Genomic DNA, 44,355 nt, shown 5'->3' on the forward strand with positions numbered 1-44,355 from the left:
TCTTGCAGGGTTGCCTTCTTGCGCCAGGGTTTGCGCTCCGGCTCGGTCTTGGCTGCATAAGTTGTAACTTCGCCGCCATAGATATCCTGGTAGCGCTGCGCCTGACGCTCGAGTTCGATGCGCAGTTGTTCTTTTGTCACGTAATTGGACCTGTCTGTTTGTGTACGAATGAGTAGGGTGCTGAAGCGGTACATTGCCGTACCGTCAATCGAATGCGGCGGCGCCGCAGCCCGCGTGCATCTTTTCAGGCGCTGTAATGCCGGGGAAGTTCTGCCGTCTGGCATCTCTTCCTGCATTCGGGCTTGAAAAACGGGTAGCAGTTCAAAGAACTGGCAAAAGGTATTTGAAGCAAACCTGTGGACTCTGGAATGCGGAAAACGCATGTCGCATGAGTTCGCTGCGGACTTGCCGTGCTTCAGCAGACCGCATTATGCGCCGGATCGTGGAGATTGGGCGACTTTACTTTGCAGCAAAATAAAACCCGCGGAGATGCGCGGGTTTTATTCGGCGTGAAACTTCGGTCAGCGAGCGACCTTGGCTTCGACACCCTCGGTACGACCGTAAACATCGTCCAGGCGTTCGATGTCGTCTTCGCCCAGATAACTTCCGGACTGCACTTCAATGATCTCCAGCGGAATCTTGCCCGGATTGGCCAGACGATGTACCGAAGTGACCGGAATATAGGTCGACTGGTTTTCCGTGAGCAGGAACGTCTTCTCGTTGCAGGTCACCTGGGCGGTACCGGAGACGACGATCCAGTGTTCGGCGCGATGGTGGTGCATCTGCAGCGACAGGCTGGCGCCCGGGTTGACGCAGATCCGCTTGACCTGGAAGCGTCCGCCCATGTCGACCGAGTCGTACCAGCCCCACGGGCGATACACGGCGCAATGGTTCTGCGTTTCCGGGCGCGCCTGTGCATCGAGGCGGGCTACGAGTTTCTTGACGTCCTGCACCTTGTCCTTGTGGGCGATCATGATGGCGTCCTTGGTCTCCACCACCACGACGTCCTCCAGTCCCAGCACGGTGACCAGCTTGCCGTTGCCGTGAACGAGGCAGTTACGGGTGTCTTCGGCGATCACGTCGCCCTTGAGCACGTTGCCGTTGGCGTCCTTGTTGTGCACGTCCCAGATCGACGACCAGGAGCCGACATCGCTCCAGCCGGCGGACATGGGCACCACGCAGGCGAGACTGGTCTTCTCCATGACGGCGTAGTCGATGGAGTTGTCGGGGCAGCAGGCGAAGGTGGCCGGGTCGATCAGCAGCTCGTCGCCATTGAGGGTGCTGCGTTCGAGCGCAACGCAGCAGGTGTCGTAGATGTCCGGGTCGTGCTTCTTCAGTTCCTCCAGGAACACGCTGGCGCGGAACAGGAACATGCCGCTGTTCCAGTAGTAGTCGCCCGATTCGACATAGCTCTGCGCACGGGCTTCGTCCGGCTTCTCGACGAACTGGCTGACGCGGCTGATGCCTTCCGGCAGCCCGCTGGCGTCGTTCGGATCGCACTTGATGTAGCCGTAGCCGGTTTCGGGGCGAGTGGCCGGGATGCCGAACAGCACCATCTCGCCGTTTTCCGCGGCGTTGGTGGCCAGGGCCAGGGAGCGCTGGAAGGCACGCTGGTCGTCGATAACGTGATCGGCCGGCAGCACCAGCAGCAGCTCGTCGCGGCCTTCTTCGACGAGCTTCATCGCGGCGATGGCGATCGCCGGAGCTGTGTTGCGCCCGAAGGGTTCGAGCAGCATGCCCTGAACGCCCAGCTTGCGTGCGGCCAGTTGCTCCTTGACGATGAAGCGATGCTCCTTGTTGCACACCAGCAGCGGCTGCTGGATGCCCTCGAAGGCCAGGCGCTCGACGGTTTGCTGAAACAGCGTCTGCTCACCGGTAAGGGCGAGAAACTGCTTGGGGAACAGCTTGCGAGAAAGCGGCCACAGTCGCGAACCGCTACCGCCTGAAAGAATTACCGGAATCATGTCGTCTCTCCTGCATCGTTAGAGCGTTCTGTTGCGAGCACACCGTGGGCATGCTCGGGAAAATGGGATGGGTCGAGCGGGATCAGGTGCGTGGTCGGCGCGCAGAACGCAGGCAGTGGCTACGTGTTCGGCCGTGGCGCGAGTCACCCGCGCTTGGCGCCGATGGTCCGACGCGGCGGATCAGCCAAGTGATGGCTGTCTGGCGCGCGACGACGGAGGCAGGCCGGGCGCGGTTGCCGGGCTGGGTCAGCGCTGAAGCGGAGCCCGTCTGAATTCGAGCGGCACCGCGCGCCGTTGCCGTTCGTGTCGCCGGCCGCTGGAGCGGCTTGCAATGGTCAATGTTCGAGAACCCGAGCACGTTCATGTGCGACGTTCCTTTCCAGTCTGGAGTTGTCGGTACGCGCTTTATGATTCTCGGCGTCGCTCGATAGTTCCCGCGGGGAGAACCGTTGATCGGCGAGCATGAGGAGAGGGGCGGAGGAGCTGCGTCGTACCGGGGCTACGACGCGCTCGGGAGGCGTGCGGCGCGGCGCGCCACACGTGACGGATCAGGCGGCAGGCGTGTCGCGCAGGAACACGAGGTGATCGTCCGAGGAGTCGGCCGCACTGAAGCGATAGCCTTCGTAGGCGAAGTCGCGCAGCCGCTCGACCGTCTGGATGCGCTCCTTGATGACGTAACGTGCCATCAGCCCGCGGGCCTTCTTGGCGTAGAAGCTGATGATCTTGTACTGGCCGTTCTTCAGATCCTTGAAATCCACGTCGACCACCCGCGCCTGCAGCGCCTTGCGCTTGACGGCCGAGAAGTACTCGTTGGATGCCAGGTTGAGCAGCACCTGATCGCCTTGCGCCTGCAGCGCCTGGTTGAGCCATGCGCTGATGCGTTCGCCCCAGAACGCGTAGAGGTCCTTGCCACGCGCGTTGGCGAGTTTCGTCCCCATCTCCAGGCGATAGGGCTGCATCAGGTCCAGCGGTCGCAGCAGGCCATAGAGTCCGGACAGCATGCGCAGGTGCTGCTGGGCGAAGTCGAAATCGGCTTCGGAAAAGTCTTGTGCGGCAAGTCCGGTGTAGACGTCGCCCTTGAAGGCGAGCAGGGCCTGCTTGGCGTTCTCGCGGGTGAAGGGCGTGCTCCAGCTGCCGAAGCGGGCGACATTCAGTGCCGCCAGTTTGTCGGACAGGTGCATCAGCTCGGCGATCTGTGCCGGCGAGAAGTCGCGCAGCTGTTCGATCAGCAGCTGCGAATGCTCGAGGTGTTCGGGCTGGGTGAAGCGCTGGGTTACTGGTGGAGTCTCGTAGTCGAGGGTCTTGGCTGGGGAAATCACCATCAGCATGTAGTTGCTCTCCTGTGTGCAGCGGCGATTCTAGGCGCGATGGCGAGCTCGGCTCCAGCTATCGTGGCCATTGACGGCGGTTGACCTTGTCCGGGGGGCAAGGTGCAAGCTACGCCCGCCCGATGATGAGGAGGCGGTATGAGTACGTGCGATCACTCGAACTGGCAAAGCTCACATGATTACCGTCCGCTGGAGCAGGGCGCTGAACGCCAGACCTGGGCGGTGGCGCTGCTTACCGGCGTGACGATGGTGGTGGAGATCGCCGCCGGCTACTGGTTCAACTCGATGGCGCTGCTCGCCGATGGCTGGCACATGTCCTCGCACATGGTGGCGATCGGCCTGGCGGCGCTGGCCTACATGCTTGCCCGGCGTTATGCCGATGATCGGCGTTTCACCTTCGGTACCTGGAAGATCGAGGTGTTGGCCGGCTTTTCCAGCGCGCTGTTTCTGGTCGGCATCGCGCTGATGATGATCATCGAGTCGCTGCTGCGGTTCTGGTCGCCTGCGAACATTCGCTTTGACGAGGCGCTCTGGGTCGCGGTGATCGGCCTACTGGTGAACCTGGCGTCCGCCTGGCTGCTGCACGATGGACATGATCATGGCCACGCTCATGGTCATCACCACGACCACGAGCATGAGCATGAGCATGAGCATGAGCATGAGCATGAGCATGAGCATGAGCATGAGCATGCTGCGTCCAGGCACGGGCGCGATCTCAATCGTCACGCCGCATTCATCCATGTGCTGACCGACGGGCTGACCTCGGTGGCGGCGATCGTGGCCCTGCTGGGTGGCAAGTTCTTCGGCTGGAGCTGGCTGGACCCGCTGATGGGGGTGATCGGTGCGTTGGTGATCCTGGTCTGGGCCAAGGGTCTGCTGGTGGAGACCGCCAAGGCGTTGCTGGATCGGGAAATGGACGATCCGCTGGTGCGCCGCGTGCGCAGGCAGCTGGAAGCGGTGCCGGATACCGAGGTGACCGATCTGCATCTGTGGCGCGTGGGCCGCGCCCAGTACAGCTGCATCCTCAGCGTGGTCACGCATCAGAACTACAGCGCCGACGATTACAAGCGTGCCCTGCAGGACCTGCCGCAGCTGGTGCACGTGACTGCCGAGGTAAACCGCTGCGGCGAATCGGCGCACCTGGATTCCCGACTGTAGTCGGCTGTATTCCGCACGCCAAGGGCGTTCCGTCGATACGGGCAATAAAAGCGGAAATCGCACAAAAACGCTTTTGCCCGTCATCGGTTTTGGGTTATTACCGAATCAGACCGCCGAACCCTGCGACACAGGTGGCGGCCCCTGGGTGGCCCCGAACCCCGCCTCCCAAGCCCGTTCATCTGCCAGCACGGTGGTCTTTCTGCGGCGGAGCGCCTATGGCTCTCCGTCGACTGACCCAACGAAAAGGTGATCGGTATGGATGACTTCGGCAGATCCCGCGCGACTCAGCCCACCCTGTATGTTCTCGACACCAACGTCCTGATCCACGATCCCAACGCCTTGCTCAACTTCCAGGAGCACCAGGTCGCGATACCGATGACCGTGCTGGAGGAGCTCGATCAACTCAAAACTGGCAAGCACAGTGTCGCCGCCGAGTGTCGCCAGGCGATTCGCCTGATCGACCGTCTGCTCGGTAATGCCACGCCCGCCGAGGTGGAGGCGGGCGTACCGATTCAGCGGGACAAGAGCGGGGCGCGCGGCAGCCTGTCGATCCTGATGAGCCAGCGGCTGGAGAATGGCCTGCCGGAGGACCTGAACGACAACAAGATCATCAACCTGGTGGTCGCGATCAGCAAACAGCGGCCTGGTGTGCCGGTGGTGCTGGTCACCAAGGACATCAACATGCGCCTCAAGGCGCGGGCCTGCGGCGTGGCCGCCGAGGATTACCACACCGATCAGCTGGTCGACGACGTGGGTCAGCTGTCGCGCGGCTATCACAGTCTGAGCGGCTCGTTCTGGGACCGCGTGAGTAAGGTCGAGACTCATCAGGGGCACGGTCGTACCTGGCATCGCGTGCAGCTGATCGACAACCTGCCGGCGGTGCATATCAACGAGTTCATCCTCGACGAGCAGGGCTTCGTCGGCTGGATCAAGGGCATCAAGGAAGACGAGCTGCTGCTGCTCGACATGCACCAGGAGCCGCTGCTGCATCAGGAGGCCTGGGGCCTGCGTCCGCGTGACATTCATCAGGCGCTGGCGCTGTTCGCCCTGCTCGATCCGGATATCCACCTGGTCAACCTGTCGGGTGCGGCCGGTTCGGGCAAGACCATCCTGGCGCTGGCCGCCGCGATCGAGCAGACGGTGGTGAGCAAGCGCTACCGGCGCATCATCGCGACCCGCAGCGTGCAGGGGCTGGACGAGGACATCGGCTTCCTGCCCGGTACCGAGGCGGAGAAGATGGAGCCCTGGCTCGGCGCGATCACCGACAACCTCGAAGCGCTGCACATGGATGACGAGAACACCCCCGGCAGCATCGACTACATCCTGCAGAAGGTGCCGTTGCAGTTCAAATCGCTGAACTACATCCGCGGGCGCAGCTTCCAGCAGAGCCTGATCCTCATCGACGAGTGCCAGAACCTCACGCCGCACCAGATGAAGACCATCATCACCCGCGCCGGCAACGGCTCCAAAGTGGTCTGCCTGGGTAACCTGGCGCAGATCGACACGCCCTATCTGTCGGCCACCAGTTCCGGCCTCACCTACCTGACGGAGCGCTTCAAGGACTTCTCCCACGGCGTGCACATCACCCTGCAGGGCGTGCCGCGTTCGATCTTGGCCGAGTACGCCGAGGCGCATATGTAGCTCGCGGTCGCGGCGAAGGGGTGTCGGTGGTACCCCTTCCGGGAGCGGGCCGTGCGTGGCTGGCTGGGTTAGACTCGCGACTTTCCCAGCCAGGAGCGTCATATGCTCACCCATCTCGATTCTCAGGGCCGTGCCAGCATGGTCGATGTGACCGAAAAGGCCGTCACCGCGCGCGAGGCGACGGCAGAGGCGCGCGTGCGGATGCTGCCGCAGACGCTGCAGATGATTCAGCAGGGCGGCCATCCCAAGGGCGACGTATTCGCCGTGGCGCGCATCGCCGGCATCCAGGCGGCGAAGAAGACTTACGAACTGATTCCGCTGTGCCATCCGCTGCTGCTGACCAGCGTGAAGGTCGAGCTGCAGGCCGAAGGCGAGGACAGCGTGCTGATCCGCGCCACCTGCCGGCTGGCCGGGCAGACCGGGGTGGAAATGGAAGCGCTGACCGCAGCCAGTGTTGCCGCCCTGACGATCTACGACATGTGCAAGGCGGTCGACCGCGGCATGTGCATCGAGGGTGTGCGTCTGCTGGAAAAGCGCGGCGGCAAGAGCGGCCACTGGCAGGTGCAGGCATGATTTGCGTACAGTTTTTTGCCCGTTACCGCGAGGCGCTGGGCAGCGATGGCGAACGCTTCGACTGGGACCCGTCGCTCACCTGCCTGGATGACCTGCGCCAGCGCCTGCTGGCCCGCGGCGGCGTCTGGGAAGTGCTCGGCGAGCAGAACCTGATGTGCGCACGCAATCAGGAACTCTGCGGCCTGGACGAACCGCTCGTCGATGGCGATGAAGTGGCGTTCTTCCCGACCGTGACCGGAGGTTGAAATGAGTGTTCGGGTACAGCAGGCGGCCTTCGATCCGGGGGCTGAACTGAACGCGTTGCACGCGGCCAATCTGGGCATCGGTGCGGTCGCCGCCTTCGTCGGCTACGTGCGCGATTTCAATGACGGACACGACGTCGCCGGCATGTTCCTCGAGCACGCGCCGGGTATGACCGAGAAGGCGCTGGGCAAGATCGTCGCCGAGGCCGAGGAGCGCTGGCCGCTGCTGAGCATCGACGTGCTGCACCGCGTTGGCTCGCTGGAGCCGGGCGAGCCGATCGTGTTCGTCGGTGTGACCAGCGCACATCGCGAGGCGGCGTTCGATGCCTGCCGTTTCGTCATGGATTACCTGAAGACCCGTGCACCGTTCTGGAAGAAGGAGAACACACCGGACGGCGAACGCTGGGTCGATGGGCGCCACAGCGATCAGGCTGCCGCTGAGCGCTGGCAGCGCTGAGCACCGCCGGCGTCGGTGCTGGCCGCTGCGGCCGGGTGATCAGTGGAGCGCGATGTACAGCTTGAACGACACCGTGGAGAACATGACGATGATGCCCAGGCTGAGCAGCACGATGCCCCATTGCCGGTCGCGGTTGGCGAAGCCTGCGCACAGCAGTACGAAGCCGGTGAGGATGAGCAGCAGCAGCCAGTCGAGGTTATCCATGAAATCTCCTTGTACGTGCCGTCAGTACTTGTACGGTAGTTCCGTTTCGGTGGTGGCCGGCTGACCTGGGTCACGCCCGGCGCAGCGCACAGAAAAAAGGCGAAGCCGCGGCTTCGCCCGTTGTTTTTCCGTGAGCCTCAACGGCTGCGTGGTACCGGAACCAGCAGCTCGGTCGGCGGCATCTCGCAGTGAATCTTGCGCCCGATCAGCTCCTCGATCGGCGGCAGGGCGAAGGCATCATCCTCGCCGGCGAAACTGATCGACGTGCCGCTGGCGCCGGCACGGCCGGTACGACCGATGCGGTGCACGTAGTCGTCCGGATCTTCCGGCAGGGTGAAGTTGATCACGTGGCTGATACCGTCGACGTGAATACCGCGGCCGGCGACGTCGGTGGCCACCAGGACGCGGATCTTGCCTTCACGGAAGCCTTCCAGAACCTTGATGCGCTTGTGCTGCGGTACGTCACCGGACATCTGCGCGGCGCTGATGCCGTCCTTGGTCAGGCGTTCTTCGATGCGCCGGACTTCGTCCTTGCGGTTGGCGAAGACCATCACCCGGGTCCAGTCGTTCTGGCTGATCAGGTTGTAGAGCAGCTTGTACTTGTCGCTGCCGGCCACCGCATAGACGTGCTGTTCGACGGTGTCGCTGGCGACGTTTTCCGGCTCGATCTCGACGATGGCCGGGTTCACCGTCCACTGGCGGGCGAGGTTCATCACGTCCTCGGTGAAGGTCGCGGAGAACAGCAGGGTCTGGCGCTCACCCTTCATCGGCGTCTGCCGGATGATCTGGCGCACCTGCGGGATAAAGCCCATGTCGAGCATGCGATCAGCCTCGTCCAGCACCATCACCTCGACCATGTCCAGGTGCACCTCGCCGCGCTGGTTGAAGTCCAGCAGGCGGCCGGGCGTGGCAACCAGGATGTCGCAGAAGCGCGATTCGAGCTGCTTGAGCTGTTTGTCGAAGTCCATGCCGCCGACGAAGCTCATCACGTTCAGGCCGGTGTACTTGGCCAGGTCCAGCGCGTCGTTGGCGATCTGCACCACCAGCTCGCGGGTCGGCGCGATGATCAGCGCGCGTGGTTCGCCCATGTAGCGTTCCTTGGGCGGCGGCGTCTGCAGCAGCTGGGTGATGGTGGAAATCAGGAAGGCCGCGGTCTTGCCAGTGCCGGTCTGCGCGCGGCCGATGGCGTCCTGACCCTTGAGCGTGAAGCCCAGCACCTGCGCCTGGATCGGCGTGCAGTACGGGAAGCCCAGATCCTGGATGGCGTGCATCAGCTCGGGGGCGAGCTTGAAGTCATGGAAGCGGGTCTTGCCTTCGACCGGCTCGACTACGAAGTCTTCGAGCTTCCAGGCCGGAGCGGCCGGTTTGCTGTGGCGCGGGCGACGTGGCTTGTCGGCGGCGCGCTCGGCTTTCTTGGTGTCCGGCTGCGCGGGCTGGGTGTGCTGCGTCTGGGCAGTGTCGGCGGCGGAGCTGCTGGCGGCGGGCGTTATGGGCGCCGGCTGGGGCTCGTCCTTGGCAAAGATTTTCTTGAGTGCTTTGAGCACGGCCTTCTCGTTCATCAAATGGGAAATTCGCGCGCCAGTGTAATGCAAGAAGCAGGCATGGCGAAGTATTGGCCCTTTTCCGGGTTGACAGCGTTGCCGTTCAGACGCACAGGCGGTTTCGGCCCTGTTGCTTGGCCTGGTAAAGCGCCTTGTCGGCGCGATCGATCAGGTTGGTCAGCTCGTCGTCCGCCTGCATCTGCGCCAGCCCAATGGACACGGTGACGCCCGGCAGAGCGCCGATGGCGGTATCGAAGGTGCTCACCTGTTCGATGCTGCGCAACAGCCGCTCACCGATCAGCCGGGCCTCGGCCGTGTCCAGCTCCGGCAGCAGGATGACGAACTCCTCGCCGCCGAAGCGGATCAGGCTGTCCTTGGGCCGCAGCTGGCCGCCCAGCGTGCGGGCGACCATCAGCAGCGCGTGGTCGCCGGCCAGGTGGCCGTATTTGTCGTTATAGGCCTTGAAGTGATCGACATCGAGCATTAGCAGACACAGCGGCAGCTGGCTGAATGCGCAGCGTGCGCGCTCGCGTTCGAAGATGTGCTCCAGCCAGCGCCGGTTGAAAACGCCGGTGAGCATGTCGACGTTGGCGTTGTGCTCGCTGTCGATGATCAGCCGGTCGCTCAGGCGAACGCGCTCGCAGAGCAGACCGACGAGATTGCGCATGAGCCGGGGCGAGGTTGTCAGGCAGGCGAAGTCGCGGCTGTGCAGGCGCAGCAGGCGGCTCGGCTGGCTGGCGACGACATAGGTAGGCGGCGGCAGCCGGTCGATAAAGCTGACTTCGCCGGCGCATTCGCAGGGCTCGATCAGCCGCAGTGCGGGGCTGTCCAGCGTGTCGAGATAAACCGTCAGCTGCCCCTCGAGCAGCAGATAAAGGAAGCGGTTGACGCTGCGTGGCGACAGCAGCACCTCGTCGACTGCCATTTCGCACAGCTCGAACCGATCGGCGAGCATGCGCAGATGGCCGATGTCGACGTGCTGCATCAGGCGCATCTGGCTCAGTTGCAGCAGGTCAACCGGTTGTTGGAGCAGCTTCATCGCCGCGGGCCCGTATCGCGGCGACACTCTCTGGCGGTACTCATCGCGCCCCCTCCCACGCGCCGCGAACTGGCGGACGTGCGTCACGCGCAACGACTCCGAAGCATTCGGCCTTGCGACAAGCGTAGCTCCGTAACGTCGGCCGCGCCGCTTCGCTTTGCCGGACGAATTTTCAGGCCAGGCGTTCGGCCAGCCACTCGCCGATGTCGCGGATTTCCTGCGGCAATACCTCGTGGCCCATGGGGTAGTCCCGCCAGGACGCCGCGACGCCCGCGGCCTGCAGGCATTCATAGGCCGCGCGCCCCATCGGCAGCGGCACCACGTCGTCACGGCTGCCATGCAGGCAGAGCACCGGCTGGTGGCGTGCGGTTTCGGCGAGCTGGAGGTTTTCGCTGAACGTCGGGGCGTAGGTGGACAGCGCGATGACGCCGCCCAGCGTGCCCGGCCAACGCAGGTAGGCGGTATGCAGCACGACCGCACCGCCCTGGGAGAAGCCGGCGAGGAAGATGCGCGCCGGATCGATACCGCTGTCGCGCTGCGCCTCGATCAGGCGGATGACCAGCTCGGTGGACTCTTCCAGTTCGTCGCGATTGATCGCGCGTGCCGGGCTCAGCGCCTGGATGTCGTACCAGCTGGGCATCTGCCAGCCGCCATTGATGGTGACCGGGCGGGTCGGCGCCTGTGGCAGCACGAAGCGGGTGCTGAGCAGACGCTGCTGCAGGGCTTCGGCGACCGGTTGGAAGTCATAGCGGTCGGCGCCCAGGCCGTGCAGCCAGATGACGCAGGCATCGGCCTGCCGGGTTGGTTCGAGGATCAGGGGTTCGCTCATGGGATGGCTCCGGCGGCTGAGGAGGGCATCGCCCTATCTTGGGGCGCGGGCGGATCGCCCGTGGTGAAAGTCGTGCGAGGTTACCCGGTTGTGCGGCGCGGGTGCACCCGTGGCGCCGCGCCGGCTGGCGTTGCGGACGCTGGTACGCCGCTTGCAATCCTGCATCGTCGCCGCCAGCGTGCCGGGCAGCTACGCAGGCGGCGAGATCAGGGCAGATCGACGACATTGCCGATCACTCAGCTGCGACTAGACTCAGGTCTGGCTCTGCCGTTACGCGCTCGCGCGACGGCAGACGGCCCCGACCCGAGAATAAGAAAGCAAACTGGAGGTTTCGATGATGAGGGTGAAATCCACACTGGCCGTGCTGAGTGCTGCGACGCTGTTCGCCATCAGCGGGGCGGCGCATGCCGGGGCGACCCTGGATGCCGTGAAGAAGAAGGGCTTCGTGCAATGCGGCATCAGCGACGGACTGCCGGGGTTCTCCTTCGCTGACGCCAAGGGGCAGTACAAGGGAATCGACGTGGATGTCTGCCGCGCGGTGGCGGCCGCGGTGTTCGGCGATGCCGGCAAGGTCAAGTTCAGTCCGTTGACGGCCAAGGAGCGCTTCACCGCGCTGCAGTCCGGCGAGATCGACATGCTGTCACGCAATACCACCTGGACCAGCTCGCGGGATTCGGCGATGGGGCTGAATTTCACCGGGGTGACCTATTACGACGGCCAGGGCTTTCTGGTGAACAAGGAACTCGGGGTCAGCAGCGCCAAGGAGCTGGACGGTGCCACCGTCTGCATTCAGGCCGGCACCACCACTGAGCTCAATCTCTCCGACTACTTCCGCTCCAATGGCCTCAAGTACACCCCCATCACCTACGACACCTCCGACGAAAGCGCCAAATCGCTGGAGTCCGGCCGCTGCGACGTGCTGACCTCCGACCAGTCGCAGCTCTATGCGCAGCGCATCAAGCTGGCCAAGCCGGATCAGTACGTCGTGCTGCCCGAGGTGATCTCCAAGGAGCCGCTCGGCCCGGCCGTACGCCAGGGCGACGAGGAATGGTTCGATATCGTGCGCTGGACGCTGTTCGCCATGCTCAATGCTGAAGAGCTGGGCGTGACCTCGGCGAACGTGGAGAAAACCGCCAAGGAAACCAAGAACCCGGACGTGGCGCGCCTGCTCGGTGGTGAGGGCGAGTACGGCAAGGACCTCAAACTGCCGGCGGACTGGGCGGTGCAAATCGTCAAGCAGGTGGGCAACTACGGCGAGATCTTCGAGCGCAACGTTGGCGCCGGTAGCGAGCTGAAGATCGAGCGCGGCCTCAATGCCCTGTGGAACAAGGGCGGATTGCAGTACGCACCACCGGTGCGTTGAGGTATCCCGGGCCGGCCGCATGCGCTACCGGCCCGTTTCCAGGGAACGGCACTGACGGCGCGCGCGGCGTTCCGGCAGTGCCGCATGAGGGCTTTCGATGCGCAGCACTGAATCAAGGCTGGCGCGACGCTCGCCGCTGACCGATCCGCGTGTGCGTGCCTGGGTGTTCCAGGTGCTGGCGGTGGTCACGGTGGTGGCGTTCGGCTGGTTTCTGTTCGTCAACACGCAGGCCAATCTGGCCCATCGCGGTATCACGTCCGGTTTCGGCTTTCTCGACAATGCCGCCGGCTTCGGCATTTCCCAGCACCTGATCGACTACAGCGAGAGCGACTCCTATGGCCGGGTATTCTGGGTCGGGTTGCTCAATACGCTGCTGGTGAGTGTCATCGGCATCATTCTCGCGACGCTCATCGGTTTTGCGCTCGGCGTGGCAAGGCTGTCGTCGAACTGGCTGATTCGCCAGCTGGCGACGCTGTATATCGAAACGTTCCGCAACATTCCGCCGCTGCTGCAGATCTTCTTCGTCTATTTCGCGGTGATCGGTCCGCTGCCCGGCCCGCGCGACAGCCTGAGCCTGGGCGGCGTGATCTTTCTCAACAACCGCGGCGTGCAGCTGCCGGCGCCCAGTGCCGCGGAAGGTTTCTGGCCATTCTGGCTGGCGCTACTGGTGGCGGTGCTGGCCGTCGTGGTGCTCGCGCGCTGGGCGCGTGCGCGTCGGCATGCGACCGGGCAACCGTTTCCGTTGCTCTGGTCCAGCCTGGGGTTGCTGGTGGCGATTCCGACCTTGAGTGTGCTGCTGTGGGGCGCGCCGTTCGACTGGGAGGTGCCGCAGCTGCAGCGCTTCAATATCCGCGGCGGCTGGATCGTGATTCCCGAACTGGTGTCGATTGTGCTGGCGCTGGCGGTCTACACGGCGGCGTTCATCGGCGAAACCGTGCGTGCCGGCATCCAGGCGGTCAGCCACGGACAGAGCGAGGCGGCTGCATCGCTGGGGCTGCGCACTGGGCAGACGCTGCGGCTGGTGATCATCCCGCAGGCGCTGCGGGTGATCGTCCCGCCGCTGACCAGTCAGTACCTCAACCTGGCGAAGAACTCCTCGCTGGCGGCGGCCATCGGCTACCCGGATATGGTCTCGCTGTTCGCCGGTACGGTGCTCAACCAGACCGGCCAGGCGATCGAGACGATGGCGATCACCATGAGCGTGTACCTGGCCATCAGCATCAGCATTTCCCTGTTGATGAACTGGTACAACCGGCGCATCGCGCTGATCGAACGGTGAGGACCAGGCCATGACGACTCATCGTTTCAAGCCTGACCTGCCACCGCCCTCGAGCAACCTGGGCGCCATCGGCTGGCTGCGGGCGAACCTGTTCTCCGGTGTCGGCAATACGCTGCTGACTCTGCTGGGGCTGTATGTAGTCTGGCTGGTGATTCCGCCGCTGCTGGACTGGGCGGTCTTCAGCGCCGACTGGACGGGCGAAACCCGCGCCGACTGCACGCGCGAAGGTGCGTGCTGGGTCTTCGTGCAGACGCGCTTCAGCCAGTTCATGTACGGCTTCTATCCGGCGGAGCTGCGCTGGCGCGTCGACCTCAGTGTGTGGCTGGCGATCATCGGGGCGACGCCGTTCTTCCTGCGCCAGATGCCGCATAAGGTGCGCTACGGGTTTGCCTATCTGCTGATCTACCCAGTGCTGGCGTTCTGGCTGCTGCATGGCGGCTTCCTCGGCCTGCAGACGGTGCCGACCAGCCAGTGGGGCGGCCTGATGCTGACCATCGTCATCGCTGCCGTGGGCATCGCCGGCGCGCTGCCCATGGGCATTCTGCTGGCGTTGGGCCGGCGTTCCGACATGCCGGCGATCCGCGTGCTGTGCGTGACGTTCATCGAGTTCTGGCGCGGCGTGCCGCTGATCACCGTGCTGTTCATGTCGTCGGTGATGCTGCCGCTGTTCCTGCCCGAAGGCATGAACCTCGACAAGCTGATGCGCGCCATGCTGATGGTGATCTTCTTCGAGGCGGCCTATATCGCCGAGGTGGTGCGCGGCGGCCTGCAGGCGATTCCGAGGGGGCAGTACGAGGCCGCCGCGGCAATGGGGTTGGGCTACTGGCGCAGCATGCTGCTGGTGATCCTGCCGCAGGCGCTGAAGCTGGTGATTCCCGGCATCGTCAACACCTTCATCGCGCTGTTCAAGGACACCAGCCTGGTGATCATCATCGGCCTGTTCGACTTCCTCAACAGCATCAAACGCGCGACGGCGGACCCGGCCTGGCTGGGCATGTCCACAGAGGGTTACGTGTTCGCCGCGCTGGTGTACTGGCTGTTCTGCTTCGGCATGTCGCGCTATTCGATGCACCTGGAGCGCAAGCTCGATACCGGTCACAGGAACTAGGAGAGGGTTATGAGCGATACCGTGGCACGACCGGAGCAAGCGAGCGAGCCGGTCATCCAGATGCAGGGCGTGCACAAGTGGTACGGCCAGTTCCATGTGCTCAAGGACATCAACCTGAGCGTTCGCCAGGGTGAGCGCATCGTACTCTGCGGGCCGTCCGGCTCGGGTAAGTCGACCACGATCCGCTGTCTCAACCGGCTGGAGGAGCATCAGCAGGGGCGCATCGTCATCAACGGCGTGGAGCTGACCAGCGATCTCAAGCAGATCGAGGCGATTCGCAGCGAAGTCGGTATGGTGTTCCAGCATTTCAACCTGTTCCCGCACCTGACGGTGTTGCAGAACTGCACGTTGGCGCCGATGTGGGTGCGCAAGCTGCCGCGCCGCCAGGCCGAGGAAATCGCCATGCATTATCTTGAGCGGGTGCGCATTCCGGAGCAGGCCGGCAAATATCCCGGCCAGCTCTCCGGCGGCCAGCAGCAGCGCGTGGCGATCGCCCGGGCGCTGTGCATGAAGCCCAAGATCATGCTGTTCGACGAGCCGACCTCGGCGCTCGATCCGGAAATGGTCAAGGAAGTGCTGGATACCATGATCGCCCTCGCCGAGAGCGGCATGACCATGCTCTGCGTCACCCACGAGATGGGCTTTGCCCGCACCGTGGCCGACCGGGTGATCTTCATGGACCGCGGCGAGATCGTCGAACAGGCCGAGCCGGAGGTGTTCTTCAGCAATCCGGTCAACGACCGGACCAAGCTGTTCCTCAGCCAGATCCTGCATTGAGCGAGGGCTGGGCGGAATAAATACTGCTGCGCGGCGTCGCCCGGCCTTCGGTTGACGCCGGTCATGGGGTTGCGTTTGCGCCTGGCATGTAATCGTTGCCCATCGTCGCAGTTCGGGAAGCGGGTCATGTCCAAGCGCAGAAAAAGTGGTGTCATGCGGTCGCTGCAGGGCCTGGTCGCCGGACTGCTGGCGAGCCTGCTGGCCACCGCCGCGCAGGGGCAGGAGTCGTGGCGCGAGCAAGACATCCGCGCGTCCCGCCAAGTGCTGCGCGAGGCCACGATGGCGCAGGCGCCGGTCTACCAGGCCGATCCGCTGGGGCTGATGCTGGTGGTCGAGACTGGCGATTCTCACATCACGATCCTCGATGGCGACAAGTTCGATCCCTTGCATCGCTTTGCCACCCGGGCGCAGCTGCATGGCAGTCCGACATTCACCCGCGACGGTCGCTACGCATTCTTCGTGTCCCGCGATGGCTGGGTGACCAAGTACGACCTGTGGACGCTGGAGGTCGTGGCCGAGGTGCGCGCGGGGCTGGACACCCGCAACATTGCCGTCGACCCGACGGGCGAGCACGTCGCCGTGGCCAACTACCAGCCCCATACCCTGGTGCTGCTGGATGGCGACCTGAACCTGCTCAAATCGATGCCGGCGCTCGACCAGAAGACGCAGCGCAGCTCCCGGGTGTCGGCGGTCTACAGCGTGCCGTCGAGACGGTCCTTCGTCGTGGCGATGAAGGACATCGCCGAGTTGTGGGAGGTCAGCTATGACCCGCAGGCCGAAGACATGGCGATCGGTCTGGTGCACGACTTCCAGTATCGGGAGGGCACCTTCGTCACCGGATATCTCAATCCGCGACGTATCGAGCTAAATGCGCCGCTGGAGGATTTCTTCTTCAATCCCGGTCAGGCTGAGCTGTTCGGCGTGTCGCCGCAGGGCGAGGTGCAGGTGATCCACCTGGATGCGCGCCAGCGAATCGGCGGCTTGCCTTTGCAGGGGCGCCCACACATGGGCACGGCCGTCACCTGGCGTCGCCAGGGGGTGACGCTGATGGCCAGCACCAACCTTAAGCTACCGGAAGTTGCGGTGATCGACCCGCAGCGGCGCGAGCGGGTGCAACGCATTGCCCTGCAAGGGCCGGGGGTTTTTCTCGCTGGCCATGAGAACAGTCGCTACCTGTTCGTCGATTCGATGCTGGCGGTCGATTCGCGGCATGTGCTGCAGGCGATTGACCGGGACACCCTGGAGGTCGCCTGGCGCTTCGCGGCCGAGCCGGGCGACACGCTGGCGCACGTCGAATTCACCCGCGACGGTCGTTACGCGCTGGCCAGCCTTTGGCGCGACGACGGCGCCGTGATCGTGTTCGATACGCAGAGCCTGAAAGAGGTCAAACGTCTGCCAATGAAGCGGCTGGAGGGCCCATACAGCGTCTGGCGTGGCATCGAGGCCCAGCAGGGCGCTGCGCGTTAGCGTCAGCCGGCTGGCCGGGCGTTCGTCGGCGGCTGCGCTTGCAGCGGGTCGCTGCCCCTTTGACCGCCTTCATGGGCTAGAATACGCGCCCCGACTGCTCCCCTCTTCGAGGCTGTTCCGACGATGTTGATTCTGCGCGGCGCTCCCGCTCTTTCCGCCTTCCGTCACGGCAAGCTCCTGGCACAACTGACCGAGAAGGTCCCCGCCGTGAGCGGGTTGTATGCCGAGTTCGCCCATTTCGCCGAGGTTTCCGGCGCGCTTGGCGCGGAAGAGCAGCAGGTCCTGACCCGCCTGCTCAAGTACGGCCCCAGCGTGCCGGTGCAGGAGCCAGCCGGTCGGCTGTTCCTGGTGGTGCCGCGTTTCGGCACCATCTCGCCCTGGTCGAGCAAGGCCAGCGACATCGCCCACAACTGCGGTCTGGAGAAGATCCAGCGCCTGGAGCGCGGCATCGCCTACTACGTGCAGGGTGAGCTGTCCGACAGCGACGCCGCACTCGTCGCCGCCGCGTTACATGACCGCATGACCCAGCTGGTGCTCGGCCGCTTCGAGGAAGCCGCCAACCTGTTCAGCCATGCCCAGCCCAAGCCGCTCACTGCCGTGGATGTGCTCGGCGGCGGTCGCGCCGCGCTGGAAAAGGCCAACGTCGAGCTAGGCCTGGCGCTGGCCGAAGACGAGATCGACTACCTGGTGCAGGCCTTCAGCGGGCTGGGGCGCAACCCGCACGACATCGAACTGATGATGTTCGCCCAGGCCAACTCCGAGCACTGCCGCCACAAGATCTTCAATGCCAGCTGGGACATCGACGGCGAAAGCCAGGACAAGTCCCTGTTCGGCATGATCAAGAACACCTACCAGCTGCACAACGAGGGCGTGCTGTCGGCCTACAAAGACAACGCCGCCGTCATCGTCGGCAATGTTGCCGGCCGCTTCTATCCGAATCCGGAGACGCGCGAGTACGCCGCGAGCCAGGAGCCGGTGCACATCCTGATGAAGGTGGAGACGCACAACCACCCGACCGCCATCGCGCCGTTCCCGGGTGCCTCCACCGGCTCCGGCGGCGAAATCCGCGACGAGGGGGCGACCGGTCGCGGTGCCAAGCCGAAGGCCGGCCTGACGGGCTTCACCGTCTCCAACCTGAACATCCCTGGCTTCGAGCAGCCCTGGGAGAAGCCCTATGGCAAGCCCGAGCGCATCGTCACGCCGCTGGACATCATGATCGAAGGCCCGCTGGGCGGCGCCGCATTCAACAACGAATTCGGCCGCCCGGCGCTGACCGGCTACTTCCGCACCTTCGAGCAGGCGATCGACACGCCGCGCGGCGAGGAAGTGCGCGGCTATCACAAGCCGATCATGCTCGCTGGCGGCATGGGCAACATCCGTGAAGACCACGTGCAGAAGGGCGAGATCTCGGTCGGCGGCAAGCTGATCGTGCTCGGCGGCCCGGCCATGCTGATCGGTCTGGGTGGCGGCGCGGCCTCGTCGATGGCCACCGGCACCAGCTCGGCGGACCTCGACTTCGCCTCGGTGCAGCGCGACAACCCGGAAATGGAGCGTCGCTGCCAGGAAGTCATCGACCGCTGCTGGCAGCTGGGCGAGCGCAACCCGATCAAGTTCATTCACGACGTCGGCGCCGGCGGCCTGTCCAACGCCTTCCCCGAGTTGGTCAACGATGGCGGTCGCGGTGGTCGCTTCGAGCTACGCAACATCCCCAACGACGAACCCGGCATGGCGCCGCACGAGATCTGGTGCAACGAATCCCAGGAGCGCTACGTGCTCTCGGTCGATGCCGCCGATCTGGAGCGCTTCGCCGCCATCTGCGAGCGTGAGCGCTGCCCCTTTGCGGTCGTCGGTGAGGCCACCGAGGAAGCGCACCTGACCGTCGCCGACAGCCATTTCGGCAACAAGCCGGTGTACATGCCGCTCAACGTGTTGCTCGGCAAAGCGCCGCGCATGCATCGCAGCGCGCAGCGCGAAGCCGAACTGGGCGACGATTTCAATGCCGCGTCGGTCTACCTCGACGAGGCTGTGGGCCGCGTGCTGCGCCACCCGGCGGTGGCGAGCAAGAGCTTCCTGATCACCATCGGCGACCGCAGCATCACTGGCCTCGTGGCGCGCGATCAGATGGTCGGTCCCTGGCAGGTGCCGGTGGCCGATTGTGCCGTGACCGCTGCCAGCTATGACGTCTACACCGGCGAGGCGATGGCGATGGGTGAGCGCACGCCGCTGGCCCTGCTCGACGCGCCGGCCTCCGGCCGCATGGCGATCGGCGAAACGCTGACCAACCTCGCCGCGGCACGCATCGAGAAACTTTCCGACATCAAGCTGTCGGCCAACTGGATGGCCGCCGCCGGCCACCCGGGCGAGGATGCACGGCTGTACGACACCGTGCGTGCCGTCGGCATGGAGCTGTGCCCGCAACTGGGCCTGACCATTCCGGTGGGCAAGGACTCGATGTCGATGAAGACGCGCTGGTCGGACGAGGGCACGGAGAAGAGCGTGACTTCGCCGCTGTCGCTGATCGTGTCCGGCTTCGCACCGGTGGTCGACGTCCGCCAGACCCTGACCCCGCAGCTGCGGCTGGACAAGGGCGCCACCGACCTGATCCTGATCGACCTCGGTCGTGGACAGAATCGCCTGGGTGGCTCGATCCTCGCCCAGGTCTACGGCAAGCTCGGCCGCGAAGTGCCGGATGTCGATGATGCCGAGGATCTGCAGGCGTTCTTCGCGGTGATCCAGGGGCTGAACGCCGATGGCCTGCTGCAGGCCTATCACGACCGTTCCGATGGTGGCCTGCTGACCACCGTGCTGGAAATGGCGTTCGCCGGCCACTGCGGCCTCGATCTGAATCTCGATGGCCTGCTGGACGACGCCGACGATGTGCCGGCCGTACTGTTCAGCGAGGAACTGGGTGCGGTCATCCAGGTGCGTCAGGACGATACCGAAATCGTGCTGGCGCAGTTCAGCGCCGCCGGCCTCGGCGATTGCGTCGCGGTGATCGGTCAGCCGACCAACAACGGTTATGTGTCGATCCGTCTCGCCGGCAGCGAAGTGTTCAGTGGCGACCGTCGCCTGCTGCAGCGCCAGTGGGCCGAGACCAGCTACCAGATTCAGCGCCTGCGCGATAACGCCGACTGTGCCGATCAGGAGTTCGATGCGCTGCTGGAGGAAGACAATCCCGGCCTCAGCGTCAAGCTCGGCTTCGACGTCAACCAGGACATCGCCGCCCCGTACATCAAGCGTGGCGTGCGTCCGCAGGTGGCGGTGCTGCGTGAGCAGGGCGTCAACGGCCAGGTGGAAATGGCGGCTGCATTCGACCGGGCCGGCTTCGCTGCGGTGGACGTGCACATGAGCGATATCCTCGCCGGGCGCGTCAGTCTCGAGGCGTTCAAGGGGCTGGTCGCCTGCGGCGGCTTCTCCTACGGCGACGTGCTCGGCGCTGGCGAAGGCTGGGCTAAGTCGATCCTGTTCCATGCCGGCGCGCGCGACGCGTTCCAGGCCTTCTTCGAGCGCAAGGACAGCTTCGCTCTCGGCGTGTGCAACGGCTGCCAGATGATGAGCAACCTGCACGAGCTGATTCCGGGCACCGAGAACTGGCCGCACTTCGTGCGTAACCGCTCGGAGCAGTTCGAGGCGCGCGTAGCGATGGTCCAGGTGCAGGATTCGCCGTCGATCCTGTTGCAGGGCATGGCGGGGTCGCGTATGCCGATCGCCATCGCTCATGGCGAGGGGCATGCCGAGTTCGCCAGCGAGGAGGCTCTGCTGCAGGCCGATCTGTCCGGCACGGTGGCGCTGCGTTACATCGACAATCACGGCAAGGTCACCGAGCGCTACCCGGCCAACCCCAACGGCTCGCCGCGCGGCATCACCGGCCTCACCAGTCGTGACGGCCGGGTGACCATCATGATGCCGCACCCCGAGCGGGTAGTGCGTGCCGTGACCAACTCCTGGCGTCCGGACGAGTGGCGCGAAGATGGCGGCTGGATGCGCCTGTTCCGCAACGCCCGCGTCTGGGTGGATTGATCACGCGGATCGATCCATAACGCACAAGCCCGATGGTCCCTGTGGCCATCGGGCTTTTTTGCGTCTAGGTGCTGTCTCCGAGGTGAACCCGGAACGTCCTACCGCGATCTTAGCTTTGATCGACCGCACCGTTTCGCGGTGCATCGTCATGCCAAAATGCCATCCATTGTCGGTGGGCACTGTTCCACCTCCCGCCTGGAGAACCCGATGTACAAGCTGTGTTTCTACGTTCCGGAGAGCCATCTGGATGCAGTCAAGAAAGCAGTGTTCGCAGCCGGTGCCGGCCGTGTCGGCGCTTACGATAACTGCTGCTGGCAGACGCTCGGGCATGGCCAGTATCGTCCGCTGGAGAACAGCCAGCCTTTTCTCGGCCAACTGGGGCAGGTGCAGCAGGTCGCTGAGTGGAAGGTCGAGCTGGTGGTTGCCGACGAGCTCATTCACGACAGCGTCAAGGCGTTGAAGAAGGCGCACCCCTACGAAACGCCAGCGTTCGATGTCTGGCGTCTGTCCGACATGCAGTTCTAACGGGAAGAAGCCGGGCGTCAAAGGCGCCCGCGGTGATTCAAGGCCGGATTTCGATCAGCGTGCCGTTGCGCACCAACTGCCAGATTTCCTGCATGTCGGCGTTCTTCAGCGCAATGCAGCCCTCGGTCCAGTCGAGGGAGTGGAAGAACCACTCGGGATACTCCTCGTCCAGCGGCGTGCCGTGCAGCATGATCATGTCGCCGGGCGGCACGCCCCGCTCCTCGGCGCGAGCGAGGTCGCGGGCGTTGGGATAGGAGATGTGCATGGACAGATTGAATTTGTCGCTGGGCTTGCGCCAATCGATCCAGTAGAGCCCTTCGGGAGTGCGCTGGTCACCCTGGCGCAGTTTGGCCCCGGCCGGCTGTTTGCCGAGCGAGACGCGATAACTCTTGAGGGTCTTGCCACGGCTGAGCAGATGCAGCTGGCGTTCGGACTTGATGACCAGCACCTTGTCGATCGACGCCCCATCCAGATGCGGCGTTGCAGTGGCATGGGAGAGAGTGGCGAAGGTGAAACAGAAAACGGCGAACAGCCAGCGCATCTGAACTCTTCCTGCAATACGACGACATCAGACCTGGGTTGGGCGAGGGCATGGCGCCTGCTCGTGTGCCGGGAGGGTCTGCTGCACCCGGTCAGTGAGGCGACATTCTAGGTTACCGGCGGATGCGCGCAAAGGCGGGCCGACCGGAAGTGCGTCGTGCGAGCCTCTGGCGCCGGCTCTGTGGATCGGGATGTCGCCAGCGCATTGGCGAGCGGCGCGACAGGCTGCAACATTCCAGGCGCTTTGCAGGTCATTGCTACGGAACACACAAGCCGGGCCATCGGCTCCGCGCAACGGCCTTCGCGCTGGTCAGGCACGCCGTTCAGGCTGGCGTACCGGGCGCTGCGGCGGGCCTTGGGCGGTTGCGCCTTTCATGCCATGATGCCGGTCAAAGATGAATTGAGATGATTATGCTGGATACCATTCTTCGCCGGGTGCGCGACTACTCCCCGCATCTTCTGGAGCCGGAGGGGCGACTGCCCGAGGCGGCCGTCCTGATGCCCATCACCCGAAGCGAGGATCCGGAGCTGGTGCTGACACTGCGCGCCAGCGGGCTGTCGACGCATGGCGGCGAGGTGGCGTTTCCCGGGGGGCGCCGCGATCCGGAGGATCGCGACCTCATGCATACAGCGTTGCGCGAGGCGGAGGAGGAGGTCGGTTTGGCGCCGGGCATGGTTGAAGTCATCGGGCCGCTGAGCAGCCTGATTTCGGTGCACGGCATTCATGTCACGCCCTACGTCGGCATCGTCCCCGATTACGTGGAGTACCGCGCCAACGACGCGGAGATCGCCTCGGTGTTCTCCGTCCCGTTGAGCTTCTTCTGCCAGGACCCGCGCGAAGTCACGCATCGTATCGATTACCAGGGGCAGAGCTGGTACATCCCTTCTTACCGATATGGCGAATACCAGATCTGGGGGCTGACGGCGATCATGATCGTCGAACTGGTCAATCTGGTGTACGACGCTGGCATCGAGCTGCGTAAGGCCTCGGCGTCCTTTATCGATCTCACCGGGCGCACCGCGCGCTGACAGCCAGCACGGCGCGCCTTTTTCATCGGAATTCAGAGAGGATCTGCATGTGAAATACCGTCTGGGAGAATCGCGCGTCCAAGCCCATCCGCAGAGCTGGGTTGCTCCGACGGCGACGCTGATCGGCAAGGTTCGTCTCGATGAGGGGGCGAGCGTGTGGTTCGGCGCCGTGTTGCGTGGCGACAACGAGCTGATCCATGTCGGCCCGAACAGCAACGTTCAGGATGGCAGCGTGATGCACACCGACATGGGGCATCCGCTGACGCTGGGCACCGGTGTCACCGTCGGCCATAACGCCATGCTGCATGGCTGCAGCGTCGGCGATTACAGCCTGATCGGCATCAATGCGGTGATCCTCAATGGCGCGAAGATTGGTAATCACTGCATCATCGGCGCCAATACGTTGATTGCCGAGGGCAAGGAAATACCTGACGGCTCGCTGGTGGTGGGCTCGCCAGGCAAGGTGGTGCGCGAACTGAGCGAGGAGCAGAAGAAGATGCTCGAAGCCAGTGCTGCTCACTACGTACACAACGCCCAGCGCTACGCGCGCGAGCTGGAGGCGGACGAGTGAGCGACAGCGACAAGCCTATTGGCTCGCCCTGCGTCAGCCTCTGTGCGCTCGATGAGGACGACGTTTGCGTGGGCTGCCAGCGCAGCGCCGACGAGATTCGGCGCTGGGGGCTCATGGATAACGACGAGCGCCGCCAGGTGTTGCGCCAGTGCGCCGAGCGGGCCAGGGCCAGCGGACAATTGATTTAGGCGCGCATGTCGCGCGCCGCTGACTCACGAATGACGAGGACTTCCATGCCCCGAATTGGCACCCCGCTGACTGCCAGCGCCACACGCGTCCTGCTGTGCGGCTCCGGCGAACTCGGCAAGGAACTGGTGATCGAGTTGCAGCGTCTGGGCGTGGAGGTGATCGCGGTGGATCGCTACGCCAATGCCCCGGCCATGCAGGTGGCGCATCGCTCCCATGTGATCGACATGCTCGATGGCGCGGCGTTGCGCGGCGTGATCGAGCAGGAGCAGCCGCACTATATCGTCCCGGAAATCGAGGCCATTGCCACTGCCACGCTGGTCGAGCTGGAGGCCGAAGGCTTTACCGTGATCCCGACTGCGCGAGCCGCTCAGCTGACCATGAATCGCGAGGGCATTCGACGCCTGGCGGCGGAGGAACTGGGCTTGCCGACGTCTCCCTACCATTTCGCCGACTCGCTGGCGGAATGCCGGGCGGCGGCGGTGGCGCTGGGCTTTCCCTGCCTGATCAAGCCGGTGATGAGTTCGTCCGGCAAGGGGCAGACGCTGCTGCGCAGCGAGGCGGACATCGACGCCGCGTGGGAATACGCGCAGGCCGGCGGACGTGCCGGGCGCGGGCGGGTCATCGTCGAGGGGTTTATCGATTTCGATTACGAGATCACGCTGCTCACTGTGCGGCATGCTGGTGGCACCACGTTCTGCCAGCCAGTCGGGCACCGGCAGGAAAAGGGCGATTACCAGGAGTCCTGGCAGCCGCAACCGGTTGGCGCTGCGGCGCTTGCCCAGGCCGAGCGTATTGCGCTGGCGGTAACCGACGCGCTGGGTGGCCGTGGTGTGTTCGGTGTGGAACTGTTCATCAAGGGCGAACAGGTCTGGTTCTGCGAGATTTCGCCGCGTCCGCACGATACCGGCCTGGTGACGCTGGTCTCGCAGGACCTTTCGGAGTTCGCCTTGCATGCGCGGGCGATTCTCGGCCTACCGATTCCGGTGATTCGCCAGCTTGGCCCCTCTGCATCGGCCGTCATTCTGGCCGAGGGCGAGTCGACCGAGGTCTGCTTCGGCAATCTGGAAGGCGCGCTGTGTGAGCCGGACACGTCGCTGCGGCTGTTCGGCAAGCCGGGTGTCAGCGGTCAACGGCGCATGGGAGTGGCGCTAGCCCGCGACGAGTCGCTCGAGACGGCGCGCGCAAAGGCAAAACGCGCCGCTGCAGCGGTCAAGATTCAACTTTAGGCAGGCGTTTGGGCTACTCGTCTCGAGGCGGCTCGATGGCCCAGGCGCGAACGCTTTTCACCCGGTTGTCCGCGGCCTGCAGGATTTCCAGCCGATAGCGGCCAATCTGCAGGCATATTCCGCTGTCAGGAATGTGTTCGAGGGCTTCGGTAATCAGTCCGTTGAGGGTTCTTGGCCCGTCGCAGGGAAGCTGCCAGCCGAGTGCCCGGTTGATCTCGCGCAGGTACGCGGCGCCATCGATCACTTGCGTGCCGTCGTCCTGCGGATGGATGTCCGGGCTGCGCAGGGTGTCCTGATTGCTGAACTCGCCGACGATTTCTTCGAGGATGTCCTCCAGGGTCACGATTCCCATCACATCGCCGTACTCGTCGACGACGATGCCGATGCGGCGCTTCTGTTTCTGGAAATTGAGCAGCTGGGTGGAGAGCGGCGTGTTCTCTGGCACGAAGTACGGCGGGCTGCAGGCCTCGAGCAGGCTGTCGCGGGTCAGCTGATCATGGCTGAGCAGGCGGGCGATATGCCGCATGTGGATGATGCCTTCGATCTGGTTGATGTCCTTGCGGAACACCGGCAGACGGGTGTGCGAGGTGGTGCGCAGCTGGCCGATGATGGTTTCCAGATCGTCTTCGAGATCAATGCCCGCGACCTCGTTGCGCGGGATCATGATGTCGTCCACCGTCACCCGCTCGAGATCCAGAATGCCGAGCAGCATGCTCTGGCGATTCAGTGGCAGATCGCTGCCGGACTCACGCACTACGCTGCGCAATTCCTCGCTGGACAGGCTGTCGCTGCGCTTGGCGGTCGGGTCGACCCCAAGCAATCTGAGCATGCCGTTGCTGATCCAGCCGAGCAGCGCGACTATCGGGAATAGCAGCTTCTGCAGTGCGGCTAGTACCAAGCTGACAGGGTAGGCCACTGCCTCGGGGCGCTGCGCAGCAAAAGTTTTGGGTGCGATCTCACCGAAGATCAGCAGCAGGATCGTCACGCCGAGGGTGGCGATGGCGATGCCGACTTCGCCCCACAGCTGCACGGCAGTCGCTGTTGCGATCGAGGAGACAAGGATGTTGACGAAATTGTTGCCGACCAGAATGGTGCCCAGCAGCCGATCCGGCCGCGCCAGCAGGTCGATGATGCGACGGGCCGCACGATGACCTTCTCTGGCGCGATGCCGCAGACGGTAGCGGTTGAGGCTGAGCATTCCGGTTTCGGAACCGGAAAAGAATGCGGAGCACAGGATCAGGAAGACCAGCAGTCCGACCACCAGGCCGGGATGTAGATGTTCCACGTGGCTGTCCTGAGTACCTAGATGTGCAGGATGAATTCGCGAACGAGCTTGCTGCCGAAGTACGCCAGCATCAGCAGGCAGAAGCCGACCAGGGTCCAGCGAATGGCCTTGTAGCCGCGCCAGCCGAGTTGGTGGCGGCCCCACAACAGCAGGCCGAAGACCACCCAGGCGATCACCGACAGCAGGGTTTTGTGCACCAGGTGCTGGGCGAACAGGTCGTCGAGGAACAGCCAGCCGGACAGCAGTGAAGCCGAAAGCAGCAGCCAGCCGGCCCAGAGGAAGCCGAACAGCAGGCTTTCCATGGTTTGCAGCGGCGGGAAGTTACGGATCAGACCGGATGGGTGCTTGTTCTTCAGATGGTGGTCCTGCAGCAGCAGCAACAGCGCCTGGAACACCGCGATGGTGAGCATGCCGTAGGCCAGGATCGACAACAGGATGTGCGCCAGGATGCCGGCTTCTTCGGTAATCGCCGGCGCGGTGCCGGTCGGTGCGAACTGAGCGAACAGCACCGTCAGACAGCCGAGCGGAAACAGCAGCACCAGCAGGTTCTCCACCGGCATCCGTTGCAGGGCCAGGAGGATCAGCAGGATCACCGCAGCGGCAATCAGGCTTGAGGCGTTGAAAAAGTCCAGGTGCAGGCCGCTCGGCGAAAGCAGCTGCATGAACAGACTGGCGCCGTGTGCCAGCAGCGCCAACGCGCCCAGCACGAGCAACAGGCGTTTGTCCGGGACGGAACGTTGTGCCAGACGCAAACTTTGATAGCCCGTGACGCCAGCATAGAGAAGAGCGGCAGTGAGGCTGGGCAGCAGAGGGTGCATAGGTTCTGGTAGCGACTCGAAAGGCCGTGAGTGTGGCACAAACCCCCAAGGTGCAAAAGCGGCGGGAGGTCGCTTACATGAAAAGCATCATTGTCGGGGTACCGGCCGGATGCCCCGAGTCTCTATAATCGCCGCCTTCACCACATCCAACGTGGAACGCCTCATGTTCGAAAACCTAACCGATCGCCTGTCACAAACCCTTCGCCATGTCACGGGCAAGGCGAAGCTGACCGAGGACAACATCAAGGACACCCTGCGCGAGGTGCGGATGGCCCTGCTGGAGGCCGACGTCGCGCTGCCGGTGGTCAAGGAGTTCGTCAACAAGGTCAAGGAGCGTGCGGTCGGCACTGAGGTGTCGAAGAGCCTGACGCCGGGCCAGGCATTCGTGAAGATCGTGCGTGCCGAGCTCGAAGAGCTGATGGGCGCCGCCAACGAGGATCTGGCGCTGAATGTTGCGCCGCCGGCAGTGGTGCTGATGGCGGGCCTGCAGGGTGCGGGCAAGACCACAACCGTGGGCAAGCTTGCGCGGCTGCTCAAGGATCGCAAGAAGAAGTCGGTGATGGTCGTGTCGGCCGACGTCTACCGCCCGGCGGCGATCAAGCAGCTGGAAACGCTGGCTGGCGAAGTGGGTGTGACCTTCTTCCCCTCTGATATCAGCCAGAAGCCGGTGGAGATCGCCCAGGCGGCGATCCGTGAGGCGCGGCTGAAGTTCATCGACGTGGTGCTGGTGGATACCGCCGGCCGTCTGGCCATTGATGCCGAGATGATGGCCGAGATTCAGGCGCTGCATGCGGCGATCAGTCCTGCCGAGACGCTGTTCGTGGTGGACGCCATGACTGGTCAGGATGCCGCCAATACCGCCCGTGCCTTCGGCGAGGCGCTGCCGCTCACCGGCGTGGTGCTGACCAAGGTCGATGGCGATGCCCGTGGCGGTGCCGCGCTGTCGGTACGCCACATTACCGGCAAACCGATCAAGTTCCTCGGCATGGGCGAGAAGAGCGATGCGCTCGAGCCGTTCCATCCTGACCGCATTGCGTCGCGCATCCTCGGCATGGGCGACGTGCTCAGCCTGATCGAGCAGGCAGAGCAGACCCTCGATCGCGAGAAGGCCGAGAAGCTCACCAAGAAGCTGAAGAAGGGCAAGGGCTTCGATCTTGAGGACTTCCGCGACCAGTTGCAGCAGATGAAGAACATGGGCGGTCTCGGCGGACTGATGGACAAGCTACCGTCCATCGGTGGCGTTAACCTTGCGCAGATGGGCAACGCCCAAGGTGCGGCGGAAAAGCAGTTCAAGCAGATGGAGGCGATCATCAACTCGATGACGCCCGCCGAGCGCCGCAATCCCGATCTCATCAGCGGTTCGCGCAAGCGTCGCATCGCCCTGGGCTCCGGTACCCAGGTGCAGGACATTGGCCGACTGATCAAGCAGCACAAGCAGATGCAAAAGATGATGAAGAAAGTCACCGGCAAGGGCGGAATGGCCAAGATGATGCGCGGTATGGGCGGCATGTTCCCGGGTGGCGGAATGCCGAAGTTCTGAGCTGCAGCGGTATTTTGCGCGACGGGTCGTCTGGAAACGGCCCCGCTTGCCGGGATTACTTGTGGCTGGCAGCTTGAAGGTTGTCGCTTTTACTCGTAAAATGCGCGGCCTTTCGGGCCTAGGCCCATTTTAAGTGTGTGCCTTAAGTTAGCACCGACTACAGGAACGATGTTCACATGGTAACTATTCGTCTCGCCCGTGGCGGCTCCAAGAAGCGCCCTTTCTATCACCTGACCGTGACCAACAGCCGCAATGCGCGCGATGGTCGCTTCGTCGAGCGCATCGGTTTCTTCAATCCGATCGCCAGCGGTGCGGAAGTGAAGCTTTCGGTGAACCAGGAGCGCGCAGCGTACTGGCTGAGCCAGGGCGCTCAGCCGTCTGAGCGTGTTGCTCAGCTGCTGAAGGAAGCTGCCAAGGCTGCTGCCTGAATCGCATGAACGCATCGTCTGCTCCGGCCGAGGACCTAATCGTCATCGGCAAGATCGTTTCGGTGCATGGCGTGCGAGGTGACGTAAAGGTCTACTCCTTTACCGATCCGATCGACAATCTGCTCGACTACCGTCACTGGACGCTGCGGCGAGGTGACGAGGTCAAGCAGGTCGAGCTGGTCACAGGCCGCCTTCAGGGCAAGATCCTGGTGGCGTCGCTGAAAGGGCTGAATGATCGCGAGGTCGCGCGTTCCTACGCGGATTTCGAAATCTGCATTCCACGTGCGGAACTGCCAGCGCTGGCCAGCGATGAGTACTACTGGTACCAGCTTCAGGGGTTGAAGGTCATCAACCAGCTCGAGCAGCTGCTCGGAGTGGTCGATCATCTGCTCGAGACCGGTGCCAATGACGTCCTGGTGGTCAAGCCCTGTGCCGGCAGCCTGGACGATCGGGAGCGACTGCTGCCTTACACCGATCAGTGCGTGCAGCGCATCGATCTGGAGCTGGGCGAGATGCGGGTCGACTGGGATGCGGACTTCTGAGCCTCATGTCTGGTTTGCGCGTTGAAGTCATCAGTCTGTTTCCGGAGATGTTCGCTGCGATCCGCGATTACGGAATAACCAGTCGCGCGGTCAAGCAGGGGCTCTTGCAGTTGCGCTGCTGGAATCCGCGGAGCTACACCGAGGATCGTCATCAGACCGTGGATGACCGACCATTCGGTGGTGGCCCCGGAATGGTGATGAAGATCCAGCCGCTGGAGCGCGCCTTGATGGATGCGCGTCATGCAGCTGGTGAAGTGGCGAAGGTGATCTATCTTTCGCCGCAGGGACGTCAGCTGAAACAGGCGGATGTCCGGCAGTTGGCGAAGGAGGAGGCATTGATCCTCATCGCTGGCCGCTATGAAGGTATCGACGAACGTTTCATCGAAGCGCACGTTGATGAGGAATGGTCGATCGGTGATTACGTGCTGTCCGGTGGCGAGCTGCCGGCGATGGTGCTGATCGATGCAGTGACCCGTCTGCTCCCCGGAGCGTTGGGCCATGCTGATTCCGCCGAGGAGGATTCGTTTACTGACGGCCTGCTCGACTGTCCGCATTACACGCGACCTGAGGTGTATGCGGACAAGCGTGTTCCTGAAGTGCTGCTCAGCGGCAACCATGAACACATCCGGCGCTGGCGTTTGCAGCAGTCCCTTGGGAGAACCTGGGAACGCCGTGCCGATCTTCTGGATAGCCGCTCGCTTTCTGGAGAAGAACAGAAGCTGCTGGAGGAGTACATCCGCCAGCGGGACGATAGTTAACGCAACGTATCGATGGCGGGCCATAAGGGCTTGTCTTAGGAGCACAGCATGACCAACAAGATCATCCAGCAGCTCGAAGCTGAGCAGATGAACAAAGAAATCCCGGCGTTCGCCCCTGGCGACACCGTGATCGTCCAGGTGAAGGTGAAGGAAGGTGATCGTCAGCGCCTCCAGGCCTTTGAAGGTGTGGTGATCGGCAAGCGTAACCGCGGCCTGAACAGCGCTTTCACCGTCCGCAAGATTTCCAATGGTGTGGGCGTCGAGCGTACCTTCCAGACCTACAGCCCGGTCGTCGACAGCCTGAGCGTCAAGCGCCGCGGCGACGTACGCAAGGCCAAGCTGTACTATCTGCGCGATCTGTCCGGCAAGGCCGCACGCATCAAGGAAAAGCTGTCCTGAGGACGCATTTCTCGATGTACAAAAAAGCAGCCTACGGGCTGCTTTTTTTATGCCCCAACACCAGCGTTAATGGCTGGTGAGGCACGCGCTGTGCCGAGTGGCGGATTCGCGAGTAATTGACGAGAGTCTCGATATGCCGGCATTACACGATCCAGTCATCGACCGTTTTCTGGATGCGCTGTGGCTGGAGAAAGGTCTGGTGGACAATACGCGCGACGCCTATTGCAGCGACCTCGCCCTGTTCAATGGCTGGCTCGCGGAGCGCGGGGCTTCTCTGGTCGGTGCGGGCCGCGACGCCATTCTCGATCACTTGGCCTGGCGTCTGGCCAATGGTTACAAAGCACGTTCGACCGCGCGGTTTCTCTCCGGTTTGCGTGGCTTCTATCGCTATCTGCTGCGTGAAGGCGTGGTGGAGATCGATCCGACGCTGAGGGTCGATCTGCCGCGGCTGGGCCGATCGCTACCCAAGGCCCTGTCCGAGGCCGATGTCGAAGCGCTGCTGGCTGCGCCGGATATTGGCGACGCGCTCGGCCTGCGCGACCGCGCGATGCTCGAGGTGCTCTACGCCTGCGGCCTGCGCGTCAGTGAATTGGTAGGCCTGCGTCAGGAGCAAATCAGTCTGCGCCAGGGTGTATTACGCACCTTTGGTAAGGGCAACAAGGAGCGCCTGGTACCGCTGGGCGATGAAGCCATGTACTGGCTGGAGCGCTATCGTCGCGATGCGCGAGACCTGTTGCTCGGCGATAAGCTGGGCGACGTCGAATTTCCGAGTCGGCGCGGCGATCCGATGACGCGCCAGACGTTCTGGCATCGGATCAAGCTGCATGCCAGGCAGGCCGGGATCGCTGCCGCCATCTCGCCGCACACCCTGCGGCATGCGTTTGCAACGCATCTGCTCAATCATGGCGCCGATCTGCGCACCGTGCAGATGCTGCTTGGTCACAGCGATCTGTCGACCACGCAGATCTATACGCACATCGCGCGTGCGCGCCTGCAGGCGCTGCATGCCGAGCACCATCCGCGGGGCTAGCTGAGCATGGTGTCGAGGAGAGTTGCACCAATCTGCGACGCGCTTCGGTGTTTGTACCTGTCGGTTGGCTCGCGACGGTTTGCAGGCGGCTGCTGTGATAGGCTGTACGCCTTTTTCTCGACCGTCGTTGCAGGAGTTTTCATGGGCGCGATTCGTTTGTTCACCGTCGTGGCCGCCAGCCTGGCCAGTACCTTCGTCTTCGCTGCCGACCCTGATCAGGCGATTCGCAAGACGCTGCAAACGGCTCAGCCGGACCTGCCGATCGAGGCGATTGCCGAAAGTCCGATGTCGGGGCTCTATCAGGTGCAGCTGAAGGGCGGTCGCCAGCTTTACGCCAGCGCCGACGGCCAGTTCGTCTTGCAGGGCTTCCTCTATCGTTTTCAGGACGGCCGAGCAGTCAATCTGACCGAACAGGCGCAGAGTCAGTCGGTGGCGCGCGAGATCGATGCGATTCCGGCGAGCGAGATGGTGGTGTTCGCGCCGAAGAATCCGAAAACCCACATCACCGTCTTTACCGACACCGATTGCGGCTACTGCCAGAAGCTGCACAGCGAGGTTCCCGAGCTGAATCGTCTGGGTGTCGAGGTGCGCTACGTCGCCTTTCCGCGCCAAGGCATGGGTAGCCACGGTGCCAACACGCTGACCAGCGTCTGGTGCGCCAAGGATCGCCAGGCGGCGATGAATCTGGCCAAGGCGCGCAAGGATGTGCCGCAGGCCAGCTGTGACAGCCCGATTGCCAAGCAGTACGCTCTCGGCCAGCTGATCGGCGTGCAGGGCACGCCTGCCATTATCCTCGCCGACGGCCAGATGATTCCCGGCTATCAGCCGGCACCGCAGTTGGCGGAGCTGGCGTTGCAGGCCAACTGACAGCTGGTCCGAGCCGATTCATCCGCATGTCTCGGCGGGTCTCGATGAGCGATTCGCCTAGGCATGCACCTGATGCTGGGCTCGTGCCCGCCAGCGGCGACAAATGCCTCAGCGTACACCTGGATGAGTCGCTGGCGCAGTGACATCGGCGGCTGGGCCTGTACGGTGTCGATGTCGCGCGATGGCCGATTGACTAACGGCGACGCCCTTCGTAATGTGCGACTCTTTTGTTCGGCCGGTGCCCCCGGTCGATCGCCGTAAATGGGGGAGTGCAGCTTGAAACCGGTGAAAGTTGGCATTTGTGGGCTAGGAACCGTCGGTGGCGGTACCTTCAATGTGCTCAAGCGCAACGCTGAGGAGATTGCCCGCCGCGCCGGACGTGGCATCGAGGTCGCGCAGATCGCCACTCGCCAGCCAAACCCCAAGTGCGACACCACCGGCACCCCGGTAACCGATGACGTGTTCGACGTCATCAACAATCCCGAGATCGATATCGTCGTCGAGCTGATCGGCGGTTATACGCTGGCGCGCGAGCTGGTGCTTAGGGCCATCGATAACGGCAAGCACGTGGTTACCGCCAATAAGGCGCTGATCGCCGTCCACGGCAACGAACTGTTCGCCAAAGCCCGCGAGAAGGGCGTGATCGTCGCGTTCGAGGCTTCGGTGGCCGGCGGCATTCCGGTGATCAAGGCGATTCGCGAAGGACTGGCCGGCAACCGTATCAACTGGGTGGCCGGGATCATCAACGGCACCGGCAATTTCATCCTCACCGAGATGCGCGAGAAGGGGCGAGCCTTCGCCGACGTGCTCAAGGAGGCGCAGGCGCTGGGTTACGCCGAGGCCGATCCGACCTTCGATGTCGAAGGTATCGATGCCGCGCACAAGCTGACCATTCTGGCGTCCATTGCCTTCGGCATCCCGCTGCAGTTCGACAAAGCCTACACCGAGGGCATCGGCCAGCTGACCACCGCCGACGTCAACTACGCCGAGGCGCTGGGCTACCGCATCAAGCACCTGGGCGTGGCTCGTCGCACCGAAGCGGGTATCGAGCTGCGGGTGCACCCGACCCTGATTCCCGCCGATCGCCTGATCGCCAACGTCAACGGCGTGATGAACGCGGTAATGGTCAATGGCGATGCCGTAGGCAGCACGCTTTACTACGGCGCCGGGGCCGGCATGGAGCCGACCGCATCGGCGGTGGTCGCCGATCTTGTCGATGTCGCCCGCGCGCTGACCACCGACCCGCATAATCGCGTGCCGCATCTGGCGTTCCAGCCGGATTCGCTGTCCGATCATCCGATCCTGCCGATTGCCGCCTGCGAGAGCGCCTATTACCTGCGCATCCAGGCCAAGGATCATCCGGGCGTGTTGGCGCAGGTCGCCACCATCCTGTCCGAGCGCGGGATCAACATCGAGTCGATCATGCAGAAGGAAGTTGAGGAGCATGATGGTCTGGTGCCGGTGATTCTGGTCACCCATCGGGTTGTCGAGCAGCGCATCGATGACGCGATTGCCGCGCTCGAAGCGCTCGACGACGTGGCGGACAAGGTCGTGCGGATTCGCGTCGAACAACTGAACTAACCGGAGCTGACGAGCCGTAGGCCTTGCTGCTTGCGGTTTCAGGCTCAAACCGAAGGTTTGCAAAATGCGCTACATCAGTACCCGCGGCCAGGCTCCGGCCCTGAATTTCGAAGATGTGCTGCTGGCCGGTCTGGCCAGCGACGGCGGCCTCTATGTGCCGGAAAACCTGCCGCGCTTCACCGTTGAGGAGATCGCCTCCTGGGCGGGGCTGCCGTACCACGAGCTGGCTTTCCGGGTGATGCGGCCGTTCGTCAGCGGCAGCATTCCGGATGCCGATTTCAAGCAGATTCTCGAGCAGACCTACGCCACTGGCGAAGGTGGCGTATTTGCCCACGCTGCGGTGGCGCCGCTGCGCCAGCTGAACGGTAACGAGTGGGTGCTGGAGCTGTTCCACGGCCCGACCCTAGCGTTCAAGGATTTTGCCCTGCAGCTGCTCGGCCGCCTGCTCGACTACGTGCTGGCCAAGCGCGGTGAGCGCGTGGTGATCATGGGTGCGACCTCCGGCGATACCGGCTCGGCCGCCATCGAAGGTTGCCGCCGCTGCGAGAACGTCGACATCTTCATCATGCATCCGCATAACCGTGTGTCGGAAGTGCAGCGCCGGCAGATGACCACGATCGCTGGCGAGAACATCCACAACATCGCCATCGAAGGCAACTTTGACGACTGCCAGGAGATGGTCAAGGCCAGCTTCGCCGACCAGGGTTTCCTCAAGGGCACCCGGCTGGTGGCGGTCAACTCGATCAACTGGGCGCGGATCATGGCCCAGATCGTTTACTACTTCCATGCTGCGCTGCAGCTGGGTGGTCCGGCACGCTCGGTGGCGTTCTCGGTGCCGACCGGCAACTTCGGCGACATCTTTGCCGGCTACCTGGCGCGGAACATGGGCCTGCCGGTGAGCCAGCTGATCGTCGCCACCAACCGCAACGACATCCTGCACCGCTTCATGTCCGGCAACCGCTACGACAAGGACACCTTGCACCCGTCGCTGTCGCCGTCGATGGACATCATGGTGTCGTCCAACTTCGAGCGTCTGCTGTTCGATTTGCACGGGCGCAATGGCAAGGCGGTGGCCGATCTGCTGGATGCCTTCAGGGCCAGTGGCAAGCTGTCGGTCGAGGAAGACCGCTGGACCGAGGCACGCAAGTTGTTCGACTCGCTTGCAGTGGATGATGCGCAGACCTGCGCGACCATCGCTGAAGTGTTCCGTGAAACCGGTGAGTTGCTCGATCCGCACACTGCCATTGGCGTGCGCGCCGCGCGTGAATGTCGGCGCAGCCTGAGCGTGCCGATGGTGACGCTCGGCACCGCGCATCCGGTGAAATTCCCCGAGGCGGTGCAGAAGGCCGGAGTGGGCAAGGCGCTCGAGCTGCCGGCGCATCTGGCCGATCTGTTCGAGCGGCCTGAGCGCTGCACGGTGCTGGCCAATGAGTTGAAGGCGGTTCAGGCCTTCGTCGGCCAGCATGGTAATCGCGGCAAGCCGCTGTAAGCGCAGCGCAGCAATGCAAAAGGCCAGTCGTGAGACTGGCCTTTTGCGTTCTAGCGATAGCGTTGTAAACGCCTCGCAGCTGCGGCGTTATTCGTCGAACTCTTCCCAGCCACCCATTTCCCGCCAGCGGTTGACGATCCCGCAGAACAGCTCAGCGGTCTTCTCGGTGTCGTAGCGTGCCGAGTGTGCCTCGCGGCCGTCGAAATCGATTCCGGCCGCTTGGCAGGCCTTGGCCAGCACGGTCTGGCCGTAGGCAAGGCCGGCGAGCGTGGCGGTGTCGAAGCTGGAGAATGGATGGAACGGGTTGCGCTTGATATCGCAGCGGGCAATCGCCGCGTTGAGGAAGCCTAGGTCGAAGCTGCTGTTGTGACCGACCAGAATCGCCCGCTTGCAGCCACTGGACTTCACCGCCTTGCGCACATTGCGGAAGATCTCGTGCAGCGCGTGGTCTTCACTGACCGCCATACGCAACGGGTGATCGAGTTTGATGCCGGTGAATTCCAGTGCTGCCGGCTCGATGTTGGCGCCGGCGAACGGTTCGACACGAAAGAACTGCGTTTCCTGCGGGTAGAGCAGGCCCTGCTCATCCATGCCGATGGTCACCGCAGCGATTTCCAGCAAGGCGTCGGTGGCGCAGTTGAAACCGCCGCACTCGACGTCGATGACGACGGGCAGGAAGCCGCGGAAGCGGCGCGCCATTGGCGAACGAGGGCGGCCCGGCTGGTTGGTGTCCAGCTCGTCGTCGAAATGCTCGTCGCTCATCGGCTTGCCTCCAGGCGCCAGCGCAGGATTTCCCCGGCGCGCAGCGGAATCAGCTGCTGCTCGCCGAACGGCAGGCTGGCCGGCATTTCCCAGGCGTCGCGCACCAGCGTGATCTGCTCGGTGTTGCGCGGCAGGCCGTAGAAGTCGGCGCCGAAGTGGCTGGCGAAGGCTTCCAGCCGGTCCAGCGCGTTGCGCTGTTCGAAGGCCTCGGCATACAGCTCGATGGCCGCATGCGCGGTATAGCAGCCGGCGCAGCCACAGGCGGATTCTTTGGCATGTTGGGCATGCGGCGCCGAGTCCGTGCCGAGGAAGAACTTCGGATTGCCGCTGGTGGCAGCATCCAGCAGCGCTTCCTGGTGCACGTTGCGCTTGAGAATGGGCAGGCAGAAGAAGTGCGGGCGAATGCCGCCGACCAACATGTGGTTGCGGTTGTACAGCAGATGGTGGGCGGTGATGGTGGCGCCAACATTGGCGCCGGCCGCCTCGACGAACTGCACGGCATCGCGTGTGGTGATGTGCTCGAACACCACCTTCAGTTGCGGGAAGCGCTCGGTTACACGGCTCAGCTGCTCGTCGATGAAATGCTTCTCGCGGTCGAAGATATCGATTTCGCTGCGCGTCACCTCGCCGTGCACGAGCAGGGGCAGGCCGACCTCGGCCATCGTTTCCAATACCGGGAAGATGTTGTCGATCCGCGTCACGCCCGATGCCGAGTTGGTCGTGGCGCCGGCAGGGTAGAGCTTGGCCGCGTGCACGAAGCCGCTGGCCTTGGCGGCGCGCACGTCTTCGACGCTGGTGCTGTCGGTGAGGTAGAGCACCATCAGCGGTTCGAAGCGACTGCCGTTCGGGCGGGCGGCGAGGATGCGCTGGCGATAGGCGGCAGCTTCATCGGCGTTGCGTACTGGCGGCACCAGGTTGGGCATGATGATCGCGCGGGCGAACTGGTGCGCGGCGTCGGCCACCGTGTGCGATAGCACCGCGCCGTCGCGCAGGTGGATATGCCAGTCGTCGGGGCGCAGCAGGGTGATTCGGTCGGACATGCGGGTTTCCTGGCGGGTGAAACGTGCGCGAATGCTACCGGAAAAGCCTGCCGGCGGCACGCGTCGCTCCCCGCAGCCGGAGCTAGCGTGGGCGGGGATGGCTCAAGTTTTGTGGCGCCGCTCCGATACCCCGGAGGAATGCGTTCTCTCCGGAGTTTCCCGTGCGCCTGCGTCCGCTCGTGCTGTGCTGCCTGTTGGCCTCCCCGGCCGATGCCATCACCTTCCAGACCCGTCTGGAACGGGTGCAGTGGCATGTCGAGGGGGATCAGTTCGAGTGCCGCCTGAGTCAGCCGATCGCCGGCTTCGGCAGTGGGCAGTTCGTCCGGCGCGCTGGCGAGGAGGCGATCTTCCGTCTGCAGTCCCCGCAGCGCTGGCTGGGTGCAGGATCGGCCACGCTTTATGCGGCCGCGGCGCCCTGGCAGCCGGCGCGAGGTGATATCAACCTGGGCGTGGTATCGGTCGGTGGCGGCGAAATTCCGTTTAACAGCTCGCATCTGCAGGCTGGCCGCCTGCTTAGCGGGCTGCTCGAAGGCCGTAGCCCGGTCGTGCGTCACCGCACCCTGCACGGCGGCGAAACGCTGGAGGTGCGCCTGCTGCCTGCGCGATTCGCCAAGGCCTACGAGGACTATCGCGCCTGCGCGGCCAAGCTGCTGCCGGTCAATTACGATCAGGTGCGCCAATCGCAGGTCGGTTTTCCGTCTGGAGATGTGGTGCTGGATGATGTCGCACGCGCCAAGCTGGACATCATCCTGCAGTTCCTCAAGGCCGATCCTAGCGTCAATCGCATCGTGCTCGACGGGCATTCGGACAACAGCGGCAACCGCCTGACCAATCGTGACCTGTCGCGCAGAAGGGCGGTCGCGGTGCAGGAATACCTGCAGGCCAACGGCGTACCGGAGGCGCAGATTACCCTGCGCTTTCATGGCGAGCGCTATCCGCTGGTACGCAACGACAGCGCCGCGGCACGGGCGAAGAATCGCCGCGTGACGCTGCGCCTGGAGCGCGAGGCGGCCAGCGAGACCGCAGCGACGGCGCCTGCCACGCCGGCCAGCTGAGGCGCGCGCCCCTGTAAATACAGCCCCGTGATCGGTAGAATCCACGGTTTTCCGTACAACCGTGGAGCTGATGGCATGGCGGACATTAAGAAGGTGGTTCTGGCCTATTCCGGTGGCCTGGACACCTCGGTGATTCTCAAGTGGCTGCAAGACACCTACAACTGTGAAGTGGTGACCTTCACCGCCGACCTCGGTCAGGGCGAAGAGGTCGAGCCGGCCCGCGCCAAGGCCCAGGCCATGGGCGTCAAGGAAATCTACATCGACGACCTGCGCGAAGAATTCGTGCGCGACTTCGTGTTCCCGATGTTCCGCGCCAACACCATCTACGAAGGCGAATACCTGCTGGGCACCTCCATTGCCCGCCCGCTGATCGCCAAGCGCCTGATCGAGATCGCCAACGAGACCGGCGCCGACGCCATCTCCCATGGTGCGACCGGCAAGGGCAACGACCAGGTGCGTTTCGAGCTGGGCGCCTACGCTCTCAAGCCGGGCGTACAGGTAATCGCACCCTGGCGCGAGTGGGAGCTGACTTCCCGTGAAACGCTGATGGCCTACGCCGAAAAGGCGAAGATCCCGGTCGACTTCGCCAAAGCTGGCAAGAAATCGCCGTATTCGATGGATGCCAACCTGCTGCACATCTCCTATGAAGGCGGCGTGCTGGAAGACACTTGGACCGAGCACGAAGAAGACATGTGGCGCTGGTCCGTCTCCCCGGAGAAGGCGCCCGACGTCCCCACCTACATCGAGCTGACCTACCGCAAGGGCGACATCGTCGCTATCGACGGCGTCGAGATGACCCCGGCCACCGTGCTGGCCAAGCTCAATGAAATCGGCGGCGCCAACGGCATCGGTCGCCTGGACATCGTGGAAAACCGCTACGTGGGCATGAAATCCCGCGGCTGCTACGAAACCCCCGGCGGCACCATCATGCTCAAGGCCCACCGTGCCATCGAGTCGATCACCTTGGACCGCGAAGTGGCCCACCTGAAAGACGAGCTGATGCCCAAGTACGCCAGCCTGATCTACAACGGCTACTGGTGGAGCCCCGAGCGGCAGATGCTGCAGACCATGATCGACGCCTCCCAGGAGCACGTGAACGGCGTGGTGCGCCTGAAGCTGTACAAGGGCAACGTCATCGTCACCGGCCGCAAGTCCGACGACAGTCTGTTCGACACCCGCATCTCCACCTTCGAGGATGATGCCGGCGCCTACAACCAGGCCGATGCCGGTGGCTTCATCAAGCTGAACGCCCTGCGCATGCGCATCGCCGCTGGCAAAGGTCGTTCGCCGCTCTGATAAGCTGCGCGGACCGAGCCTGACCCGACCCCGGCCCTGTGCCGGGGTCTTGCTTTATGCACCGTATCTGCGAGGAGAACCAACCCATGAGACTGCTGCATACCATGCTGCGCGTTGGCGACATGGACAAATCCATCGCCTTCTATACCGAAGTGCTAGGCATGACCCTGCTGCGCCGCAAGGATTACCCGGATGGCCAGTTCACCCTGGCGTTCGTTGGCTATGGCGACGAGGCGCACAACAGCGTGATCGAGCTGACCCAGAACTGGGGTGTGGAGCATTACGCGCTGGGTGACGGCTACGGCCATATCGCCCTGGAGGTGGAGGATGTCTACAAGGCCTGCGAGGACATTCGTGCCCGTGGCGGCAAGGTCACCCGTGAGCCGGGGCCGATGAAGCATGGCTCGAGCATCCTGGCGTTCATCGAGGATCCGGATGGCTACAAGATCGAGCTGCTCTCGCCGCAGCGCCGCGACTGACCAATAAAAAAGCCCCGAAAGGGGCTTTTTTATTACAGGTCGAAATCGAAATCGTTGAGCTGCTTCTGCAGACGTCGCTCTTCGAGCAGGTTGTCGATGATGCGGCGCTTGGTCAGGTTGGTCTTGGCGACTTCGGCGGGGGCATCGGTGGTTTCGTCGTCGTCTTCGGCGATGAAATCGTCTTCGATCTGTATATCTTCTTTCTCGGCCACGTGTTCACTCCAAGGCTACTGGGCGCTTTGGCGCACCTTATAGCGGCAAACCCGGGCTCGGTAAAAAAGATTTTTTCAATCGTGAGAGAAGGATTTGTCGAGTGAGCTCAATCGTCTGACGTCTTGTGCTTGTATTCGCACAAGTCTTCGATACGACAGCTGCCACACTGCGGTTTGCGTGCCTTGCAGACATAGCGGCCATGCAGGATCAGCCAGTGGTGGGCGTCCAGCAAATACTCCTTGGGCACAAACTTGATCAGCTTGCGTTCGACCTCGAGCACGTTCTTGCCGGGCGCGATGCCGGTACGGTTGCTGACGCGAAAGATGTGCGTATCAACCGCCATCGTGAACTGACGAAAGGCCGTGTTGAGCACCACGTTGGCGGTCTTGCGGCCGACGCCCGGCAGCGCCTCGAGGTCTGCGCGGTTGTCCGGCACCTGGCTGCCGTGCTTTTCCACCAGAATCCGGCAGGTCTCGATGACGTTCTTCGCCTTGCTCGGGTACAGGCCGATGGTCTTGATGTACTCGCAGAGCCCGTCATAGCCGAGGGCGTAGATCGCTTCCGGGGTATTGGCTACCGGAAACAGCCGGGCGGTGGCCTTGTTCACCCCGACATCAGTCGCCTGCGCGGAAAGAATCACGGCGATCAGCAGCTCGAACGGCGTGCTGTATGCCAGCTCGGTCTTGGGTTCGGGGTTGTCTTCGTGCAGGCGACGGAAGATCTCCCGGCGTTTCGTGGCATTCATTCAGGCAGCTTCATTCGATGACCCCGGTGACACGCACCCGCCGGCTCGCTGCGGCGACCTTCGGTTCGCGCGCCGCGGCGCGGGCGGCGAGTTGTTCGTCGATGCGGTTCTTCAGCGCGATCAGCAGGCCCAGCACGATGAAGGCACCGGGCGGCAGAATCGCCAGCAGGAAGCCCTGATAGTCGTTGATCAGCGTGATCTGCCAGTTGGCGGCCAGCGGGCCAAGCAGCAGCTGCATGTTGGCGAACAGCGCACCAGTGCCGAGCAGTTCGCGGATGCTGCCGAGCACCACCAGCACCAGGCAGAAGCCCAGGCCCATCACCAGTCCGTCGTAGCCGGCGACCAGCGGCTTGTGCTTGGCGGCGAAGCCGTCGGCGCGACCGAGGATGATGCAGTTTGTGGTGATCAGCGGAATGAAGATACCCAGAATCTGGTACAGCTCGTAGGTGAAGGCCTGCATCAGCAGCTCGATGCAGGTGGTCAGCGCGGCGATGATCATCACGAATGCTGGCAGGCGCACGGCGGTATTCACCACGCTGCGCACCAGCGATACGGCAATGTTCGAGCAGGTCAGCACGAGCATGGTCGCCAGCCCCAGGCCCAGCGCGTTGACGGCCGAGTTGCTCACGCCTAACAGTGGGCACAAGCCCAGCAGCTGTACCAGGCCGGGGTTGTTTTTCCACAGTCCGTTGAGGGTCAGTTCGCGGTAGCTGGGTGTGCTCATGGCGTGCTCCCTTTCGGCGTAACGGCCGGCTCGCGGGCACGCAGCTCGTCGCTGGTTGCCGTGCCGGCACGCGAGTGGATGGTGGTGGCGGGCTGGTCAGCCGGAGCGGCCGCGGCGTCCGCAGCGGTATCGGTGCCCTGCAGCAGTTCGCTCTTGTGCGCATCGAAGTACTGCAGCGCGCGATGCACCGCACCGACCACGGCGCGCGGGGTGATGGTCGCGCCGGCAAACTGGTCGAAGTCGCCCCGATCCTTCTTCACTGCCCAGCCGGCTTCGTCGGGGTCGCTCAGCGACTTGCCGGCAAAGGCATGGATCCAGTCGCTTTTCGCCAACTCGATCTTGTCGCCCAGGCCTGGGGTTTCCCGATGGCTGAGGACGCGCACGCCAGCCAGGCGGCCATCGGCGAGCACCCCGACCAGTAGGCGGATGGCGCCGCTGTAGCCGTCCGGCGCGGTGGCCTGGAGGATGACTGCAACCGGCTGGCCATCCTTGTGGGCAATGTAGGCGGGCAGCGGCTGGCGGTTGCCCAGCAGCCGATCATGCACCTCGACGACGTTGTCGAGCAGATGATTGTCGTAGCTGCCGGGGGGCAGGATCTCGCCGAGCGCGCGAACCTGCGCCTCACGCTCGGCGGCCTGAATGCGTTCGGCTGTGCCCTGCTGCAGCAGCGTGGCGGTGCCCACAGTGGCGATGGCGAACAGGCCGAGTACGGCGGCGTTCTTCAACATCGAGCGGCTGATTTCCGGAAGCATCATGTCATTCGCCCAGCTTGAAGCCGCGCTCGGCCTTGCGATGGCCGTAGGTGCGCGGGCGCGTGTAGTAGTCGATCGTCGGCGCTGCGAGGTTCATCAGCAGCACGGCGAAGGCGACGCCATCCGGATAGCCACCCCAGGCGCGGATCACATACACCAGGACGCCGACTCCGGCACCGAAGATCAGTCGGCCCCGAGTGCTGGTGGCGCCGCTCACCGGGTCGGTGACGATGAAGAAGGCGCCGAGCATGGTGGCGCCGCTGAGCAGGTGGAACAGCGGCGAGCCGTTGCTGTCGGAACCGGCGCCGTTCCAGAACAGCAGGCTCATCAGCGCCAGCGCGCCGAGCATGCCGACCGGTGCGTGCCAGCTGAACAGTCGCCGATGCAGGAGAAACAGGCCGCCGGCGAGGAAGGCCAGATTGACCACCTCCGAGCCGATGCCGCCGAAATGTCCGAAGGCGGGGTTGCGCCACAGCTCCTCGATGGTCAGCCGGTTGTTGAGCTTAAGCACGTCCAGCGCGGTGGCCTGGCTCCAGCCGTCGGGCAGCGCGCCGATGCCGAGTATCTGCCGCAGTCCGTCCAGAAGACCGACGCCGTGGGGCACCGGCCAAGTGGTCATCTCCACCGGGAAGGAGATCAGCACGACTACATAACCGACCATCGCCGGGTTGAACGGGTTCTGCCCCAGCCCGCCATACAGCTGCTTGCCGAAGACGATGGCGACGCCGGTGGCGATCAGCGTCAGCCACCAGGGCGAGTAGGGCGGCAGCGCCAGCGCCAGCAGTACGGCGGTGACCAATGCGCTGCCATCGCGCAGGAAGAAGCGTACCGGACGGCCGCGCAGCTGGAGGATGGCCGCTTCGCAGGCCAGCGCCACGCCGCTGGCCCAGCACAGGTTGATCAGCGTGCCGGCGCCGTACAGCCAAGTCAGGGCAATCACGCCGGGCAGCGTCGCGGCGAGCACCAGCAGCATGACGCGCTGGGTGCGGTTGCCGCCCTGGGCATGGGGCGATGTGATGCGGGGCAGGGCCATTGGTGCTGTGGTTCCTGTGGTTTTGTGCGGTGGCGCCGCTGCCGGCGCGACCATGAGGGTGTGTTTGGTGCGGCCTCGTCAGCCGTCCATGTGCTCGGCCAGGCGTCGCTCGGCGGCCTGCAGACGGGCGCGTGCCGATTCCAGACTGGCTGCGGCGCTGGCCGGGTCGCGTTCGAGCTTGCGCAGGTCGGCGCGGGCAAACGCCACGTTGGTCTTCAATTCGCGCAAGCGTTCGTCGACGCCCGGTTTGCTGGTGCGTAACAGGACCGGTGCGGGCTTTCCGGAGTCTGCCTCGGCGGCATGCAGGGCCTGCTCGGCGGCAGCGAGGGCGTCGCGCAGGCGGGCCAGCTCAGCATCCGCGCAGCCCGCCTGTTCGGCTTTCTTCAGCTCGGCGCGCTTGAGTGCTAGTTCGATCTTGGCTTTCTTCAGCGCCTCGTCGCCCGCGGGTT

The 44,355-nt window shown here is 63.9% G+C and carries 46 protein-coding genes (1 of these 46 only partly in view); 28 read left to right on the forward strand and 18 right to left on the reverse strand.

All coding sequences use genetic code 11. The annotated features are described in order from the left end of the window. The 3 genes from NAV27_RS07015 to yaaA form a co-directional block, all read right to left on the reverse strand. Positions 1–140: the 5' portion of a hypothetical protein gene (locus NAV27_RS07015; protein WP_009867834.1), read on the reverse strand. Its footprint begins 73 nt before the window's first position; the window shows 140 of its 213 coding nt (coding positions 1–140); the start codon lies at positions 138–140; its stop codon lies off the left edge, out of view. Positions 141–521: 381 nt separating this feature from the next. Next, on the reverse strand, positions 522–1,964 hold the full coding sequence (locus tag NAV27_RS07020) for a mannose-1-phosphate guanylyltransferase/mannose-6-phosphate isomerase (protein WP_009867832.1): 1,443 nt from the start codon (positions 1,962–1,964) through the stop codon (positions 522–524). Positions 1,965–2,512: 548 nt separating this feature from the next. Then, positions 2,513–3,292 carry a peroxide stress protein YaaA gene (yaaA, locus tag NAV27_RS07025; RefSeq protein WP_102827521.1) on the reverse strand — a complete coding sequence of 260 codons (780 nt, stop codon included), beginning with the start codon at positions 3,290–3,292 and terminating at the stop codon, positions 2,513–2,515. A 138-nt stretch (positions 3,293–3,430) separates the two neighbouring features. Between yaaA and dmeF the strand changes: the two genes are divergently transcribed. The 5 genes from dmeF to moaE all read left to right on the forward strand — a co-directional run bounded on the left by dmeF (position 3,431) and on the right by moaE (position 7,363). Beyond that, positions 3,431–4,450 (forward strand): CDF family Co(II)/Ni(II) efflux transporter DmeF, encoded by a 1,020-nt coding sequence (dmeF, locus tag NAV27_RS07030; protein WP_256055292.1) that lies wholly within the window; start codon positions 3,431–3,433, stop codon positions 4,448–4,450. A gap of 255 nt (positions 4,451–4,705) precedes the next feature. Beyond that, positions 4,706–6,091, forward strand: a complete 1,386-nt coding sequence (locus tag NAV27_RS07035) for a PhoH family protein (RefSeq protein WP_009867827.1) — start codon at positions 4,706–4,708, stop codon at positions 6,089–6,091. 102 nt (positions 6,092–6,193) lie between these two features. Continuing rightward, a complete protein-coding gene (moaC, locus tag NAV27_RS07040; protein ID WP_102827519.1) occupies positions 6,194–6,664 on the forward strand; it encodes a cyclic pyranopterin monophosphate synthase MoaC in 471 nt (156 codons plus the stop codon). Further along, a complete protein-coding gene (locus NAV27_RS07045; RefSeq protein ID WP_102827518.1) occupies positions 6,661–6,909 on the forward strand; it encodes a MoaD/ThiS family protein in 249 nt (82 codons plus the stop codon). Before moaC ends, NAV27_RS07045 begins: the two co-directional genes overlap by 4 nt. 1 nt (position 6,910) lies before the next feature. Continuing rightward, the gene (gene moaE, locus NAV27_RS07050) at positions 6,911–7,363 is read left to right on the forward strand and encodes a molybdopterin synthase catalytic subunit MoaE (RefSeq protein WP_102827517.1); all 453 of its coding nucleotides are present in this window, start codon (positions 6,911–6,913) and stop codon (positions 7,361–7,363) included. Between the two features lie 39 nt (positions 7,364–7,402). Here moaE and NAV27_RS07055 read toward each other — a convergent pair whose 3' ends face one another. The 4 genes from NAV27_RS07055 to NAV27_RS07070 form a co-directional block, all read right to left on the reverse strand. Further along, complete coding sequence (locus tag NAV27_RS07055; protein ID WP_009867823.1) at positions 7,403–7,567, reverse strand: DUF6095 family protein; 165 nt, start codon at positions 7,565–7,567, stop codon at positions 7,403–7,405. Between the two features lie 137 nt (positions 7,568–7,704). Next, positions 7,705–9,111, reverse strand: a complete 1,407-nt coding sequence (gene rhlB, locus NAV27_RS07060; RefSeq protein ID WP_232249062.1) for an ATP-dependent RNA helicase RhlB — start codon at positions 9,109–9,111, stop codon at positions 7,705–7,707. A 100-nt stretch (positions 9,112–9,211) separates the two neighbouring features. Beyond that, positions 9,212–10,147 (reverse strand): GGDEF domain-containing protein, encoded by a 936-nt coding sequence (locus NAV27_RS07065; protein WP_102827515.1) that lies wholly within the window; start codon positions 10,145–10,147, stop codon positions 9,212–9,214. A gap of 172 nt (positions 10,148–10,319) precedes the next feature. After that, complete coding sequence (locus NAV27_RS07070; protein ID WP_102827514.1) at positions 10,320–10,976, reverse strand: alpha/beta hydrolase; 657 nt, start codon at positions 10,974–10,976, stop codon at positions 10,320–10,322. A 334-nt stretch (positions 10,977–11,310) separates the two neighbouring features. Here NAV27_RS07070 and NAV27_RS07075 point away from each other — a divergent pair, with 334 nt between their 5' ends. The 7 genes from NAV27_RS07075 (at position 11,311) to NAV27_RS07105 (ending at position 21,515) form a co-directional block, all read left to right on the forward strand. After that, on the forward strand, positions 11,311–12,339 hold the full coding sequence (locus NAV27_RS07075; protein ID WP_037019900.1) for an amino acid ABC transporter substrate-binding protein: 1,029 nt from the start codon (positions 11,311–11,313) through the stop codon (positions 12,337–12,339). A gap of 97 nt (positions 12,340–12,436) precedes the next feature. Continuing rightward, complete coding sequence (locus tag NAV27_RS07080; RefSeq protein ID WP_077683627.1) at positions 12,437–13,618, forward strand: amino acid ABC transporter permease; 1,182 nt, start codon at positions 12,437–12,439, stop codon at positions 13,616–13,618. 10 nt (positions 13,619–13,628) lie between these two features. Beyond that, a complete protein-coding gene (locus NAV27_RS07085) occupies positions 13,629–14,726 on the forward strand; it encodes an amino acid ABC transporter permease (RefSeq protein WP_102827513.1) in 1,098 nt (365 codons plus the stop codon). Positions 14,727–14,735: 9 nt separating this feature from the next. Continuing rightward, positions 14,736–15,503, forward strand: a complete 768-nt coding sequence (locus tag NAV27_RS07090; RefSeq protein ID WP_054093649.1) for an amino acid ABC transporter ATP-binding protein — start codon at positions 14,736–14,738, stop codon at positions 15,501–15,503. 153 nt (positions 15,504–15,656) lie between these two features. Continuing rightward, a complete protein-coding gene (locus NAV27_RS07095) occupies positions 15,657–16,970 on the forward strand; it encodes a cytochrome D1 domain-containing protein (protein ID WP_232249061.1) in 1,314 nt (437 codons plus the stop codon). 123 nt (positions 16,971–17,093) lie between these two features. Further along, positions 17,094–20,990 (forward strand): phosphoribosylformylglycinamidine synthase, encoded by a 3,897-nt coding sequence (gene purL, locus NAV27_RS07100; protein ID WP_102827511.1) that lies wholly within the window; start codon positions 17,094–17,096, stop codon positions 20,988–20,990. Between the two features lie 207 nt (positions 20,991–21,197). After that, the gene (locus tag NAV27_RS07105; RefSeq protein WP_009867808.1) at positions 21,198–21,515 is read left to right on the forward strand and encodes a YqfO family protein; all 318 of its coding nucleotides are present in this window, start codon (positions 21,198–21,200) and stop codon (positions 21,513–21,515) included. A 37-nt stretch (positions 21,516–21,552) separates the two neighbouring features. Here the strand turns inward: NAV27_RS07105 and NAV27_RS07110 are convergent, their stop codons facing one another. Next, positions 21,553–22,056 carry a L,D-transpeptidase family protein gene (locus NAV27_RS07110; RefSeq protein WP_009867807.1) on the reverse strand — a complete coding sequence of 168 codons (504 nt, stop codon included), beginning with the start codon at positions 22,054–22,056 and terminating at the stop codon, positions 21,553–21,555. A 410-nt stretch (positions 22,057–22,466) separates the two neighbouring features. On the opposite strand from NAV27_RS07110, the gene NAV27_RS07115 reads away from it, so the two are divergent. From NAV27_RS07115 to purT, 4 genes are read left to right on the forward strand one after another with little or no spacing between them, the layout of a single operon-like run. Further along, complete coding sequence (locus tag NAV27_RS07115) at positions 22,467–23,084, forward strand: CoA pyrophosphatase (protein WP_037019896.1); 618 nt, start codon at positions 22,467–22,469, stop codon at positions 23,082–23,084. A gap of 49 nt (positions 23,085–23,133) precedes the next feature. Next, the gene (locus NAV27_RS07120) at positions 23,134–23,655 is read left to right on the forward strand and encodes a gamma carbonic anhydrase family protein (RefSeq protein WP_102827510.1); all 522 of its coding nucleotides are present in this window, start codon (positions 23,134–23,136) and stop codon (positions 23,653–23,655) included. Next, positions 23,652–23,843, forward strand: a complete 192-nt coding sequence (locus tag NAV27_RS07125; RefSeq protein ID WP_102827509.1) for a DUF1289 domain-containing protein — start codon at positions 23,652–23,654, stop codon at positions 23,841–23,843. Before NAV27_RS07120 ends, NAV27_RS07125 begins: the two co-directional genes overlap by 4 nt. A gap of 45 nt (positions 23,844–23,888) precedes the next feature. Beyond that, positions 23,889–25,070: a formate-dependent phosphoribosylglycinamide formyltransferase gene (purT, locus tag NAV27_RS07130; RefSeq protein ID WP_102827508.1), complete on the forward strand. Its 1,182-nt coding sequence runs from the start codon at positions 23,889–23,891 to the stop codon at positions 25,068–25,070. 13 nt (positions 25,071–25,083) lie between these two features. On the opposite strand, the gene NAV27_RS07135 is transcribed toward purT, so the two are convergent. Next, a complete protein-coding gene (locus NAV27_RS07135; protein WP_009867802.1) occupies positions 25,084–26,355 on the reverse strand; it encodes an HlyC/CorC family transporter in 1,272 nt (423 codons plus the stop codon). A 17-nt stretch (positions 26,356–26,372) separates the two neighbouring features. Continuing rightward, positions 26,373–27,173 (reverse strand): cytochrome C assembly family protein, encoded by an 801-nt coding sequence (locus tag NAV27_RS07140; RefSeq protein ID WP_009867800.1) that lies wholly within the window; start codon positions 27,171–27,173, stop codon positions 26,373–26,375. A gap of 163 nt (positions 27,174–27,336) precedes the next feature. Between NAV27_RS07140 and ffh the strand changes: the two genes are divergently transcribed. The 9 genes from ffh (at position 27,337) to thrC (ending at position 35,807) form a co-directional block, all read left to right on the forward strand. After that, the gene (ffh, locus tag NAV27_RS07145; RefSeq protein WP_102827507.1) at positions 27,337–28,713 is read left to right on the forward strand and encodes a signal recognition particle protein; all 1,377 of its coding nucleotides are present in this window, start codon (positions 27,337–27,339) and stop codon (positions 28,711–28,713) included. Between the two features lie 176 nt (positions 28,714–28,889). Beyond that, on the forward strand, positions 28,890–29,141 hold the full coding sequence (gene rpsP, locus NAV27_RS07150; RefSeq protein WP_009867795.1) for a 30S ribosomal protein S16: 252 nt from the start codon (positions 28,890–28,892) through the stop codon (positions 29,139–29,141). 5 nt (positions 29,142–29,146) lie between these two features. After that, positions 29,147–29,683 carry a ribosome maturation factor RimM gene (gene rimM, locus NAV27_RS07155; RefSeq protein ID WP_009867791.1) on the forward strand — a complete coding sequence of 179 codons (537 nt, stop codon included), beginning with the start codon at positions 29,147–29,149 and terminating at the stop codon, positions 29,681–29,683. Positions 29,684–29,688: 5 nt separating this feature from the next. After that, positions 29,689–30,441: a tRNA (guanosine(37)-N1)-methyltransferase TrmD gene (gene trmD / locus NAV27_RS07160; RefSeq protein ID WP_009867789.1), complete on the forward strand. Its 753-nt coding sequence runs from the start codon at positions 29,689–29,691 to the stop codon at positions 30,439–30,441. 48 nt (positions 30,442–30,489) lie between these two features. Beyond that, on the forward strand, positions 30,490–30,840 hold the full coding sequence (gene rplS / locus NAV27_RS07165) for a 50S ribosomal protein L19 (protein WP_003287109.1): 351 nt from the start codon (positions 30,490–30,492) through the stop codon (positions 30,838–30,840). 133 nt (positions 30,841–30,973) lie between these two features. Next, entirely contained in the window at positions 30,974–31,870 is an 897-nt protein-coding gene (xerD, locus tag NAV27_RS07170) for a site-specific tyrosine recombinase XerD (RefSeq protein ID WP_102827506.1), read from the forward strand. 141 nt (positions 31,871–32,011) lie between these two features. Then, the gene (locus tag NAV27_RS07175; RefSeq protein ID WP_009867785.1) at positions 32,012–32,737 is read left to right on the forward strand and encodes a thioredoxin fold domain-containing protein; all 726 of its coding nucleotides are present in this window, start codon (positions 32,012–32,014) and stop codon (positions 32,735–32,737) included. Positions 32,738–33,013: 276 nt separating this feature from the next. Then, positions 33,014–34,318, forward strand: coding sequence for a homoserine dehydrogenase (locus NAV27_RS07180; RefSeq protein WP_102827505.1), 1,305 nt, complete (start codon positions 33,014–33,016; stop codon positions 34,316–34,318). A gap of 64 nt (positions 34,319–34,382) precedes the next feature. After that, positions 34,383–35,807 (forward strand): threonine synthase, encoded by a 1,425-nt coding sequence (thrC, locus tag NAV27_RS07185; protein ID WP_009867782.1) that lies wholly within the window; start codon positions 34,383–34,385, stop codon positions 35,805–35,807. An 87-nt stretch (positions 35,808–35,894) separates the two neighbouring features. On the opposite strand, the gene rnt is transcribed toward thrC, so the two are convergent. Together rnt and pyrC are read right to left on the reverse strand one after the other, a co-directional pair. After that, positions 35,895–36,569 carry a ribonuclease T gene (gene rnt / locus NAV27_RS07190; protein ID WP_009867781.1) on the reverse strand — a complete coding sequence of 225 codons (675 nt, stop codon included), beginning with the start codon at positions 36,567–36,569 and terminating at the stop codon, positions 35,895–35,897. Further along, the gene (pyrC, locus tag NAV27_RS07195) at positions 36,566–37,609 is read right to left on the reverse strand and encodes a dihydroorotase (RefSeq protein ID WP_102827504.1); all 1,044 of its coding nucleotides are present in this window, start codon (positions 37,607–37,609) and stop codon (positions 36,566–36,568) included. Before pyrC ends, rnt begins: the two co-directional genes overlap by 4 nt. 161 nt (positions 37,610–37,770) lie before the next feature. On the opposite strand from pyrC, the gene NAV27_RS07200 reads away from it, so the two are divergent. The 3 genes from NAV27_RS07200 to gloA all read left to right on the forward strand — a co-directional run bounded on the left by NAV27_RS07200 (position 37,771) and on the right by gloA (position 40,439). Further along, a complete protein-coding gene (locus NAV27_RS07200; protein ID WP_009867778.1) occupies positions 37,771–38,664 on the forward strand; it encodes a flagellar protein MotY in 894 nt (297 codons plus the stop codon). Positions 38,665–38,739: 75 nt separating this feature from the next. Next, positions 38,740–39,960, forward strand: coding sequence for an argininosuccinate synthase (locus NAV27_RS07205; RefSeq protein ID WP_008566807.1), 1,221 nt, complete (start codon positions 38,740–38,742; stop codon positions 39,958–39,960). 86 nt (positions 39,961–40,046) lie between these two features. Then, positions 40,047–40,439, forward strand: coding sequence for a lactoylglutathione lyase (gene gloA / locus NAV27_RS07210; RefSeq protein ID WP_003287095.1), 393 nt, complete (start codon positions 40,047–40,049; stop codon positions 40,437–40,439). Between the two features lie 32 nt (positions 40,440–40,471). Here the strand turns inward: gloA and NAV27_RS07215 are convergent, their stop codons facing one another. From NAV27_RS07215 to NAV27_RS07240, 6 genes are all read right to left on the reverse strand, one after another. Further along, entirely contained in the window at positions 40,472–40,651 is a 180-nt protein-coding gene (locus tag NAV27_RS07215) for a PA3496 family putative envelope integrity protein (protein WP_003287094.1), read from the reverse strand. 107 nt (positions 40,652–40,758) lie between these two features. Next, positions 40,759–41,397 (reverse strand): endonuclease III, encoded by a 639-nt coding sequence (gene nth, locus NAV27_RS07220; RefSeq protein ID WP_102827503.1) that lies wholly within the window; start codon positions 41,395–41,397, stop codon positions 40,759–40,761. A 10-nt stretch (positions 41,398–41,407) separates the two neighbouring features. Beyond that, a complete protein-coding gene (locus NAV27_RS07225) occupies positions 41,408–42,121 on the reverse strand; it encodes an electron transport complex subunit E (protein WP_008566805.1) in 714 nt (237 codons plus the stop codon). Continuing rightward, positions 42,118–42,876, reverse strand: a complete 759-nt coding sequence (rsxG, locus tag NAV27_RS07230; protein WP_102827502.1) for an electron transport complex subunit RsxG — start codon at positions 42,874–42,876, stop codon at positions 42,118–42,120. Before rsxG ends, NAV27_RS07225 begins: the two co-directional genes overlap by 4 nt. Position 42,877: 1 nt before the next feature. Continuing rightward, entirely contained in the window at positions 42,878–43,906 is a 1,029-nt protein-coding gene (locus tag NAV27_RS07235; protein ID WP_102827501.1) for an RnfABCDGE type electron transport complex subunit D, read from the reverse strand. Between the two features lie 78 nt (positions 43,907–43,984). Beyond that, a partial coding sequence (locus NAV27_RS07240) for an electron transport complex protein RnfC (RefSeq protein ID WP_256055293.1) occupies positions 43,985–44,355 on the reverse strand: 371 nt, incomplete at its 5' end.

This window comes from Stutzerimonas degradans, from assembly GCF_024448505.1.
Lineage (GTDB): Bacteria > Pseudomonadota > Gammaproteobacteria > Pseudomonadales > Pseudomonadaceae > Stutzerimonas > Stutzerimonas degradans.

Bases quoted from the DNA above. Each gene is read 5' to 3' on its own strand.
- NAV27_RS07070 (WP_102827514.1), bottom strand. From the start codon at position 10,976: ATGAGCGAACCCCTGATCCTCGAACCAACCCGGCAGGCCGATGCCTGC.
- dmeF (WP_256055292.1), top strand. From the start codon at position 3,431: ATGAGTACGTGCGATCACTCGAACTGGCAAAGCTCACATGATTACCGT.
- NAV27_RS07225 (WP_008566805.1), bottom strand. From the start codon at position 42,121: ATGAGCACACCCAGCTACCGCGAACTGACCCTCAACGGACTGTGGAAA.
- xerD (WP_102827506.1), top strand. From the start codon at position 30,974: ATGCCGGCATTACACGATCCAGTCATCGACCGTTTTCTGGATGCGCTG.
- NAV27_RS07090 (WP_054093649.1), top strand. From the start codon at position 14,736: ATGAGCGATACCGTGGCACGACCGGAGCAAGCGAGCGAGCCGGTCATC.
- rsxG (WP_102827502.1), bottom strand. From the start codon at position 42,876: ATGATGCTTCCGGAAATCAGCCGCTCGATGTTGAAGAACGCCGCCGTA.
- NAV27_RS07020 (WP_009867832.1), bottom strand. From the start codon at position 1,964: ATGATTCCGGTAATTCTTTCAGGCGGTAGCGGTTCGCGACTGTGGCCG.
- gloA (WP_003287095.1), top strand. From the start codon at position 40,047: ATGAGACTGCTGCATACCATGCTGCGCGTTGGCGACATGGACAAATCC.
- NAV27_RS07110 (WP_009867807.1), bottom strand. From the start codon at position 22,056: ATGCGCTGGCTGTTCGCCGTTTTCTGTTTCACCTTCGCCACTCTCTCC.
- rpsP (WP_009867795.1), top strand. From the start codon at position 28,890: ATGGTAACTATTCGTCTCGCCCGTGGCGGCTCCAAGAAGCGCCCTTTC.
- NAV27_RS07075 (WP_037019900.1), top strand. From the start codon at position 11,311: ATGATGAGGGTGAAATCCACACTGGCCGTGCTGAGTGCTGCGACGCTG.
- NAV27_RS07045 (WP_102827518.1), top strand. From the start codon at position 6,661: ATGATTTGCGTACAGTTTTTTGCCCGTTACCGCGAGGCGCTGGGCAGC.
- NAV27_RS07035 (WP_009867827.1), top strand. From the start codon at position 4,706: ATGGATGACTTCGGCAGATCCCGCGCGACTCAGCCCACCCTGTATGTT.
- NAV27_RS07140 (WP_009867800.1), bottom strand. From the start codon at position 27,173: ATGCACCCTCTGCTGCCCAGCCTCACTGCCGCTCTTCTCTATGCTGGC.
- NAV27_RS07065 (WP_102827515.1), bottom strand. From the start codon at position 10,147: ATGAAGCTGCTCCAACAACCGGTTGACCTGCTGCAACTGAGCCAGATG.
- pyrC (WP_102827504.1), bottom strand. From the start codon at position 37,609: ATGTCCGACCGAATCACCCTGCTGCGCCCCGACGACTGGCATATCCAC.
- thrC (WP_009867782.1), top strand. From the start codon at position 34,383: ATGCGCTACATCAGTACCCGCGGCCAGGCTCCGGCCCTGAATTTCGAA.
- NAV27_RS07095 (WP_232249061.1), top strand. From the start codon at position 15,657: ATGCGGTCGCTGCAGGGCCTGGTCGCCGGACTGCTGGCGAGCCTGCTG.
- rimM (WP_009867791.1), top strand. From the start codon at position 29,147: ATGAACGCATCGTCTGCTCCGGCCGAGGACCTAATCGTCATCGGCAAG.
- nth (WP_102827503.1), bottom strand. From the start codon at position 41,397: ATGAATGCCACGAAACGCCGGGAGATCTTCCGTCGCCTGCACGAAGAC.
- NAV27_RS07175 (WP_009867785.1), top strand. From the start codon at position 32,012: ATGGGCGCGATTCGTTTGTTCACCGTCGTGGCCGCCAGCCTGGCCAGT.
- rnt (WP_009867781.1), bottom strand. From the start codon at position 36,569: ATGAGCGACGAGCATTTCGACGACGAGCTGGACACCAACCAGCCGGGC.
- ffh (WP_102827507.1), top strand. From the start codon at position 27,337: ATGTTCGAAAACCTAACCGATCGCCTGTCACAAACCCTTCGCCATGTC.
- NAV27_RS07115 (WP_037019896.1), top strand. From the start codon at position 22,467: ATGCTGGATACCATTCTTCGCCGGGTGCGCGACTACTCCCCGCATCTT.
- NAV27_RS07235 (WP_102827501.1), bottom strand. From the start codon at position 43,906: ATGGCCCTGCCCCGCATCACATCGCCCCATGCCCAGGGCGGCAACCGC.
- NAV27_RS07085 (WP_102827513.1), top strand. From the start codon at position 13,629: ATGACGACTCATCGTTTCAAGCCTGACCTGCCACCGCCCTCGAGCAAC.
- yaaA (WP_102827521.1), bottom strand. From the start codon at position 3,292: ATGCTGATGGTGATTTCCCCAGCCAAGACCCTCGACTACGAGACTCCA.
- rplS (WP_003287109.1), top strand. From the start codon at position 30,490: ATGACCAACAAGATCATCCAGCAGCTCGAAGCTGAGCAGATGAACAAA.
- trmD (WP_009867789.1), top strand. From the start codon at position 29,689: ATGTCTGGTTTGCGCGTTGAAGTCATCAGTCTGTTTCCGGAGATGTTC.
- NAV27_RS07105 (WP_009867808.1), top strand. From the start codon at position 21,198: ATGTACAAGCTGTGTTTCTACGTTCCGGAGAGCCATCTGGATGCAGTC.
- moaE (WP_102827517.1), top strand. From the start codon at position 6,911: ATGAGTGTTCGGGTACAGCAGGCGGCCTTCGATCCGGGGGCTGAACTG.
- moaC (WP_102827519.1), top strand. From the start codon at position 6,194: ATGCTCACCCATCTCGATTCTCAGGGCCGTGCCAGCATGGTCGATGTG.
- NAV27_RS07080 (WP_077683627.1), top strand. From the start codon at position 12,437: ATGCGCAGCACTGAATCAAGGCTGGCGCGACGCTCGCCGCTGACCGAT.
- purL (WP_102827511.1), top strand. From the start codon at position 17,094: ATGTTGATTCTGCGCGGCGCTCCCGCTCTTTCCGCCTTCCGTCACGGC.
- NAV27_RS07205 (WP_008566807.1), top strand. From the start codon at position 38,740: ATGGCGGACATTAAGAAGGTGGTTCTGGCCTATTCCGGTGGCCTGGAC.
- purT (WP_102827508.1), top strand. From the start codon at position 23,889: ATGCCCCGAATTGGCACCCCGCTGACTGCCAGCGCCACACGCGTCCTG.
- NAV27_RS07055 (WP_009867823.1), bottom strand. From the start codon at position 7,567: ATGGATAACCTCGACTGGCTGCTGCTGCTCATCCTCACCGGCTTCGTA.